We start from the raw sequence: 57,671 nt of genomic DNA, 5'->3' as shown, positions 1-57,671 counted from the left end.
AATTGGATACGATCAGCTGGGTGAGCATTCAGACCTCCTTGCATGGCATCGGTAACCGGGTGGCAGAAATTACAGCGACGGACGCTTGTTCCTGTTCCTGTTCCTGTTTCTGGCGTTGTAGCTGTTAATTTATACAGTGCATGTGAATATATACAGTGTTTTCTGTCTTTGCAATCCCGGTGAATGTGTCCGGCTGATGGTTGAAACCGGATGTGCTGTCCCCATATCGCTGTGCAGGTTTCTGAATAAGGCCCGGTCCAGCGGCCGGGCGTCCATGATTTAGCAGGAGTGGTTCATGAGCGCTGACGAACATCGCAAAGAGCACAGTGAAGAAGAGCTGAAAGAGCAGGGGGTGGAAGCTGCCGTCGAGGCCTCCGCAGCTGGCGAGCAGAAAGAGACGGACGAGGTGGCCGGCCTGCGGGAGAAGTCGAAAGAGCTTCAGGAGCAGGTTCTGCGCTCTCAGGCGGAAATGCAGAATGTTCGCCGCCGTGCGGAAATCGACGTTGAAAAGGCGCACAAATTTGCCCTTGAGAAGTTTGTGCGGGAACTGCTCCCGGTAGCGGATAGCCTGGAAAAGGCTGTTGAAAGCACTGAAGGTCATGAGGGTGAAGGTGAACTGGTGGCATCCATCCGTGAAGGCGTGGAGATGACACTGAGCCTGTTCATGAACAGCCTCCACAAGTTCAATGTGGCACAGCTGAATCCTGTGGGAGAGCCTTTCGATCCGCAGAAACACGAAGCCATGTCCATGGTGCCGGCGCCGGATGCCGAGCCCAACAGTGTGGTGGCTGTGGTCCAGAAGGGTTACACCCTGAATGACCGGCTGGTGCGCCCGGCCATGGTGGTCGTAGCCAAGGCCGGCGACTCACCAAAAATCGATGAGCAGGCTTGAAAAGCAGAGCAGGGCGCCAATATAGGCTGTTAACAGATGGCACGCCGGCCAGCAAAAGTCGGTGAGAAAAACGACTCTGCCAAAACCGGATTGAACAAACGAATTGGAGCGAATCAATGAGTAAGATTATAGGCATCGACCTGGGAACGACCAACTCCTGCGTAGCCATCATGGATGGTGACAAGGTAAAAGTTATTGAAAACGCGGAAGGCGATCGCACAACACCGTCGATTGTTGCTTACACTGAAGACGGCGAAACCCTGGTTGGCCAGTCAGCCAAGCGACAGGCGGTGACCAATCCCCATAATACCCTCTATGCGATCAAGCGTCTGATCGGTCGCCGTTTTGAGGACAGTGTGGTCCAGAAAGACATCAAAATGGTGCCTTACAAGATCAGCAAGGCTGACAATGGGGATGCCTGGGTTGAAGTGAAGGGCGAGAAAATGGCTCCGCCCCAGGTGTCCGCGGAAATCCTGAAGAAAATGAAGAAGACCGCTGAGGACTATCTTGGCGAGAAAGTGACTGAGGCGGTCATCACCGTTCCGGCCTACTTCAACGACAGTCAGCGTCAGGCCACCAAGGACGCCGGCAAGATCGCCGGTCTCGACGTCAAGCGCATCATCAACGAGCCGACTGCCGCTGCCCTGGCCTATGGCATGGACAAGAAAACCGGTGACCGCACCGTGGCTGTCTATGACCTGGGTGGTGGTACTTTCGATATTTCCATCATCGAAATTGCCGATGTGGATGGCGAGCACCAGTTTGAGGTTCTGGCCACCAACGGTGACACCTTCCTGGGCGGTGAAGACTTCGACATGAAGCTCATCGAGTACCTGGCGGACCAGTTCAAGAAGGACAGCGGCATCGACCTGCGCGGCGACTCCCTGGCAATGCAGCGTCTGAAAGAGGCTGCCGAGAAGGCCAAGATTGAGCTCTCCACCAGCCAGCAGACCGATGTGAATCTGCCCTATGTAACCGCGGACGCAAGCGGTCCCAAGCACATGAATGTGAAGGTTACCCGTGCCAAGCTCGAATCACTGGTGGAAGAACTTGTTGATCGCAGCATTGAGCCCTGCAAGGTGGCGCTGGCGGATTCAGGCGTAAAGTCCGCGGATATCGACGAGGTTATCCTGGTCGGCGGTCAGACCCGCATGCCGCTGGTGCAGGAAAAGGTCAAGGCCTTCTTTGGCAAGGATGCGCGCAAGGACGTCAACCCTGACGAAGCGGTTGCGGTGGGTGCTGCCATCCAGGCTGCCGTGCTGTCTGGCCACGTCAAGGACGTGCTGCTTCTGGATGTTACTCCGCTGACTCTGGGCATCGAGACCATGGGCGGCGTGGCAACGCCGGTGATCGAGAAGAACACTACGATCCCCACAAAGAAGTCGCAGACCTTCTCCACAGCGGAAGATAATCAGACAGCCGTGACCATCCACGTGGTCCAGGGCGAGCGCAAGCAGGCGAGCCAGAACAAGTCGCTGGGCCGGTTTGACCTCGCCGACATTCCGCCGGCTTCCCGTGGTGTACCGCAGATCGAGGTCACTTTTGATATCGATGCCAATGGTATTCTTCACGTGTCCGCGAAGGACAAGGCCACAGGCAAGGAGCAGTCCATCGTGATCAAGGCCTCTTCCGGTCTGAACGAGGAAGAGATCGAAAAAATGGTCCAGGATGCCGAGGCCAATGCGGAAGAAGATCGCAGGTTCGAGGAGCTTGTCCAGACCCGTAACCAGGGCGATGCCATGGTCCATGCCGTGCGCAAGACCCTGAGCGAAGCTGGCGACAAGGTCAGTGACAGCGAGAAAGAGTCCATCGAGGCGTCCATCAAGGAGCTGGAAGAAGCCCTGGAAGGCAGTGACAAGGAAACCATCGAGGAAAAGACCAAAAAGCTGACGGAGGCCTCTTCAGAGCTTGCTCAGAAGATGTATGCCGAGCAGGGTGAAGCTGGCCAGCAGGCCGGGGGCGAAGAAGCCGGTAAATCCGGCGAAGAAGCCGTCGATGCTGAATTTGAGGAAGTAAAAGACGAAGATAAGCGCTAAAATACCGCGCTGGTTTATCGTTTACCAAAACGCGGGGAGGCATCTCCCCGCGTTTTTTCCGTATAAAGATAATGGTTGTAAGTCTCTCAAGCAGGGGCCTGAAACAGGGTTTTTAGCATGGCCAAGCGTGATTATTACGAGGTTCTCGGGGTTGCCCGGGATGTAGATGAAAAAGAGATCAAGCGAGCCTATCGCAAGCTTGCGATGAAGTATCACCCTGACCGTAATCCGGATGATGCCGATGCCGAAAACAAGTTCAAGGAGGCTAGCGAAGCCTACGAAGTGCTGACGGATGCTGGCAAGCGCAGTGCCTACGACCAGTTTGGTCATGCCGGCGTTGATGGTCAGGCCGGCGGTGGTGGGTTTGGTGGCGGGGGCGGAAGCTTCTCTGATATTTTTGGTGACGTTTTCGGCGACATCTTCGGGGGCGGCGGTGGTCGTGGCCGTACCACGCGGGGTGCGGACCTGCGTTATACCCTGGAGCTTGATCTGGAAGAGGCGGTGAAGGGTACAACCGTTAAAATCCGGGTTCCGGGCCACGTTGAATGTGAGGCTTGTGACGGAAGCGGTGCAGAAAAGGGTTCCCGCCCTGAATCCTGCGGCACCTGTAACGGCATGGGCCAGGTCAGGATGCAGCAGGGCTTCTTTACGGTACAGCAGGCCTGTCCGAGCTGTCGCGGCGCCGGCAAGGTCATCAAGAATCCATGCAGGATCTGCCATGGTGCGGGTCGCGTCGAGGAGCAGAAAACCCTGTCCGTCAAGGTGCCCCCGGGGGTTGATACCGGAGACCGCATCCGGCTGTCAGGGGAAGGCGAAATGGGGGTTGATGGTGGTCCGCCCGGGGACCTATACGTCCAGATTGCTGTGCGGGAGCACTCCATCTTCACCCGTGACGGTCGCAATCTGTACTGCGAGGTTCCCATCAGTATTGTCGATGCTGCTCTTGGCGGTGAGCTGGAAGTGCCTACCCTGGATGGCAGGATAAAGCTGAGAATCCCACCCGAGACTCAGACCGGAAAACTTTTCCGGCTTCGCAACAAGGGTGTCAGCCCGGTGCGAGGCGGCCCGCCCGGGGACCTGCTGTGTCGTGTAACGGTTGAAACTCCGGTGAACCTCACCAAACGACAGAAAGAGTTGCTCGAGGAGTTTCAGGATACGCTCAGCGGATCCGGCAGTGGCAACCACGGGCCGAAGAAATCATCCTGGTTCGAAGGTGTAAAAAGCTTTTTCGATGAAATGAAGTTCTGAGGACAGCCATGATACGGGTCGCGATTACCGGCGCTGCAGGCCGGATGGGAAAGGTTCTGATTGAAGCCGTGCAGGATTCGGAAGGCGCGACCCTGGGTGCTGCCATAGTGCATCCGGACAGTTCGCTTATCGGGGTTGATGCTGGAGAAATGGCAGGAGTGGGCCGACTGGGCGTCGCAGTCGCCGGGAACCTTGATGATGTTCTGGAAGACTTTGATGTGCTGGTGGATTTCACCTTCCCCGACCTGACCCTTGATAACCTGGCGATCTGCGAGGCCCATGGCAAGCAGATGGTGATTGGCACCACCGGGCTCACCGACGTCGAGAAGGCGCAGGTGGAAAAGGCCGCAAAGTCCGTGCCGGTGGTCTTTGCCCCCAACATGAGTGTGGGGGTCAATGTGGCGCTCAATCTCCTGAAGACCGCAGCGAAAGTCCTTGGCGATGATTATGATATCGAGATCATCGAGGCCCACCACCGCCACAAGAAGGATGCGCCCTCGGGTACAGCTCTTCGGATGGGTGAGGTTGTTGCCGCCGCGCTTGGTCGTGATCTGCGGGAATGTGCTGTTTATGGCAGGGAGGGCTTTACCGGTGAGCGGTCCCGCACCGAGATCGGCTTTGAGACCATCCGGGCCGGGGATGTGGTGGGTGATCACACGGTTCTGTTTGCCGGTATTGGTGAGCGTATTGAGATTACCCACAAGGCGAGCAGCCGGATGACATTTGCAAAAGGTGCCATGCGGGCAGCGCAATGGCTGGCTGGAAAACCTGCCGGCCTTTACGACATGCAGGATGTGCTGGCACTGAAATAGTGCAGGTAGACGCCTGCCGGCCTTTTGTCATGGACACAGAGCGCCTTATTTTTTACAATAAGGCGCTTTAACTGCACCAAGCGTAGCCTGAGAAAGCTGGCAACATGAAGCGGGACGGAGTGAACAGCTCCCTCTCGCTTTTTTGCGACCTGAATTTGCGCTTGCGTTCCCGTTCGCAGAATTCGCCATTCGATGAGGATACAAGCCTTGAGTACACCAGCAATCCTTGCACTCGCAGATGGAAGTCTTTTCCATGGTATCGCCATCGGCGCCGAAGGCGAGACCAGTGGCGAGGTCGTCTTCAATACGGCGATGACCGGTTACCAGGAAATCCTGACAGACCCGTCCTATTCCCGCCAGATTGTCACCCTGACCTATCCTCACATCGGCAACACCGGCGTAAACCAGGAAGATGTGGAGTCCGACAGGATCCAGGCGGCAGGCCTTGTGATCAGGGATCTGCCGTTGATGCCCAGCAACTGGCGCAGCCAGATGCCCCTTGATCAGTATCTGCGTGACAATAACGTGATCGGGATAGCCGATATTGATACCAGACGCCTGACCAGACTCTTGCGGGAAAAAGGTTCCCAGAGTGGAGCCATTGTTGCCGGCGCTGGTGTCACGCCAGAGAGGGCGCTTGAAGTTGCCCGGTCCTTCCCCGGCCTGAAAGGCATGGATCTTGCGAAAGAGGCTGGCGCGAAAAGCGTGTGGCACTGGAATCAGACCGAGTGGGATCTGGAGAAAGGGTACGGAGAGAATGGCAAAGGCCGCTTCAAAGTGGTTGCCTGGGACTACGGCATCAAACTGAACATCCTGAGAATGCTGACCTCCAGGGGCTGCGACGTCACTGTGGTTCCTCCCACCACCCCCGCCTCGGAAGTGCTGGCAATGTCGCCGGACGGTGTTTTCCTTTCCAACGGTCCGGGTGACCCGGAGCCCTGTGACTACGCCATCAAGGCGATCCAGGAAGTTCTGAAAACCGATATCCCGTTGTTTGGCATCTGTCTGGGTCACCAGCTGCTGGCTCTGGCCAGTGGTGCGAACACGGTAAAGATGGGACATGGCCACCATGGTGCCAACCATCCGGTCCAGAACACCGAAGACGGAACCGTCATGATCACCAGCCAGAACCACGGTTTTGCAGTGGATGAGGAAACCCTGCCGGATAACCTCAAGGCCACCCACAAGTCGCTGTTTGACGGCACTCTTCAGGGCATCCGGCGCACCGACAGGCCGGCGTTCAGCTTCCAGGGTCACCCGGAAGCCAGCCCCGGTCCCAATGACGTGTCGCCCCTGTTTGATCAATTTATCCGACTGATGGAAGAGCGGGCCGCCTGAAAAGGGGCCCCATCCCAGAGCCGCGTTTTGCGCTGCACGAACTTTAAAAGTTGCTGACAGGTTTACAACGAAATGCCAAAACGTACCGACATCAAAAGCATCCTGATCCTGGGTGCCGGCCCCATCGTCATAGGCCAGGCGTGCGAGTTCGACTACTCCGGGGCCCAGGCCTGCAAGGCCCTGCGGGAAGAGGGTTACCGGGTGATCCTGGTGAACTCCAACCCCGCCACCATCATGACCGACCCGGTCATGGCGGACGCCACCTACATCGAGCCGATCACCTGGGAAACCGTGGCCCGGATCATCGAGCGCGAGAAACCCGATGCCCTGCTGCCCACCATGGGCGGCCAGACCGCCCTGAACTGCGCGCTGGATCTCGAGAAGCACGGTGTGCTGGCGGAGCACGGGGTGGAAATGATCGGCGCCAATGCCGACACCATCGACAAGGCCGAGGACCGGGAACGCTTCGACCAGGCCATGAAGTCCATCGGCCTGGAATGCCCCCGGGCCGCCATGGCCCACTCCATGGAAGAAGCCTTTCAGGTGCTGGACAGCATCGGCTTCCCCTGCATCATCCGGCCCTCCTTCACCATGGGCGGCTCCGGCGGCGGCATCGCCTACAACCGGGACGAATTCGAGGAAATCTGCAACCGGGGTCTGGATCTGTCCCCCACCCGGGAACTGCTGATCGACGAATCCCTGATCGGCTGGAAAGAATATGAAATGGAAGTGGTGCGGGACCGCAAGGACAACTGCATCATCGTCTGCGCCATCGAGAACTTCGATGCCATGGGCGTGCACACCGGCGACTCCATCACCGTGGCCCCGGCCCAGACCCTGACCGACCGGGAATACCAGATCATGCGCAACGCCTCACTGGCGGTGCTGCGTGAGATAGGCGTCGAAACCGGCGGCTCCAACGTCCAGTTCGGCATCAACCCGGACACTGGGCGCATGGTGGTGATCGAGATGAACCCCAGGGTGTCCCGCTCCTCCGCGCTGGCCTCCAAGGCCACCGGCTTCCCCATTGCGAAAGTGGCCGCCAAGCTGGCGGTGGGCTACACCCTGGACGAACTGCAGAACGACATCACCGGCGGCACCACCCCGGCCTCGTTCGAGCCGTCCATCGACTACGTGGTCACCAAGATCCCGCGGTTCACCTTCGAGAAGTTCCCCCAGGCCGACGCCCGTCTGACCACCCAGATGAAATCGGTGGGTGAGGTCATGGCCATCGGCCGCACCTTCCAGGAATCCCTCCAGAAAGCCCTCCGTGGCCTGGAAGTGGGCTCCGAGGGCTTCGAGGAAATGGTCGACCTCACCACCGCCGACGGCCAGGACACCCTGATCCGGGAACTCAACGTCCCCGGCGCCGAGCGCATCTGGTACATAGGCGACGCCTTCCGCCGCGGCATGACCGTGGACGAGGTGTTCCAGCACACCAGAGTGGACCCTTGGTACCTGGTGCAGATCGAGGACCTGATCCGCGAGGAAGCGAAGCTCAGGATCGATGGCCGGGACAGCCTGGATCACGCCAGCCTGTTCCGCCTCAAGCGCAAGGGCTTCTCCGACGGCCGTCTGGCAAAACTGGTCGGGGTGCCCGAAGCCGAGATGCGCAGGCTGCGCCACGACCTGGGCATCCGCCCGGTCTACAAGCGGGTGGACACCTGCGCCGCCGAGTTTGCCTCCTCCACCGCCTACATGTACTCCAGCTACGAAGAGGAGTGCGAGGCCGCACCCACCGACCGGGACAAGATCGTGGTCATCGGTGGCGGCCCCAACCGCATCGGCCAGGGCATCGAATTCGACTACTGCTGCGTCCACGCCGCCCTCGCCATGCGCGAGGATGGCTATGAGACCATCATGATCAACTGCAACCCGGAGACCGTGTCCACCGACTACGACACCTCCGACCGGCTGTACTTCGAGCCCATCACCCTGGAAGACGTGCTGGAAATCATCCACGTCGAAAAGCCGAAGGGCGTGATCGTCCAGTACGGCGGCCAGACCCCGCTCAAGCTGGCCCGGGGCCTGGAAGCCGCCGGCGTGCCCATCATCGGCACCAGCCCGGACGCCATCGACCGGGCCGAGGACCGGGAAAGGTTCCAGCACATGATCCAGAAGCTGGACCTGCTGCAGCCGGAGAACGCCACCGTGCGCAGCCACGAGGAAGGCATCATTGCCGCCCGCGAGATCGGCTACCCGCTGGTGGTGCGCCCCTCCTACGTACTGGGCGGCCGGGCCATGGAAATCGTCTACGACGAGCAGGAGCTGGTGCGCTACATGCGCAACGCCGTGCTGGTGTCCAACGACAGCCCGGTGCTGCTGGATCACTTCCTCAATGCCGCCATCGAAGTGGACATAGACGCTGTCTGTGACGGACAGCAGGTGGTCATCGGCGGCATCATGCAGCACATAGAACAGGCCGGGGTGCACTCAGGCGATTCCGCCTGCTCCCTGCCGCCCTATTCGCTGCCCGCCGCCGTGCAGGACGAAATGCGGGATGTGGTCCGCAAAATGGCACTGGAACTGAACGTGGTCGGCCTGATGAATGTCCAGCTGGCCTGGCAGGATGAGAAGGTCTACGTGATCGAGGTGAACCCCAGGGCATCACGCACCGTGCCCTTCGTGTCCAAGGCCATAGGTGTCTCCCTGGCCCGCATAGGCGCGCGCTGCATGGCGGGCACCTCCCTGGCGGACCAGGGCTTCACGAAGGAAATCGTGCCGAGCTACTACGCCGTGAAGGAATCCGTGTTCCCGTTCAACAAGTTCCCGGCGGTGGACCCCATCCTGGGTCCGGAGATGAAGTCCACGGGCGAGGTGATGGGCATTGGTGACAGCTTTGATGAGGCCTTTGCCAAGGCGGCAATGGCCGCAGGCGAGCGTCTGCCCACTGGCGGCACAGCCTTCATTTCGGTCCGCGATGTGGACAAGGAAGGGGCGGTCAGGGTTGGACGGGATCTGGTCGCAGCAGGCTTCCGCCTGCTTGCCACAACCGGTACTGTAAAGGTACTGCGTGAGGCCGGAATCGAAGTAGAACGCGTGAACAAGGTACGCGAAGGCCGGCCCCATATTGTGGATGCCATCAAGAATGGCCAGGTGCAGCTGATCATAAATACCACCGAAGGTCGCAAGGCCATCTCGGACTCGGCGCAGATACGTCAGTCGGCCCTGCGCCACAAGGTTACCTATACGACAACGCTGGCTGGAGGCGATGCCTTCTGCCGGGCGATCAAATTTGGTCCTGAGCGGACGGTGCGCCGTCTCCAGGAACTGCACGCAGGGAAATAAAGGATATGACTACCCGAGTACCCATGACGGTCAGTGGTGAAGCCAGGCTGAGAGAAGAGCTCAAACAGCTCAAGTCAGTGGAACGCCCGAAGGTGATTCAGGCTATCGCCGATGCCCGCGAACACGGCGATCTCAAGGAAAATGCCGAGTATCACGCAGCCCGTGAGCAGCAGAGTTTCATGGAGGGCCGCATCCAGGAAATCGAGAGCAAACTGTCAGTCGCCCAGGTCATTGATGTTGCCAGTATTGAAAACACCGGAAAGGTGATTTTTGGCGTCACCGTGCGGCTGTTCAACGTCGATACCGAGGAACAGGTGAGCTACCAGATCTGTGGTGAAGATGAGGCCGACATCAAGGCCGGCAAACTGTCGGTATCTTCACCCATTGCCCGGGCCCTGATTGGCAAGAGCGAGGGGGATGTGGTGGCGATTCGTGTGCCTTCGGGCACGGTGGAATACGAGATAGAGGCTGTGGAGCACATCTGAGGGGCTGCTGACCCAGAAGCCGGCCCAGTTGTTGGGCCGGCTTTTTTATCTGGTTGGCGCTCGAGACGCGGTGAATCTGAGGCCAGTTTACTTGCTGAAACGGTGAAGGTTGGACAGCTTGGGATTGGGCTTGGCGGCCCGCCGCATGATCACCGCGATCTTGCCAATGGTCTGCACCAGCCTGGCGCCGGATGCCTCGCAGAGAGCCTCGATGGCTTCCTGTCGCTGCTCCCGGTCCGGGCTTGCAACCTTGATCTTGATCAGCTCGTGGTCGTTGAGGGCGCGTTCCAGCTCCTGCTGCAGACCTTCGGTGAGGCCCTTGTCGCCAATGATGATGACCGGTTTCAGGTGGTGGGCAATGCCGCGGTATTCGCGACGCTGTTCAGGCGACAGGCTCATAATGCATTCTCTCAATGGCGGTAATTAATCAATGCCTGCGGTCTCTGGCTGAGTCGCGACATATAATGCGCTGATTGTATCAGGTTCCGCGCTGCGATTAATCGCCAAAACCACCTACCGGGAGAGCTATTCCCCGACCGGTGAAGCGAAAAGGAGCTCTCCCGGCACCCTTCAGAGTCGGGCGAACTCTGGCTCGGGGAACATTTTGACCAGGCCCGTGTCAATAGGTCTCATAAAACATCTCCCGCTCCGGTGGGCGGTGCTGGAATACCTGGCGGATTTTCCGGGCGTCTGGCGCGCAGACGTTGTAATTTCAGATATGGCGCCCAATATGGGTGGAATGCTGGAGCAGATATCTCCAGGGGCATGGGGCTGGTTGGACTGGCGCTGGACCAGGCTGTTTCTGGTGGACGGGCGTACAATTAGTGTAAGGTGTCTACAGAGGTTCGCCTGACAAGCGACCTTTCAATTCACAGGTGATGATCCTTGAACGATATGGCAAAAAATCTGGTTCTTTGGCTGATAATAGCCGCCGTGCTGCTGATGGTGTTTCAGAATTTCCAACCCACAACGACCGGTCAGCAGGTTAATTATTCCCAGTTTGTAGAAATGGTACAACAGGGACAGGTGCGTCAGGTCACTATTGACGGCCTCACGATCGAGGGGACGCGAACAGATAATTCGCGGTTTGAAACGGTCCGCCCCCAGGTCCCGGACAACAAGCTGATGGACGATCTTCTGGCCAATGACGTCACAGTCGTTGGCAAGGAACCGGAGCGCCAGAGCATCTGGACGCAATTGCTGGTGGCCGCTTTTCCGATCCTGATCATCATAGCCCTGTTTGTGTTCTTCATGCGGCAGATGCAGGGAGGTGGTGGCGGCAAAGGCCCCATGTCCTTCGGCAAAAGCAAAGCCCGCCTGATGAGCGAAGACCAGATCAAGACCACCTTCGGTGATGTGGCTGGCGTTGATGAGGCCAAGGAGGACGTCAAAGAGATTGTTGACTTCCTGCGGGACCCCAGCAAATTCCAGCGCCTTGGCGGACGCATTCCCAAGGGCGTGTTAATGGTAGGTCCTCCCGGAACCGGTAAAACCCTGCTGGCCAAGGCCATCGCGGGTGAGGCGAAAGTGCCATTCTTCTCAATTTCCGGTTCGGATTTTGTGGAGATGTTTGTCGGCGTGGGTGCCTCCCGGGTACGGGACATGTTTGAACAGGCCAAGAAACAGAGCCCCTGCATCATATTCATTGACGAAATAGATGCAGTAGGTCGCCACCGTGGCGCCGGGATGGGTGGCGGTCACGATGAGCGTGAGCAGACCCTGAACCAGTTGCTGGTCGAGATGGACGGGTTTGAAGGCAATGAAGGCGTCATCGTCATCGCGGCCACCAACCGTCCGGACGTTCTGGATCCCGCGCTGCTGCGCCCCGGCCGGTTCGATCGCCAGGTGGTGGTAAGCCTGCCTGACATTCTGGGTCGGGAACAGATTCTGAAGGTCCATATGAAGAAGGTGCCTTTGGCTGACGGTATCGAGCCTGGCGTCATCGCCCGCGGCACCCCTGGCTTCTCCGGTGCGGACCTGGCCAATCTGATCAATGAGGCTGCCCTCTTTGCGGCACGTCGGAATCAGCGGCTGGTCTCAATGGAAGAGCTTGAGCTGGCGAAAGACAAGATCATGATGGGTGCCGAGCGCAAATCCATGGTGATGAATGAAAAAGAGAAATTGAACACTGCTTATCATGAGTCCGGCCACGCCATTATCGGCCGTCTGATGCCCGAGCATGATCCGGTATACAAGGTCAGCATTATCCCGCGGGGCCGCGCCCTGGGTGTGACCATGTTCCTGCCGGAAGAGGACAAGTACAGTCACAGCAAGCGGTTCCTGGACAGCCAGATCTGCAGCCTGTTTGGTGGCCGTATTGCGGAAGAACTGACTCTCGGCTTCGAAGGCGTGACCACCGGTGCTTCCAACGACATCAAGCGGGCAACTGAGCTGGCCCGCAACATGGTGACCAAGTGGGGTCTGTCGGAGAAGCTGGGTCCGCTGCAGTACGATACTGACAGCGAAGAGCCATTTCTCGGCAGGTCAGCAGGACAGCACCACAGTGCCCACTCACCGGAAACGGCACAGCGTATCGATGAAGAAGTACGGAATATCATCGACACCTGTTATGAGAAAGCCAGAAAGATGCTGACTGAAAACCGGGACAAGCTCGATGTGATGGCTGATACACTCATGAAGTATGAAACCATCGACCGTCACCAGATCGACGACATCATGGAAGGCAGGACGCCGCGTCCGCCCAAGGGCTGGAGCGACAGGGGCACCGGTGGTGGCAGTTCGGTCGGGGGCTCTGGCGATGAGTCGCCGTCCCGTGATGAATCAGAAGACGGCAGGCAGTCTGGCGGCGTAGGTCGCCCCGCCGGGGAGCACTGATCCGGGCTGACGTGGGTCAGGTGACAGGCTGAAGAAAACGCCGCCCGCCCGGGCGGCGTTTTCGTTCCAGTAAACAGCAGCCAGGCTGCATACAACCCGGAAAAAGTCATGCAGATCGACTTCGGCGGTCGCCGCCTTGATATGTCCCATTGCCATGTAATGGGTGTGCTCAACGTGACTCCGGACTCCTTTTCTGATGGAGGCCGGTTCAACCAGCTCGAAGCCGCCCTTGCACAGGCCCGGCGGATGGTGGCCGACGGGGCCTCCTTCATTGATGTCGGAGGAGAGTCCACCCGGCCTGGCGCCCAGGCGGTGTCGGTCCAGGAGGAGCTGGACAGGGTCTGTCCGGTGGTTGAGGCGATTGCCCGTGAGCTGGATGCCACCATTTCCATTGATACCAGTGCGCCCGAGGTAATACGGGAAACTGTTCACCTTGGAGCGGGTTTGATTAATGACGTCAGGGCCCTGCAGAGAGAAGGGGCGCTGGAGGCCGCGGTGAGCAGTGGTGTGCCAGTATGTCTGATGCATATGCAGGGCACCCCGGATAACATGCAGAGGCAGCCCGAATACGCCGGGGTGCTGCGGGAAGTCACCGGTTTTCTGATGGAGCGGGTGCGGCTGGCCGAGCAGTCCGGCCTGCCCGCGGGCCGGATACTGCTGGATCCGGGTTTTGGCTTTGGCAAGACGCTGGAGCATAACCTGGAGCTTCTCCGGTCCCTTGATCAGCTGCGGGCGCTGGGGTATCCACTGATGGTCGGGATGTCCAGAAAAAGCATGCTGGGCAGGATCACCGGTCGAGAGGTATCGGAAAGGTTGCCTGCCAGCCTTGCAGTGGCGACAATAGCCGCCATGAAAGGCGCATCCATTATCCGCGTCCACGATGTCAGGGAAACGATCGATGCCGTCAGAGTGGTGTCGGCTATGGGGGAAGCTGGTCAATGACCGAACGCAAGTATTTTGGCACTGATGGGATCCGGGGTCGGGTTGGGGAGCCGCCCATCACTCCGGATTTCATGCTGCATCTGGGGTGGGCTGCCGGCCAGGCTTTCAAGCGGGACGGGCAGCGCAACAGCGTCCTGATTGGCAAGGATACCCGGCTTTCCGGCTACATGTTTGAGTCTGCCCTCGAGGCCGGGTTGTCTGCGGCTGGCGTTGATGTGAAGCTGCTGGGGCCCATGCCCACTCCTGCCATTGCCTACCTGACCCGCACTTTCCGTGCCTCGGCCGGTATTGTCATCAGTGCCTCCCATAATCCCCATCATGATAACGGTATCAAGTTTTTTTCAGCAGAGGGCACCAAGCTCAATGACGGCCTGGAGGAAGATATCGAGCGATGGCTGGACCAGCCGATTGAGGTCTGCGCTTCATCCGAGCTTGGCAAGGCGTTCCGCATCGACGATGCTCCCGGCCGCTATGTGGAGTTCTGCAAAAGTACAGTGCCGAACGAGTTCACTCTCGAGGGCATGCGAATCGTCCTGGACTGCGCCCACGGCGCCACCTATAACGTGGCGCCCAAGGTTTTTCGGGAGCTGGGTGCAGAGGTCTCGGTAATCGGTGCGGATCCGAATGGGCTGAATATCAATCTCAATGTTGGTTCAACCCATCTGGAGGGCCTCAGCGAAGCCGTTGTGACCCAAGGAGCAGATCTTGGTATTGCTTTTGACGGGGATGGTGACAGGGTCCTTATGGTTGACCGGGACGGTTCCGAAGTGGATGGGGACGAGCTTCTCTTCATCATTGCTTCCCAGCGTCATCGTGCCGGAACCCTGAAAGGCGGGGTTGTTGGTACGCTGATGACCAACCTTGGCGTTGAGCTGGCGTTGCAGGACCAGGGCATTGCTTTTGAGCGGGCCCGGGTGGGGGATCGCTATGTAATGGAGCGTCTCGTTCATCAGGGCTGGGTGCTGGGCGGCGAAGGCTCTGGCCACCTTGTGATCCGCGACTGCACCTCCACGGGTGACGGCATAGTTTCGGCGCTGCAGGTGCTGCTTTCAATCTGGCGTTCCGGGCAGACCCTCAGCGAGCTGCGGAGTCAGATGACCAAGTTGCCTCAGACCATGATCAATGTCCGGGTCGATCACCGGTTTGATCCGTTCAGCCGCCCCGACCTGGTAGCAGCCGTTGATTACGCCGAGCAGCGGCTGGGGAATACTGGTAGGGTGTTGCTTCGAGCCTCTGGCACTGAGCCCCTGATCCGCGTGATGACGGAAGGCGAAGACCAGCAGCTGATCCGCGCCGTGGCCGAGGAGCTTGCGGGGTGTGTCTCACAGTCACGGGCGTGAATCTGGTTGTCTGGACAGAGTGAGTCCTGTATAGTTTCGCCTCCCTTGAGTAAGGGTCTTGTTATGCGCCGCAGAATAGTAGCCGCAAACTGGAAGATGAATGGGTCGGAAGCCCTTGCAAAAGAGCTGGTTGGCAACATCATCGCTCAGCTTGAGCCCCTTGATAAAAGCGTGGAGATTGTTATCATGCCTCCCGCGCTCTACGTCAGGGATGTCCAGCAGCAGCTGGGTGAATCCGGTTTCAGGCTCGGGGTGCAGAACATCGCTCGCTGGGATGAAGGTGCTTATACCGGAGAGATATCCGCAGGCATGGCGGCTGACATGGGAGCAGACTATGCACTTGTCGGGCATTCGGAGCGTCGAAGCCATTTTGCCGAAGGCAATGGCCTGATAGCCGAGAAAGTCGACAGGGCTCTGATGCACGGGATTACAGCCGTGCTCTGTGTGGGGGAAACCCTTGAAGAGCGCGAGGCCGGTCTGGCCAAGGCCATAGTCTACGAACAGGTCGAACAGGCCCTGTCAGATGTGGTTGGTGAGGGCTGGAAGAATATTGTGGTTGCCTATGAGCCAGTATGGGCCATAGGGACCGGTAAAACAGCAACGGCTGATGACGCCCAGCAGATGCATCAGGCAATCCGTGAGCTGCTTGAAAAGCTGGGAGCCCCGGCTGACAGGATTCCGCTGCTTTACGGCGGGAGCGTAAAGCCTGATAATGCGGCCGAGCTGTTTGCCCAGCCGGACATTGATGGCGGCCTGATAGGCGGGGCGTCACTGAAGGCTGAAGATTTTGTTCGCATTTGCCAGGCAATCTGACATCAGGTCACTGGCAGGGCGAGACGTTTAAAGACCAACGCTTCAAGAGAGTTGATATGGATTGGGTCGAAACACTGATAGTGGTTGCACACGTGGTGATCGCGGTCGCTCTGGTTGGTCTTGTGCTCATCCAGCAGGGCAAGGGCGCGGATGCCGGTGCCGCTTTCGGTGGCGGTGCGTCCCAGACAGTTTTTGGTAGCCAGGGTAGCGGCAGTTTTCTGACCCGCACCACAACATTCCTGGCGATCCTGTTTTTTGTAACAAGTTTTTCGCTGGCAGTATTTGCCAAGCAGCGTGCAGAAGTGGCCGGTGAGGCGGGGATTCCAGCAGTGCAGGAATCCCGGGCTCCAGCTGCGGACCAGCAGCCTGCTGACGATGCTGCCAGAGGCGAAGACGAGGGCAGGGAAGGTCAAGCCATCCCTGAGCTCGAGTGAGGTTGTTGCCGAAGTGGTGGAACTGGTAGACACGCTATCTTGAGGGGGTAGTGGCGTAAGCCGTGCCGGTTCGAGTCCGGCCTTCGGCACCATTATTGAGCGGCTTGGAAGTTCCAGGCCGTTTTTTTTGGTCAGTCCTTGACCAGTATGGCCGGCATCCTTATACTCCGGCAAATATTGACGCGGGTTCCGGCAGAGCCGGTCGGGTCATGACAGGCCAGGTGTCTGTCGCGGGAGCGCTGATTCATGGCTCCTGTAAGTTCTTGCTACAAAAGGCCCCAATGCAGGCCGCCAGATTGCGCATCGATAGAGTGCGCCCTTCGGCGGGCTGAGATTCCGGGGCTTTTTGATTACGGGGCCTGGCGCAGCAGGCCCTGGTGCATAAAAAGGGCTGATAGACAGCCCTTTTTTTGTTTGTGCGGTCAACAAATTCAGTGATGGAGATAAGAGTCACTTGTCAGCAAAGTTGCAGCAACTCGAAGCAATCCTGAGGCCGGTGGTTGAAGGCCTGGGCTATGAATTCTGGGGTCTGGAGTTCCGTTCGCAGGGGCACCAGTCCCTTTTGCGTGTCTTTATCGATGACGCGGAAAATGGCATAGGTATTGAAGACTGCGAGAAGGTCAGCCGTCAGGTGAGCGCTGTAATGGATGTCGAGGACCCGGTTCAGACCGAGTACACCCTGGAGGTGTCCTCCCCCGGCATGGATCGTCCGCTGTTTCGGCTTGAACAATACGACGAGTTTGCAGGTCACCGGGTCCAGATACGTCTCCGAATGGCATTTGAAGGGCGCCGGAAGTTCCAGGGTCTGCTCAAGGGCATTGAGGGTGAGGATGTCGTCGTGGTAGTAGACGACCATGAATACCTTTTACCTTTCGACAGCATTGAACGGGCGAACATAGTTCCGGTATTCGAGTAATTCGTTTGACTGCGAGTTTTAATATAAGGGCAGGGCAATCCAATGAGTAAAGAGATTTTGCTGGTAGTCGAGGCCGTCTCGAATGAGAAGGGCGTTGATAAAGAGGTTATTTTTGAGGCCATTGAACTGGCTCTCGCCACTGCCGCCAAAAAGCGTTACGAGGACGAAGATGCCGATATCCGCGTCTCCATTGACCGCCGCACAGGTGAGTACGAGACGTTCCGCCGCTGGCTTGTGGTTGATAACGACGCTGTGCCGGCACTGGGAAGTGAGCTCACACTCCAGGAAGCTGAAGAGATCGACCCGGAGCTGAAACCGGGGGATACCCATGAAGAAAAAGTGGAATCCGTCGCCTTTGGCCGGATTGGAGCCCAGGCTGCGAAGCAGATCATCTTCCAGAAAGTCCGCGAAGCCGAGCGGGCAAAGATTGTTGACAGCTATCGGGACAGGGTTGGTGAGCTGGTATCCGGCACCGTCAAGAAGGTAACCCGGGACAATGTGATAGTGGATCTGGGGGCCAATGCCGAGGCTCTGCTTCCCAGGGAACACCTTATCGCCCGCGAGACTTTCCGGATGGGTGATCGCCTCCGTGCATTGTTGCTGGAGATTCGCACAGATCACAGGGGCCCCCAGTTGATCCTGAGCCGGACCAGTCCCCAGATGCTGATTGAGCTTTTCCGCATCGAGGTGCCGGAAATTGCTGAAGAACTTATTGAAATCCGCGGCGCCGCCCGTGACCCCGGCTCCCGGGCAAAAATCGCGGTCAAGACCAATGACCGGCGCATTGACCCCGTGGGCGCCTGTGTTGGCATGCGCGGCTCCAGGGTGCAGGCAGTTTCCAATGAACTCGGAGGGGAGCGCGTCGATATTGTTCTGTGGGACGACAATCCCGCACAGCTGGTTATCAACGCCATGGCTCCGGCTGAAGTGGCATCCATCGTCATGGACGAGGATCGCCACACGATGGAAGTGGCAGTTGCGGAAGACAATCTCGCCCAGGCGATCGGCCGTAACGGTCAGAACGTACGACTGGCCAGCGAACTCACTGGCTGGACCCTGAACGTGATGACCGAGGCGGAAGCCGGAGAGCGTCAGGAAGAAGAACAGGGCCGTTTGCTGGAGCATTTCACCAGTAATCTGGATGTGGACGAGGAGTTTGCGGGCATTCTTATTGATGAGGGCTTCACCTCCATCGAGGAAGTGGCCTATGTGCCGATGGAGGAAATGCTGGCGATTGATGGTCTTGACGAAGAGACGGTGACCGAGCTGCGCCGCCGCGCCAAGGACGCCCTGCTGAACCAGGCACTGAAGAGCGAAGAAGCCCTTGAGGGCAGCGAGCCGGCTGAAGATCTTCTCACCATGGAGGGGATGGACCGTTCGCTGGCGTTCAGACTGGCGGGCATGGGTGTCCGTACGATGGAAGATCTTGCCGAGCAGTCCGTAGACGACTTGCTTGAGATCGAAGGTATGAATGATGAACGTGCGGGTCAACTTATCATGACCGCGCGCGCCCCCTGGTTTACGGACCAGGCTTAATCGGGAGGAGGACCAGTATGGCTGAAGTGACGGTAAAACAACTGGCCGATGATGTAGGCGCTCCCGTGGATCGTTTGCTACGTCAGATTGTAGAGGCTGGCCTGAAAGCCCGCTCGGAAAATGATTCTGTGACCAGTGATGAGAAGCAGCAGCTATTGGCTTATCTGCGGAAAAATCACGGTGAATCTGATGCTGAACCGCGGAAGATTACGCTCAAGCGCAAGACCACAACGACTCTCAAGGCAGGAAGCGGTGCAGGCCGCGCCAAGACAGTCAATGTCGAAGTTCGCAAGAAGCGTACCTATATCAAGCGTGCGGAAACACAACTCGAGGCTGAACAGGAAGCTGAAAGGCCGACTGCTGAGCCCACCCAGGCGCCGGAAGAGCCGGCACCGGTTTCCCTCGAGGAGCCCATGCAGGCACAGGTAACTCCGGAGAGTGCGGAGAGCGTGGAAGCGGTAACCGGCGACTCGGCGACGCCCACTCCCGCTGCCGAGCCCGTGGAGACAAAGGCTGTAGAGGCGGCTCCTGCTGAGTCCAGCGACGTGATCGAGCCGGCGGATATGCCTATTCCGCCACCGGATCCGGAGAACGCCAAGGACAAGGACCGCAAGCCAAAGAAAAAGAAGGAAAAGGAAAAGGTCCGCGAGCGGGTGGAAGAACCTGACGAGGGCAAGCCCAAGAAGAAGTCCGCTGGTCATCGGGGGCCGCGTAATCGCCCTGCGGAGGAGCCAGTGGTCATTTCCGAGGACGAAGAAGATACAACCCTTCGCAAGCCGCTACGGGCGAAGAAAAAGCCCAAAGAAAAACGGCATGCCTTTGAAAAGCCGACAAGGCCCATGGTGAGAGAAGTCGAGATTCCAGAAACCATTACCGTAGGCGAGCTGGCACAGCGTATGGCTGTCAAGTCGGCGGACGTCATCAAGAAACTCATGGGAATGGGTGTGATGGCGACCATCAATCAGCCGCTGGATCAGGAAACTGCTGTTCTGGTGACCGAAGAGCTGGGCCATACTCCCACCACGGTCAGTGACGATGCCTTTGAGGAGTCAGTGCTGAGCGAGATCTCCTTCGAGGGTGAAACCGCGAAGCGGGCACCGGTAGTCAGTGTCATGGGTCACGTTGACCACGGCAAGACCTCCCTGCTGGACTACATCCGCCGCACCAAGGTGGCTGCAGGCGAATCTGGTGGCATCACCCAGCACATTGGCGCCTATCATGTGGAAACCGAGCAGGGCATGGTGTCCTTCCTGGATACGCCCGGCCACGCGGCCTTCACGGCCATGCGCGCCCGTGGTGCCCAGTGCACGGATATCGTCATCCTTGTGGTGGCTGCCGATGACGGCGTCATGCCCCAGACCAAGGAGGCAGTCCAGCACGCCCGTTCCGCAGGAGTGCCCCTGGTTGTTGCCATCAACAAGATGGACAAGGAAGGTGCCGATCCTGACCGGATCAAGACAGAGCTGGCAGGCCTTGAGGTAATCCCTGAAGACTGGGGTGGGGATGTGCAGTTTGTACCGGTCTCTGCCCACACCGGTGATGGCATTGACGATCTGCTGGAAGCGATTCTGCTGCAGTCGGAGATTCTGGAACTCAAGGCCGTGCCCAAAGCACCTGCCAGGGGCGTGGTTATCGAGTCCAGTCTGGAGCGGGGCCGTGGCTCCGTTGCCACAGTACTGGTTCAGAACGGTACCCTGAAACAGGGCGACATGGTGGTGGCCGGCGGCTTCTTCGGCAAGGTTCGGGCCATGACCGATGAAGCCGGCAGACAGACCCGTGAAGCGGGACCTTCTATCCCGGTGGAAATCCTGGGTCTGAACGGCACACCTGACGCAGGCGATGAGTTCTTCGCTGTGGCTGATGAACGCAAGGCGAAAGAACTGGCCGAATTCCGTCAGGTCCGTGAACGTGAACAGCGGCTGCACCGCCAGCAGGCGGCCAAGCTCGAAAATCTGTTCGAGAACATGGGCAAGGAGCAGGTCAAGACACTTAATGTGGTGCTCAAGACTGACGTCCGTGGTTCCCTGGAAGCCATCACCAAGGCCCTGCAGGACATTGGTAACGAAGAGGTCCAGGTCAAGATTGTGTCCGCCGGTGTCGGCGGGATTGCTGAAACGGATGTGAGCCTGGCTGTAGCCACCAACTCGGTGATTTTCGGCTTCAATGTCCGGGCAGATGCCGCATCCAAGCGTCTGGTCGAGCACGAAGGCGTGGATCTGCGGTATTACAGCATCATCTACAACATGATTGATGACGTTCGCTCAGCCCTTACCGGCATGCTGGCGCCCGAGTTCCGGGAAGACATCATCGGTATTGCCGATGTCCGGGAAACTTTCCGTTCACCGAAGTTTGGCCAGGTTGCTGGCTGCATGGTGATCGAGGGAACCGTCTACCGGAACAAACCCATCCGTGTTCTGCGGGACAACGTGGTTATCTTTGAAGGCGAGCTGGAGTCCCTGCGCCGCTTCAAGGATGACGTGCCGGAAGTCCGTAACGGCATGGAGTGTGGTATCGGTGTCAAGGGCTACGATGTGAAGGTCGGTGACCAGATCGAGGTCTTTGATCGCGTAAGAGTCGAGCGCAAGCTGGAATCTGCGGGCTGATATCTGGCCTGGTAAAACTGAAATCCCGGGGCACCCTGCAAAGCGGTGCCCCGGTCATATATAAAGGCGATAGAAACTACTATGCCGAAGGAATTTAGCCGTATTGATCGCATTGCCGATCAGATACAGCGTGAGCTGGCGCAGCTCATCCAGCGGGAGATCAAGGATCCCCGGCTGGGCATGATTACCATCAATGCCGTCAAGGTCAGTCGTGACATGGGCTATGCGGATATCTATGTCTCGTTGCTGACCACGGAAGACCTGACCGAGGAATCCCCGGAAGTGCAGGAATCCCTGGCGGTACTGCGCAAGTCCGCGGGGTTTCTTCGTGGTCAACTTGGCCGTGCGATGAAATTACGGATGGTGCCTCACCTGCGGTTTCACTTCGACAGGCTGCCAGGAAAGAGTCGTCGTATCGACTCGCTGATCGATGAGGCCATGGGCCGGAAACCGGTTGTTGATCGTTCCGATGATCCGGAGTCGGAAGATTGAGCCGACGTAGAAAGGGAAGGGGTGTTAACGGCATTCTGGTCATCGACAAGCCGGCGGGTCTGACGTCCAACGGCATTCTGCAGCACGTCAAGGGGCTATATGGTGCCGCGAAAGCAGGCCATACAGGTGCCCTGGACCCCCTGGCGACCGGTGTTCTTCCCCTGTGCTTTGGTGAGGCCACCAAGTTTTCCCAGCTGATGCTGGAAAGTGACAAGGCCTACATAGCCACCGCGCGGCTGGGCATCATCACTGAAACCGGCGACAGCGAAGGGCGGGTGGTGGAGGAGCGGCCATTGCCGGCGGATCTGGGGATGGAGTCGGTGGAAACTGTGCTGGGCGCATTCCGGGGTGCCATCCAGCAGGTGCCATCCATGTATTCGGCCCTCAAGCACAAGGGGCGCCCGCTTTACGAGTACGCCCGTGAAGGAATAGAGGTGGAGCGGCCTGCAAGACCGGTCACCATCTATGATCTGACCCTGCTGGCGGTCCGGGACAACGAGTTTGATATTGCGGTTACCTGCACCAAAGGCACCTATATCCGCTCGCTGGTGGAGGACATAGGACTTGCGCTGGGCTGTGGTGCCCACGTTACCGCCCTGCGACGGACTCTGGCAGCGGGTTTCTGTCTCGACGATGCCTGGCCGGTAAGTGAGCTTGAGGCGAAGCGTGATCAGGGGGAATCCCTGGATTCGCTGCTGGTAGCTCCGGATGCTGCCCTGACCATGTTCCCCCAGCTGATTCTCGAGCCAGACAGGTTACGGTCGATATTGAACGGACAACCCGTTAGAATAGCGGATCTGGATTTGACAGGCCCGGTTCGGCTTTACGGTGAAGACTGTTTTGTCGGCCTGGGTGAAGGTATTCCGGATGGCGGACAGGTGGTAATCACCCCCCGCCGTCTGGTCAAAAACAGCTGATCGCCGCCCCCGGGCGTCGGTCACTGGTTAGCCGAGCTGCAGAGATGCGCGGTTCGGCCGGATACTTAAGCATCGCAACCAATGAGGTGAGTTATGGCACTTTCTGCCACAGAGAAGTCACAGATCGTCAAGGATTACCAGCAGGCGGAGGGCGACACAGGTTCGCCTGAAGTTCAGGTAGCACTGCTGAGCGCCAATATCGACAAACTGCAGGGACACTTCAAGGCCAACAAGCAGGATCACCATTCCCGCCGCGGCCTGATCAGGATGGTTAACCAGCGCCGCAAGCTGCTTGACTACCTGAAGAAGAAGAATGCTGACCGGTATCTTGAGCTGATCAAGCGTCTGGGTCTGCGTCGCTGAGCCTCTGGCTTCAGATGACGTGTCGAAAGGTGTCGCTTCGGCGGCGCCTTTCTGCCTATGGCGGAGCCTGTCTCCGCTGTATGTGCTTCTCGCCTGCTGGTCTTTCCTGTTCAGACAGGGAGGGCCGTCTGACTAGCTGATTGTTCTCTGCTCTGGAGAAACAGCTTCAGCAAACACCTCCAGTAATAAACGTCGTAGCAATAAACGTTGAGTTCCGGTTTATCCGGTGGTTTACAGGGGACCCTGTCGTAACCGAAAGCCAAAACATAGCAGGTTGTCGAAAGTTCTGGCGTCACTCACGTCCGGAGTTTTCGACAGCCTGTTAGCTTTCAGGCAGGTTCAGCCACTGTCGGCCCCGCTTAAGCGGTCTGCAGCGAATCGGGATGGTCTGCCATGGGGCAGCTCATCAGACTGAACTGAAGAGATAAACAAGGAGTTACCGTGAATCCGGTAAAAAAGACATTTGAACTCGGCGGCAAGACCGTCACCCTCGAAACAGGTCGTATTGCCCGCCAGGCTACCGGCTCCGTGCTGGTTACCATCGATGACATTTCGGTACTGGGTACCGTGGTTGCAGCGAAGGAAGCCAAGCCAGGTCAGCCATTTTTCCCGCTGACCGTAAACTACTTTGAGAAGACCTACGCCGTGGGTCGTATCCCTGGTGGTTTCTTCAAGCGTGAGGGACGTCCTTCCGAGAAAGAGACCCTGACCTCGCGCCTGATTGATCGCCCAATACGTCCGCTGTTTCCCAAAGGCTTCATGAACGAAACTCAGGTTATCCTGACGGTCATGTCTTCCAGCAAAACCCAGGATCCGGACATTGCCGGCATGCTGGCGGCTTCCGCTGCCCTGTCCCTGTCCGGCGTGCCGTTCGATGGGCCGGTTGGTGCATCCCGGGTTGCGTTCACCAATGAGCGGGGCTACTTCCTGAACCCGACCTTTGAAGAACTCCAGGACTCGCTGCTGGACATGGTTGTGGCAGGTACTGAAGACGCAGTTCTGATGGTGGAATCCGAAGCCAAAGGCCTCACCGAAGACCAGATGCTGGGCGGCGTTTTATTCGCCCATCAGGAAATGCAGACAGCCGTCCAGGCGATCAAAGAGCTTGCCGCTGAAGCTGGCAAGCCGCGCTGGGAGTGGGTGCCAGCCACCGAGAACACGGAGCTTCTGAATGTCCTGACCTCCGAGTTTGGGGGCGCCATCGAGGAAGCCTACGCCATCCACGACAAGATGCAGCGCTATACCCGTCTGGGCGAGATCAAGTCTGCAGCTGTTGAGAAGCTGGCCGGTGAAGGGGAAGGTCAGTCTTCTGCTGAAGAGGTCAAGAGCTACTTCGGCAAGGTCGAGAAGAAAATCGTCCGTAAGCAGGTCATTGAAGGCAAGCCCCGTATCGATGGCCGCGACAACAAGACTGTCCGTCCGATCCAGATCGAGGTTGGCGTTCTGCCCAGCACCCATGGTTCTGCTCTGTTCACCCGTGGCGAAACCCAGGCCATCGTGACCACGACCCTTGGTACCGCGCGGGACATGCAGATCATCGATGCGCTGGAAGGCGAGCGCCGGGATCCTTTCCTGTTCCACTACAACTTCCCTCCCTACTCGGTTGGTGAAGCTGGCCGTGTGGGCACCCCTGGCCGTCGCGAGATCGGCCACGGTCGCCTGGCAAAGCGTAGTATCGCTGCAGTCATGCCGACCATGGAAGAGTTCCCCTACACCATCCGTGCGGTATCCGAGATCACCGAGTCCAACGGTTCCAGTTCCATGGCTTCGGTCTGTGGCTCAAGCCTGGCACTGATGGACGCTGGTGTACCGATAAAGGCGCCGGTAGCTGGTATTGCCATGGGTCTGGTGAAGGAAGGCGACCAGTTTGCCATCCTGACTGACATCCTGGGTGATGAGGATCACCTGGGTGACATGGACTTCAAGGTGGCGGGTACCTCTGAGGGTATCACTGCCCTGCAGATGGACATCAAGATCCAGGGCATCACCGACGAGATCATGGAGCTTGCCCTTGAGCAGGCCAACGGTGCCCGCCTGCACATCCTGGCGGAAATGGCCAAGGTGATTGCAGTGCCGCGCGCCGAGCTGTCCTCACGCGCCCCGAGCATTACCACCATCAAGATCAATCCGGAGAAGATCCGTGATGTGATCGGCAAGGGTGGCGCTACCATCCGTGGTATCTGTGAGGAGACTGGTGCGTCCATTGATCTGGACGACGATGGCAATGTGAAGATCTATGCAGACACCCAGGATGCTGCCCAGGCTGCGATGAAGCGGGTGATGGAAATCACTGCTGAAATTGAAGTGGGTGCTATCTACAAGGGTCGCGTTGAGCGCATTGTGGACTTCGGTGCCTTTGTTAACATCCTGCCTGGCAAGGATGGCCTTGTGCATATCTCCCAGATTTCCGATGAGCGAGTTGAGAATGTCTCCGACGTACTCAAGGAAGGTCAGGAAGTGCTGGTCAAGGTGCTGGATGTGGATGCCCGTGGCCGCGTGAAGCTGTCCATGAAGGAAGTGAAGGAAGGCGAAAAGCCGACCGATCTGTCTGCCATCTAAAAGGCCAGACGTAAAAAAGCCCGCCTCCGGTAACGGATGGCGGGCTTTTTTGTGGGCGTCTTTCGTCAACACCGCTAATGAAAACGTTGGCTGCGGTGTCTTCAGGCTTTGGTGGGGGCGTCTGGACGGCAGGCCTGTTCAGGACACGCCCGTGAATACTTCCCTGTAGGGCTCGACTGCAGCCATCCCTGGCTGCAGACGGTCCTGAACAGGCCTGCCGTCCAGACTCTTTGAACTGGGAGCTGCCTGCTCGTTGAACTGCCGAGAGCTACTCTTTCCGGGCGGCCGCCGCTTCCATGAATTCAATGACCTTTTCACGGTAATCCGGGATGACGAAGGTTGCTGCGTGGGGTGTGTCTGTCTGGAGGAATTCCTTGGGCTCTCTGGCAGCGTCAAAAAGTTCCTTGCCGTGATGGAAGGGAATGATGCCATCACGAACGCTGTGGATGATCATCACGGGGGTGGGGCTGATGTTGGCGATGTGCTCGGTGCCCTCGTAACTGTCATCGATGGTCCAGCTCAGGGGTGCCTGAAAGGGCCAGGTGAGCCAGAAGGCGTCGAGTTTTTCACGGGCGATGTCGCGGAAGCCGGCGAAGGTTCCGTCCAGGATCACCGCATCCAGTGCCCGGCGTTCTTCCCGCTGCTGCCATTCGCTGGCGAGCACTATGCCCAGCGCCCCGCCGAGGCTCTGACCGAGAAGGAAGACAGGCAGTTCACCCTCGTGCCGGTTGTTCATCAGCCAGCGCAGCCCGGATTCCGCGTCATGCAGGACGCCTTCCAGGGTAGGTTCTCCGGTGGAGCGGCCGTATCCCCGGTAGTCAATCATGAAGACGCTGTAGCCCTTCTCCGGGAGCCAGGCGACGTTCAGTATGTGGCTGCTGATGTTCTGGGCATTGCCATGGAGAAAGTAGACCAGGCCTCTGGGTTTACCCTGAGCGGGCAGCCACCAGCCGTGGATGGTTTCGTCATCTCCTGTGGTGATGTAAACATCTTCGTAGTCGAGTTCCAGGCGGTCAGGGGTGATGTAGACCGTCTGGTCAGGATAGAAGAAGAGGTTGGTGCAGCCGGCCTGGATCAGGCCAGCAGCTGTAACCAGAGTGGTCAGAAGTAGGCGTTTAGTCCAAGTTGCCATTCGGTACGGTACCTTCCGTCGTGATGTTTACGCTCGAATCCTGCGGCGATGCTCATTGTCCGGCCCAGATGCCAGCTGGCGCTCAGGTTAAGCGCGTCCTGGTGTTCACGTGCGCCAACGAACCAGGCTTTGGTGCGGATGCCGCCGAGGGCACTGAAGCGCGGAGACTGGTGGAGGATCCCCAGGTCTGCGCCGGGGGCCAGGTCATAGCCCTGGCTGAGGTCGTCGTCGATTTCCGCGTCCGCAGTGACCATCGCCAGCACCTGGGTCTGGCTGCCGAGCCGCCAGCTGCCGCCGGCGCCACCTTCAAGGTAGGGTACCAGAACCCGTTTGTCGTCGCTGGTGTCGCTCCGCCGTCCGCCAAACCCGACCTGCCATGAGAGAGGAGAGAAGAATGCATTCCTGGGGGTTAGCGAGCGGATCTCTACGCCCAGGATTTCCTCCACCTGGAGCTCGTCGTTGTCCGTGAACAGCCTGAGATCCAGCCTGAGGAACTGCAACTGGGCGCCTGGGCGATAGCCTTCCGGTGGATCAAGCACATCGTGATAGGCGGGCCGCAGGGAGAGCTCGGCAAATGACCTGTCGCCCAGTTCGCCTCCGGCGAGGCCGATGCGGAAGGTGTCATGGCCCTGGTCATCCCGGACGGACGGTGTAGAAGGTTCCGCTGCTGGCTCCACGTCGTCAATGCGGCTACGGGACCGGAGCAGGTCATGGGACAGAGGCGCAGCAAATTCCCTTGGCCAGCCTTCGGCCTCGGACTGATAGCGCACGTAGTCATAAGTGGCATCAAAAAGCCTGGCCCTGCGTTCCTCCGGCAGGCCGGTGACCTCCGGGTCCCCGGTTTTTACGTAGCCGTTGGCAATGGCGGCTGCCAGGACCTGATCCGATGGGGGCAATTGGTCAAGGGCAAAACTCACCTTGGTGGCTGCCGAAGGGCGGTAATGGATGTCGTCCACGAGATCCCGGTCAACCACCCAGCGCACCGTGTCCGACGGTATGGCGTGAGTGCTCACCTCCTCCAGCAGGTCCGTGCCCGGGCGGGCGACGTCTATCAGAGCTAGCAGCCGGTAGGCGCAGTTCTCGTCAAAGAAGTAGTAATCGAAGTTCCGTTCGCGGATTTCCCAGGCATGGGCAAGCATCATGTCCACCTCTGGCTGGGTCAGGTTCAGTCTGTATTCCCAGAGATCCCGGTTTTCTATGTCCGTGTAGAGGCGGATCTTTTCGTAATAGGGCTGGATGGTGGTAATGCCCGGGTAGCCGCCGAAAATGCCGCGGTAGGCAAATGTCAGCTCGCTGTCGTGGGCTGCGGCATCTGCCGCGTAGGAAATGGTGTTGGCCAGCAGGAGGTCGGTGCTGCTGTCGTCCGCCGGCGGATCCAGCCGGAGAAATGTATGGCCGAACATGGAAGAAGGGCTGTTGAGATAGGAGGCGGCGAATACCAGGGTTACGGCCTCGGTGTTCAGCGTCTCCCGCCATTCGTCATAGGCCGGGCAGTCAGCCCGCCGGTCGGGAAGATCGAGTCTGGATCTCAGCCAGCGGTCCCTGGCGGGAAATCTGCAACTGGCGTGTTCATCGCCACCACCCGACTGCCTAATGGCAGCGAGGGTTGCCGACATTTCGGCCTGAGGGGAGGTTTTGCCGCGCTCGCTGAAGAAAAAGTCCGGGTCGTCTGCCTGGCTTGTATAGCCACTTCCCAGACGTTTCGGCTGGTAGTGAAGAAGAGTAAGCCATATCGGGTCTTCTGCGAGGGCCGATATGTCAGCCTTGTCGAGGGAAGCGGTTTTGGCTGCCAGAGCCGGAGCGCTGGCGGCAATCAGCCAGACCAGGGCAAGCCCTGAAAGGAACAGTGGGCGCATGAACGAATCAGGAGTCCCGTGATGTTGGAATGGTAGCCTGCAAACAGGTGGTGCGTGAGAACTGAAAGAAATCTGCGCCGTCCCTGGCGCGTGATGCGTCCTTCAGGCCGGGCTCTTACGCCACATACTTGCCGAGTGCTTCATGCTGCTGGAGCAGGGCTACAATCGCATTGACCGCCTGGTCGGAGGTGGTGTCCGAGGAGGGGAAAATGGTCGCAAAGTTGTCCTGAAGCAGTTGCCGGAAATCGTCCCGGTCTGATGCTTCGATACCGAGAAGAACGGCCAGGGTGTCAAGGTTTTCGCCAGCGCCACGGGACATGTCCCGGGCAACCTTGTCTATGTTGCTGTCCATGTACATCGCCATGGATCTGACGGACTGGTTGGTCTGACATCCCAGGGTGCCAGTGGTCATGCCAAAGGTCTGGTTACCAAAGGTGCCGTTGGTTGTTGCAGCCAATACGTGGGGTGCGATGCCTGACTGTCCCTTCCAGATCATCGCGCCTACGCCGCAGCCCGGCTGGGCGAAGGCGAGGGTGGATGCACCCATGAGCATTGCGCCTGCGATCAGTTTCTTCATTGTCCACTCCTTGTAGTGATTTTTGCTGTCGTCGCATATCCAGAACTCACAGCGCACTGTGAAATCATAGAGTTAACGGCCCTGACGCCTCGTCCTTGCCGGACGGCTGACCGTTGCCCTGAGTATAGTCGAGTTATCAAAAAGACCAACTGTACTCAAATGCGTCGCAGCTTTTTACACTCACCCGCCCAGATAGGCATTCTGCACGTCAGGGTTGGCCAGAAGGTTGGCTCCGGTGTCTTCCATGCGAATACGCCCGGTTTCCAGCACATAGCCACGGTCGGCCAGATTCAGCGCCTGGTGGGCGTTTTGTTCGACCAGAAAGACAGTGATGCCCTCTTCCCGAAGCTTGCCAATGATCTCGAAAATCTGCTTGATGATCAGTGGAGCCAGACCGAGCGAGGGCTCGTCCAGAATAATCATGGTGGGCCTGCTCATCAGTGCGCGGCCTATGGCCAGCATCTGCTGTTCGCCGCCAGACATGGTCCCGGCGCGCTGACTCTCGCGCTCCTTCAGGCGGGGGAAGAGCTCGTAGACGTGCTGCAGGCTGTTCCGGATTTCGCTCTTGGTGTTGAAGAAGCCCCCCATGGCGAGGTTTTCCGCCACGGTCAGGCCGGGAAATACCCGTCGGCCCTCCGGCACTATGGCAATGCCCGAGCGCATGATATCGGAGGTGGCTTCACGGGTTATGTCGCGTCCCTGCAGAATGATCCGCCCTGATGTCGCCTGGGGGTTGCCGCAGACGGTCATCAGCAGGGTTGTCTTGCCGGCGCCGTTGGCTCCGATGAGGGAGACAATCTCGCCCTTTTTGACTTCGAGGGAGACGCCGTGGAGCGCCTCGATCTTGCCGTAGTGGGTATGAACATCTTCAATTAACAGCATGTTTTTTCCTCAGGCCTCACCCAGGTAGGCCTTGATCACGTCATCGTTGTGGCGGATCTCATCCGGCGTGCCGCTGGCGAGCGGCCGGCCCTGGTTGATGACATTGATACGGTCCGAAATCTCCATCACCAGACTCATGTCGTGCTCAATCAGCACGACGGAGACGTTGTAGTCTTCCTTGAGGCTGATAATCAGCTGGTTGAGGTCCCGGGTCTCGGCGGGGTTGAGGCCGGCTGCGGGTTCGTCGAGCATCAGGAGTTTGGGCTCGGTAACCATGCAACGGGCAATCTCAAGACGCCGTTGCTGGCCATAGGCCAGGTTGCCGGCATCCCGGTTGGCCAAATCCAGCAGGCCCACCCGGTTCAGCCAGTAGGCGGCGCGATCAAGGGATTTCTGCTCCTTCCTGCGATAACCAGGGGTATTGAGAATCCCGGCCAGAAGGTTGGTGTTCAGATGCCGGTGCTGGGCCACAAGGAGGTTTTCCACCACCGTCATGTTTCCGAACAGCCTCACGTGCTGGAAGGTCCTTACCAGCCCCAGCCGGGAGATTTTATAGTCGGGCGTACCCTGTATTTCCCTGCCTTCGAACAGGATCTCTCCACCGGTGGGCTTGTAGAACCCGCTCATGCAGTTGAATACCGTGGTCTTGCCGGCGCCGTTGGGGCCAATGATGGAGACGATCTCATGCTCCTGGACGTCCAGTGACACCTGGTCAACCGCAAGGAGTCCGCCGAAGCGCATGGACAGATTGCGTACTTCAAGCATGCTGGTCACTCCGGCTTTTCAAGTTTTATGTGAATGCGGCGCATGGGCATCATGCCCTGGGGGCGCCAGATCATCATCAGCACCATTGCCGCGCCGAAGATCAGCATCCGGTATTCGGAGAACTCCCGCGCCAGTTCCGGCAGTATGGTGACCGCAATGGCCGCCAGAATGACCCCGAACTGCGAGCCCATGCCGCCAAGCACCACGATCGCCAGAATGATGGCGGATTCGAGGAAGACGAAGGATTCCGGGCTGATGAACCCCTGCTTGGAAGCGAACACGGTACCGGCAAAACCGGCAAAGAAGGCGCCGATGGTGAAGGCTGAAAGTTTCACCGCGGTGCGGCTGAGGCCCAGTGAGCGGGACGCGATTTCATCTTCCCGCAGTGCTTCCCAGGCGCGGCCCACAGGCATCTGCATCAGACGCCGGATGACGAAGAAGGTGATCACTGCAAGCACCAGTGCAATCAGATAGAGGAAGATGATCTTGTGGGTGCTGTCGTAAGGGATGCTGAAGAACTCATGGAAGGAGATGTTGCCTTCTTCCTTCACCCGCCGGCCAAATTCCATGCCGAAAAGTGTCGGGTCCGGAATGCCTCCGATGCCATTGGGGCCACCGGTGAGGCTGGTCCAGTTGTTGAGCAGGATCCGGATGATCTCGCCGAAGCCCAGGGTGACGATGGCCAGGTAGTCACCCCGCAATCGGAGCACGGGAAAACCCAGCGCCAGCCCGAACAGGGCGGCCAGCAGCGCGCCGGCGGGCAGGGCTACCCAGAAGGAAACGCCGTAGTACTGGGAGAGCAGGGCAAAGGTGTAGGCGCCCACTGCATAGAATGCCACATAGCCCAGGTCCAGCAGGCCCGCCAGGCCAACCACCACGTTCAGACCCAGGGCCAGCATTACGTAGATGAGAACCAGGGTGGCCAGGTCAACAGCACCACGGGAGGCAATGAATGGCCAGAGCGATGCCCCGATGACCACTACCAGGATGAATGCGTTCTGCAGTTTCAGCCTGGTCTCGTCGGAGATGTCTGCGCCTTTGGTCATCAACTGGGGTCTGGGGACCTGTCCCAGGCCAGCCATGATGGATTCCCGGAAAAGCTGGAACAGGAAGACCACCAGGGCGGCGCCGAGAATGGCAAGCACGGTGGAAGTGGAAGTTCCTTCCAGGGCGATGTAGGTTCCGGCTGAGACCAGGTCGAGACCCAGAATGGGGTAGGACACTACCAGTGTGATGACTGCACAGAACAGGGCGTGTTTCAGATTGGATGGGTTCATCAGATCTTCTCAACCTCCGGTTTGCCAAGCAGTCCGGTGGGTTTGAACAACAGGATCAGGATAAGCAGGCCGAAGGACACCACGTCCTTGTATTCGCCACTCAGATAACCCGAAGTCATGCTTTCGGATACGCCCAGTATGAGTCCGCCGAGCATGGCTCCGGGAATACTTCCGATGCCACCAAGAACCGCTGCGGTGAAGGCCTTGAGGCCGGCGATGAAGCCGAACAGAGGATCAATGGAGCCGTAGTACATGCCCAGCAGCAGACCTGCGACCGCAGCCAGAGCCGCGCCGATAACAAAGGTGGCTGCGATAATGCGGTTGGTGTCGATGCCCAGCAGGCTGGACATGCCCAGGTCCTGGGACACGGCCCTGCAGGCCCGGCCGGTGCGGGACCGGGAAATGAACAGTGACAGCCCGGCCATGCAGATCAGGGTGGTTACAAAGATAGTGATCTGGATATAGGACAGGGAGGTCTGGAAATCGTCGGTGGCACCAAAGGTAAAGCGGCCCTCAAGCAGGATCGGAAAGCCCATGTTTCTTGAACCCTGGGCCAGGTGCACGTAGTTCTGAAGAAAGATGGACATGCCAATTGCCGATATCAGCGGAATCAGCCGGTGACGGCCCCGTACCGGCCGGTAGGCCACCCGTTCAACTGCCCAGCCCATGGAACTGGAGACAATGACGGCGCAGATCAAGGCAACCAGAAGAACAATGGGGAGAAAAGCGATACCCAGGGCTGCAAGCCCGGTGATCGCGATCAGCGCGGTGTAGGCGCCGATCATGTAGATTTCGCCATGGGCGAAGTTGATCATGCCGATGATGCCGTAAACCATCGTATAGCCGATGGCGATCAGCGCATAGGCACTGCCAATCGTCAGTCCATTGATGAGCTGCTGGGTAAAATAGGGGTCAAGCATGTTGTCGGGCTCCGAAAACCTGCCCCCCGGCGCTGCCGAACCCGACCTTGCCGGGATGCCGGCGCTGGCGGGACGAAAAAGCCTTCGGGAGCTTAAAAAAACACCTTCCCCCGGATCGCGGTGGGAAGGTGTTCCATTACCGTCTGTTAACGATTGCGGCCTAGTTTACCGGAGTTTTGCTGCCATCTGAATGCCATTCGTACACGACGAATTCAAAGTCCTTCATGTCGCCCTTGTCGTCATATTCGATGGTGCCGATGGGTGTCTCGAAAGTACCGGCGCGCAGGGCTTTGGCAACTTCGAACGGATCCTGGGAGTTGGCCTGCTCGATGCCATCGGCAATCAGCTGAACTGCTGTGTAGGAGGTCAGCACGAAAGGACCGGATGGATCTTCATCCTTTTCCCTGAAGGCTTCCACTAGCTCCTGGTTTTCCGCTTTCTCGTCAAAGGCGGGGGGCAGGGTGACCAGCAGGCCTTCGGCAGCATCGCCGGCGATGCTGTTGATGTCCTTGTTGCCTACGCCTTCAGGTCCCATGAACTGGGCAAGCAGGCCGGCCTGGCGGGCCTGGCGCAGCATGAGTCCGAGTTCCGGATGGTAGCCGCCGTAGTACACGTAGTCCACATCGGCCTCTTTAAGCTTGGTTACCAGCGACGAGAAATCCTTGTCACCCGCGGTGATACCCTCAAACATGGGTACCTCAACGCCCGCTTCCTTGAGTGTGTCGCGCACGGCGGTGGCAATGCCTTCGCCATATTGCTGCTTGTCGTGGATGACTGCTACCGACCCGGGGTTGAGGCTGGCCAGGTATTTGCCGGCAACGGGGCCCTGCATGCTGTCCAGACCGATCGTGCGGAACACCAGTTCATAGCCGCGGGTGGTGATCTCAGGGCTCGTGGAAGCCGGAGTGATCATCAGGATGCCTTCGTCTTCGTAGATATCGGATGCCGGCTGGGTTGAGCTGGAGCAGAGGTGGCCCACTACGAATCGGACGCCCTCGTTGACCAGGCGGTTGGCAACGGTGACGGCCTGCTTGGGGTCGCAGACGTCATCGACTTCCACCGCGTCCAGCTTTACGCCCATGACACCGCCATCTGCGTTGATCCGCTCAATGGCCATGCGGGCACCGGAGAATTGCATGTCCCCATACTGGGCAACCGGGCCGGTTTTTGGTCCCGCGATTCCCACTTTAATATCTGCCAGAGCAGTGCCTGCCGCCATAAGGGCGATAGACGCACTGATGCCTGTTACGAGTTTTTTGACCGATGTTGTCATGTGTCTGTCCTACTTTGGGTCCAGGGTTATTCTTGTGTCCTCGGCCATCTAAAAAACACCAGGACCAGGTCCTTGTCAAGGAAGACCTGCCAGGTTGGGCTGTTTTTACGACACTCTTGCATTCGGGAGCGCAGATAACTCTAATAGTTAGTGGTATAAATAAATGCTGGAAGTACGCTGGGCAGACGCGTTATGTGGTGGGGTCTTTCAGTTTACGTCGTATCGGGCAGATTTGTTGTGGAGTAAGGCTGTGAACAATTACGAGCAGGTACTGGTAGCGCTCAGACGGGTGATTCGGGCAACGGATCTGCATTCCAAGCGATTGAGCAAGCACGCCGGCCTGACCGGCCCCCAACTGCTCATTATGCGGACGATCAGGCACCTGGGAGAGGTCACCATAGGCACGATTGCCGACAGGGTCAGCCTCAGCCAGGCGACAGTGACCACAATCCTTGACCGGCTTGAACACCGCAAACTGGTTTACCGGGTCAGAAATACCCAGGATAAACGCAAGGTTCATGCTCACCTGACAGCGGATGGCACTGATATCCTGGAGCGGGTCCCTCAGCCCCTGCAGGAGGAATTCATAAGAAAGTTCCAGAGTCTGCATGAATGGGAACAGACAATGATTATTTCTTCCCTTCAGCGAGTCGCCAACATGATGGATGCCGACGACATAGATGCGTCGCCGGTGCTCGATGTGGGCCCGGTGCTCCGGGAAGACGGCTGGAAGGAAACAGAAAGGAAACAGGCGCCGGTCTGATCCCGCTCCTTGAGAACTTCCATTTAAATAAAATGCAAAAGCCTCCGCCTGCCGGGGGCTTTTTATTGTTTTCCACTAAATTTTTCTGCTCTCCTGCCGTTACAAAAGGTAATGGATTTATTTCTTTGGGCGGTGCAAAGTGCCCGCGCCGTGACCCTTCAGGGGCCTCTCCCCGGCACACGTTCCCGTTCTGTTCTGTAATCAGGAAACCGTAAGTTATGCGCCGTAATCTGCCAGTCACCCAGCGCGAAATCCCGATGAAGGATGGCGCGCGTCTGATTACCACAACCGATCTGAACGGCGTTATCGGCCACTGCAATGACGAATTTGAAAAAATCAGTGGTTTCAGCAGAGATGAGCTTATTGGGGCAAACCACAACCTGATCCGTCATCCGGACGTCCCGCCGGCTGTATTTGGGCACATGTGGGAGACCCTTCAAAAGGGCAGGCCCTGGATGGGGGTTGTCAAGAACCGGGCAAAAAACGGCGATCATTACTGGGTTAATGCCTATGTAACCCCGATTTATGAGAATGGCAAAAAGACAGGCTATGAATCCGTACGCTCAAAACCGGATCGTAAGCAGGTTGGCCGGGCAGAGAAGATATACGGTGAGCTCAACAATGGCCGGACTTCCCTGGTTCAGCGCTCCGCGCTCCGGGCGCGTTTTCTGGCTGCATGGCCCTTCCTTCTTTCGCTTGGCATCAGCGTACCTGCGGTGGCGCTGGGCGGCCAGGCGCTGGCCATAAGCGCTGTTGTGGTTGCCAATGTTCTGGCTCTCGGGTTCGTGCTTTCCGGCTTCAATCGCCGCACCCGGAAGCTGCTCGATCTGCGGCCGGATGCCTTTCAGGATCCGCTTATCGCGCTGATGTACAGTGATGAGCCCGGCCGGATAGGGCAGCTCTCCCTGCTCCTTGCGAGCGAGGAAGCTCGCCTGCGCACTGCGCTGACCCGGATCGAAGACCGGGCTGTCGAGCTTGAGCGTATGGCCGTTACCAGCAGCCAGGCGATTGGGGAAGGCGCCCGTTACATTGAGCGGCAAAGAGCAGAAACCGACCAGACAGCTTCGGCCATCAATGAGATGACCGCCTCCATCCAGGAAGTTGCCCGGAACGTTGCGGAAAGTGCAAAGGAGGCCGAAGAGGCAAACCGGCACGCAGCCGAGGGAGCGGGGCTTTCCCGGGGTGCGCTTGCATCCATTGAACAGTTGGTGGAGCGGGTGCACGGAATCGGCAACGCTGTGGCCGAGCTTGGCCGCTCAACCGTGGATATTGGCGATGCCACCAACCTCATAACGGAAATCGCCGAGCAGACCAACCTGCTGGCCCTTAATGCCGCTATCGAGGCCGCCCGTGCCGGCGATCAGGGGCGGGGCTTTGCAGTGGTGGCCGATGAGGTCAGAAATCTTGCCCGTCGCACTCGCGAATCCACGGGCCATATTCACGAGGTGATCGAGCGTTTCCGCAAACAGGTGGATGATGCCGTGGGGGAAACCCGCAAGGGTGAGGTGGAGGCCGGCTCCGGGCTGGACAAGGTGCGTGAGGCCGAGCGCTCCCTGCAGCAGATCGTGGAAACCATCGGGCGCATTACCGACCAGTCTCTCCAGGTTTCAGCGGCCACCGAAGAGCAGAGCCAGGTGGCAGACGAGATCAATCGTCAGATTATCAATATCGCAGAGCTGGCTGATCAGAGCGCTGCCCAGGCCAGCACGGCAGATGAACTGGGCGCCGAGTTCAAGTTACTGGCTAAAGCGCTTCGCGGCCTGGTGGCCAGGTTCAGCCACCAGGCCTAGGAAGGCTCTCCTGAACGGTCCGGCCAGAAGAGCAGGCCGGACCGTTCAGGAAATACCCGGTCAGTGAACGCTGTTGCTGGAAGGCGGCTTGTCGCTGAAAACCTTCTGGTACACATCGCTGTAGCGTTTGGCGAAGTGCACCTCGAGACCTTCCCTGAGATACTCCGGCAGTTCCTCGAAGTCCCCCCTGTTGGCATCCGGCAGGATAATGGTGCTGATTTTCTGCCGCCTGGCAGCTATCACCTTCTCGCGAATGCCGCCGACAGGTAACACCTGGCCGGTCAGAGTCAGTTCCCCGGTCATTGCCATTGACTGCTTTGGTGCCTCCTTCCGCGCAATGGACAGAAGAGCGGTTGCCATGGTGACACCCGCGCTGGGGCCGTCTTTTGGAGTTGCGCCTTCCGGCACGTGAAGGTGAACGAATGACTTGTCAAAGAACGCAGTGTCCGCCTTGTAGCGCTTGAGATTCGAGGAGATGTAGCTGTGGGCGATTTCCGCCGACTCCTTCATCACATCCCCGAGCTGGCCGGTGAGCTTGAAGCCCCGCTGACTGCTGTGGATCCTCGAAGCCTCGATGCTCAGGGTGGCCCCGCCCATGGCGGTCCAGGCCAGACCGGTCACTACCCCTTCGCCTTTCATGGCTTTCTCTTTCCGGAAAGGTGGCTGCCCCAGGTAGCCCACAAGGTCACCAACGCCCACCCGGACCTGGTTATCCGGGGTTTCAAGCAGTTTGACGATGGCCTTGCGGATGATCTTGTGAAGCTGTTTCTCAAGATTCCGGACACCTGCTTCGCGGGCATAGCCCTCAATTACCTGCCGGATGGCGGCATCAGTGATATTGAACTGCTTTTTCTTTACGCCGGCGCGCTTTAGCAGCCTGGGCAGCAGGTGATGCCTGGCGATTTCCAGCTTTTCTTCGGCTATGTAGCCGGACAGCCGGATGGAATCCATCCTGTCCAGCAGGGGGCGGGGAATGGTGTCCAGCTGGTTGGCCGTGCAGATGAACAGAACCTTGGACAGATCAAGACGCGTATCCAGATAGTGATCCAGAAACTCCCTGTTCTGCTCGGGATCCAGAGTCTCCAGCAGGGCCGAGGCGGGATCACCCTGGTAGGAAGCGCCAATCTTGTCGATTTCATCCAGCATGATCACGGGGTTGGATACGCCGCACTCCTTGAGCGCCTGGACAAACTTGCCAGGCATGGCGCCGATGTAAGTCCGGCGGTGCCCCTTGATTTCGGCCTCATCCCGCATGCCACCGACGCTGAAGCGGTAGAATTTGCGGCCTAAAGCATCCGCTACCGAGTGGCCGATGGAAGTCTTGCCCACCCCCGGAGGTCCAACCAGCAAAAGAATGGAGCCGGAAACCTCACCCTTGAAGGAGCCTTCGGCAAGGAACTCGACAATGCGATCCTTCACGTCTTCCAGCCGGTCGTGATCCCGGTCCAGTACCCGCCGGGCCTCCAGAAGGTCAAAATGATCTTCTGACATCTTTCCCCAGGGGACCTGGGTTATCCAGTCCAGATAGTTGCGGGTCACCCCATATTCCGGTGAGCCCTGCTCCAGTACCTGCAGCTTCTGGAGCTCATCCTGGAAGCGGGTCTTTACGTGCTCTGGTGGGTCAAGTTCATCCATGCGGGCCTGGAAGCGTTCCGCATCGGCGGTCTTGTCATCTTTGGCCATTCCCAGCTCACGCTGGATTACCTTCAACTGTTCGCGAAGGAAGAACTCCCGCTGGTGTTTCTGGACCTTGTCGTTCACTTCTTCATTGATTTCCGCCTGCAGGCGCGCCACTTCCTGCTCCTTGCGCATCAGCAGGAGCACCTTTTCCATGCGTCGCAGCAGAGGGACCGTATTGAGCACGTCCTGGAGTTCGTGGCCCTTCGCGCTGGTCATGGAAGCACCAAAATCCGCCAGGGGGGAGCTGTCTTCCGGCCCGAAGCGGGAGAGGTACTGCTTTACTTCCTCGCCATAGAGCGGGTTGGAGCGCAGCAGGTCCTTGATGGCACTGATAATGGCCAGGGTATAGGCCTTCAGCTCTTCTTTCGGTTCCTCCGGCTCATCCGGATACTCAACCTCCACCAGGAAAGGCGGGCGGCGGCGGAGCCACTGGACAATGCGGAAGCGCTGGATGCCCTGTGCGATGAACTGCACTTTGCCGCTCTCGGCCTGGGCCTGATGAACCCGGACGGCGCAACCCATGACTTCCAGCTCGCCGGTGTCCGGCACAGCTTCCTCTTGATCAGGGTTATCCAGAAAGCAGAGTCCGAGAATGTGGTGGTCCGTTTCGCTCACTCTTTTGAGTGTTTCCTGCCATGGCTTCTGATTGACCACTACTGGCTGCACCTGGGCAGGGAAAAATGGCCGGTTGGAAACCGGCAATACGTACATCCGGTGTGGCATGGACTGCTTTGCCAGCGAGAGACTGTGACTGCTTTCATCCCTGCCAATATATTCAGTCACATCGTCGAGGCTGTCTTCTTCAACGACATTGTCTTCTACGGAGTCATCGCGGTGATCGTCATTCATACCGTTGTAGCTTCCCCTGTCGTTTTCGGTTGGGTGATGCCTGTTTATGTGACGCCGCCCGGGCGCATTTCAAGTCGCCGGTTTGCATTCTGTTGCCGGGCCTGCATCCGTGCCGATACACCGTGTGGGCTTGAAATTGGGCGCGATGCCTCTACTTAGGTGGGGTAACCCAATTTCCACATACCAGACCTTTCGGATAATCATCATGAGCAGCTCACCCTATATTTTTGACGCCACCATCGAGAACTTTCAGGAAAAGGTGATGCAGGCTTCCATGCAGACACCGGTACTGGTGGATGTGTGGGCCGACTGGTGTGCCCCCTGTAAACAGCTGATGCCCATCCTGGAAAAGCTGGCCAATGAATACCAGGGCGGCTTTCTGGTAGCCAAAGTCAACGCCGACCAGCAGCAGGAACTCACGGGAAGCCTTGGCGTCAAGAGCCTGCCCACGATCATTCTGGTCAAGAATGGCCAGGCGGTTGACGGCTTCAACGGCGCCCTGCCGGAAAGCGAAATCCGCAAGGTGCTGGACAAGCATGTGGAGGCTCCGGCAGAAGACCCCTATGAGACAGCGCACAAGCTGTGGGAGGAGGGTGATGTGGAAGGGGCCCTTGCCATTCTTTCAGAGCTTAACCAGAAAGACCCCAACGATCTGAAGGTTCTGATTGATCTGGCCCAGCTCAAGGCGGAACTGGGTGATCTGGAAACTGCCGAGAACGTGCTTGCCAGCCTTCCGCCGGAGGAGAAAATGCAGCATCAGGCGAAACAGCTGGCGGCCCGGATCAAGTTCATGAAGCAGGCCGGCGAGTTGCCATCCGTGGCCGAGCTGGAAAAGACCCTGGAGGCCAGCCCCAGGGATCCGGAAGCCCTGCACCAGCTCGCCTTGCGTCATGTGCTGGAGGAAAACAATGCCGAGGCCATGGACCTGCTGATTCGCCTTATGCAGGCGGCTCCGGACTACAGGGAAGGCATTGCCAAAACCACTCTGGTGGAGCTGTTCGACAAGCTGGGTAATGCCAATCCCGATGTCCGTACCTATCGGCGGAAGCTGTATACCCTGATGCACTGAACCGGGGTTACTGCAGGATTTTTCATACCGGGTTTCCGGCCATCTGTGTGCCGGAAACCCGGGCGACATTAACCTCCGGTTTTAACCACCTCAAGCTCAACATCCACCTTGCGCTCGCTCCCGTCGCGCCACAGGGTCAGCGTCACTTCATCTCCTTCCCCGCGCTTGAGCACTACCCGCTGTACGTCAATGGCTTGTGCAACCTCGCGGCCCTCGATGCCGATGATCACGTCCATGCCTACCGGGAATGAATAAGGCCCTATGGTGACCACCTTCTGGGGGCCGCGGATGCCGGCCTGGTCTGCGGGGCCGCCTTCCGCCACGCCGGTAACCACCACGCCTCGTTCGGGAAGCTGGAGCTCCTGTCTCAGAGGGGGTGGATAATTGCCGACGGTGAGTCCGATCTGAAGGCCAAGCCGCGGGCGGTCCGGCAGTTCCAGAGCGGCGGCCGTAAGGCCGCTCAGGCCGCCGGCGCGCATGTCCTCGAAGCTTTCCTTCAGCAGATTGACAGGTACTGCAAGGCCGATGCCGGCAAAAGTCCCGACGGGACTGAGTACCGCGTTGCTGATGCCTATTACCTCGCCCGCGGAGTTGAGGACCGGTCCGCCGGAGTTGCCCGGGTTGATGGCTGCATCTGTCTGGATATAGGGGATTTCAATGCCGACCAGGCCGGGACGTTCCCGTTCCACGGCAGAAACTATGCCGGTGGTTACGCTGGAATGCAGGCCGAAAGGGTTGCCAATCACTATGGCCTTCTGGCCAACACGGACCTGGTCCGAGTCGCCCAGCCTCACCGGCGAAACGGAGGGCGCGCGGGCCGGCTCCTCAAGCTCGAGCATGGCCATGTCAATGTCCGGGTTGGCACCAAGAATTCTGGCCGGATGCTTTGTTTCGGGATCGCCCGGGTAGGCGATGGAAATGGAGGCGCCGGATGCCAGCTCCAGGTTTTCGCTCTCCATGTCCTTGAGGGCGCGGGCAACCACGTGGAAGTTGGTGATTATGCGGCCCTCCTGATCCACCACGAAACCACTGCCACCGGGCATCCCCTGACCGGAGGCCGGCATGCCCTGAACGCCGGAAAGCTGAACCGCCACGATGCTGGCGCTTACTTCCGAGGCTACCTCCATGGTGTTTTTTTCATAGGCCAGACGCTCTGGCTGCTGGCTGCTGACGGCCTGGGTATGGGCTGCCGCAGAAAACATGAGGGCAGCCGCGAGAGAAAAAGCGGCTGTCAGCCGAGGAATGGGAATCTGTCGATCGTTCATCTGTCGTTCTCCCGTCTGCGGAAAAGGCCGGGAAGTGCAGGGGCCCGGCGAAACGGTCAGCGACAGTGTGGGATGTACGGCCTGATCACCCCTGCTGCCGCCAGTGGCGGTGCCTGTCCGGAAGGTTTGTCCGGAACGGCAGGATGTCAGGCTTCATAAAAACACAGGCAGGACGGTTCAGCAACGGCAGACAGCCTCAGCCTGGGGGCAGATCAGGCCTGATCTGCCCCCTCTTTCTTTCTCAGCCATTGCCCTTTCGCATCTGGTCATACTCGTCTTCGAAGAAGAATCTGTCTTCCCCGAAAGCCGGTTCCAGCTCATGGAGCCAGGTGGCGGTCTCGCTGTATTTCGCAAAGAACGGACGCTGAACCCAGTCCGGGTTCCGCCCCTGGAGGAAACGGAGAACGAATACCTTCTCTCCCCTGATCTCGGCAATGCCCTGGATTTCCACCTTGCCCGGCCCTGCGCTCATTGAGGGGCCGCGGGCCGTGCGGGCGAGGCCCGATACCTGCTTGATGGCCTCCCGGTATATGTTGAAGGCCTCGGCCAGGGGTACCTCGAAGTAGTTCTTGGCGCCCGTGTCCCGTTCCACAAACATGTAATAGGGAATGATGCCCAGCTGAACTTCTTTCTTCCAGAGCCTGGCCCAGGCCTCGGCACTGTCATTCACATGTTTGATCAGCGGACCCTGGGCCCGGATTTCCGCGCCGGTGGCCCGTATGCGGCGGATGGCTTCTTCAGCGATGTCCGTGGTGATTTCCTGCCAGTGATTGTAGTGGGCCATGATGGCCAGATGCTTGCCTGCATCCACCAGGCGGGCGAACAGGTCCAGCAGCTCCTCGGAATCCTTGTCCGTCACAAAACGGTAAGGCCAGAAAGTGAGAGCCTTGGTGCCAATACGGATGGTCTGGATGTGATCAAACTCCGGCTTCAGCAAGGGCTCCAGGTACTGCACCAGATGTTTTGTCTTCATCACCATGGGGTCGCCGCCGGTTACCAGCAGGTCGGAGATCTCCAGATGCTCCGCGAGGTAGCCGTGCAATCTGCCTGCATCGGTGCTGGCCATTTTCAGATCCTTGTCACCAACGAACTGGGCCCAGCGGAAACAGAAGGTGCAGTACGAATGACAGGTCTGACCCTGGGAGGGGAAGAAGAGAACGGTTTCACGGTATTTGTGCTGGACGCCTTCCAGAACTTCTCCATTCAGAGTGGGCAGGTTCATCTCCATCTGACCCGCGGGGTGGGGGTTCAGCTCATCGCGAATCTCCTTCGCCACGCTCTGGATCAGCTTCTTTTCTGCCCCTTCCCGGTGCATTCTGGCCATGCGTTCAAAGTGTTCCTCTTTGAGCATGCCCTTCTGGGGAAATACCAGCTGGTAGATCGGATCGTCGGGAACCCTGTTCCAGTCGATCAGTTCGTTGATGACGTACTCGTTCACCCGGAAGGGCAGGACGCTGGCCACCACCTTCATCTCAAACAGGGTGTCTTCAGGCAGGTTCTGGATGACCTCTATTTTATCGAGCTGGCGGTCGGTGTAGACCTGAAAGCGGCGCTCTTCAAATTCAACAGCTGGAATCCGGTCCGGAAAGCTGACGATGGAGTTCATGGATCGTCCTCTGGTTGCATCGGCTTCGGGCACGGAGTTACCCCGGGTCGCTCCCGTGCCGGCTTAAAAATGGGGTCGAAAAGTATACAGAATTGATCCGATGTTTTCAGGTCTAATTAAAATTGGACATTCAGGCGGACGGATATCTCTTTTTTCTGGCGTTTTGGGTGAAGAGGGCGCAAAAAACATTTAGTGCCGAAAGGTTGAGCTGAACCTGGTGGCTTTACAGGTTATGTAGTAAAGCTCCTACATTGGTCGTAGTTCTGTTGAGACTTAAGTCAATTAGGGGCATTATTTCAGACCATATTAAAGGTGGCTGGGCGCTAAAAAGAGGCCGCTAAGCGCCGGTTTTCAGTCTTTTCCAGAATCTTCCGGCTGGGTGTCGCCCTTTTTTTCGGGGCATTGGCAGCTGAGATCTGGCAAAAAATGTAGTAAAAAAACGACACAATTGGCTGGGTCATGAAGTCGGGCGAAGAATTTTGCGTAATTTCTGCAGGAATGGCGGCCCCGGAGAGAGTGCAGGCGGGAAAATTACGGATCCTGTTCTATGCTGTAGCAGGTGCCAGCAAAAACCTGCTCGTGAATCCCGGCATGTATCACGTTGCAGGGTGGCCGGTCTTTTCCATCGGCAAACCACGCGCTATTGAGGCTTGAGGGAGGGTTTGATGTACCAAGATGAAGATCCCACGGAAACCAGTGAATGGCTGGACGCGCTAGAGTCACTGATTGAGCAGGAAGGCGTAAGCCGCGCCAAGTACATTCTGGAGCGACTGTCAGAGCGGGCGAGCAGAGATGGCACGGAACTGCCTTACTCTATCACCACGCCTTTCCGTAACAGCATACCCGTCGTCCGCGAAGCCAGAATGCCCGGTGATCTGTTCATGGAGCGGCGTATACGCTCCCTGATCCGCTGGAATGCCATGGCAATGGTGATGCGGGCCAATCAACGGCCCGGTGATCTGGGTGGCCATATTTCCTCATTCTCCTCCGCCGCTACTCTTTATGATGTGGGGTTCAACTACTTTTTTCACGGTGGTGATGACAAGCGCGAAGCCGACATGGTGTATTTCCAGGGCCATTCCGCTCCGGGAATCTATGCCCGTTCCTACCTGGAGGGGCGCCTGGAGGAAGATCAACTGGACAAATACCGTGAGGAAGTGGATGGCGGCGGTCTGCCATCCTATCCCCACCCCTGGCTGATGCCGGATTACTGGCAATTCCCGACCGTGTCCATGGGGCTGGGGCCGATGCAGGCGATCTACCAGGCTCACGTCATGAAGTATCTGCACAGCCGCGAACTTATCGACAAGAGTGATCGCAAGGTCTGGTGCTTCCTGGGGGACGGTGAGTGCGATGAGCCGGAAAGCCTGGGTTCAATCTCCATGGCCGGCCGCGAAAAGCTGGATAACCTTATCTTCGTGGTCAATTGCAACCTGCAGCGGCTCGACGGGCCGGTCCGGGGCAATGGCAAGATTATCGACGAACTGGAAGGTGTCTTCCGTGGCGCCGGCTGGAACGTCCTGAAGGTAGTCTGGGGCCGCATGTGGGACACCCTCTTTGAAAAAGACACCGAAGGCGTCATGCAGCGGGCCATGGACGAGGTCTGCGACGGTGAGTTGCAGAACTTCAAAAGCAACGGCCCGGCCTATACCCGGAAGCATTTCTTCGGCCGATACCCGGAGCTGGCCAAGCTGGTGGAGGACCTTTCTGACGAAGACATCCAGAGGCTGAACCGGGGTGGTCATGACCCGTACAAGGTCTATGCCGCCTATCATCAGGCTGTTCACAAGAACCAGGGCCGGCCGACGGTAATCCTTGCTCACACCATCAAGGGCTATGGCTTTGGTGCGGCAGGCGAGGCCCAGAACACGGCTCACTCCCTGAAGAAACTGGACATCGAAGCACTGAAGAGCTTCCGGGACCGATTCGCCGTGCCGCTGAAGGACGACGAACTGGAAGACGTACCCTATTACCGTCCGGCTCCGGACAGTCCCGAAATTGTCTACATGAAAAAACGCCGGCAGGATCTGGGCGGTTTCTATCCCAAGCGCCGCAAAGACAGCCAGCCCCTGCAGATCCCTGATCTGGATATATTCAAGACACTGATCGACGGTTCGGATGGTCGCGCCATTTCCACCACCATGTCATTTGTGAGACTGCTCACGGCCCTGGTAAAGGACAAGCGAGTGGGCAAGCGGGTGGTTCCGATCGTGCCGGACGAGGCGCGCACCTTCGGCATGGAGGGCATGTTCCGGCAGCTCGGTATCTACACCTCTGAGGGCCAGAAATACACGCCCCAGGATCGTGACCAGATCATGTATTACAAGGAGGACAAGAAGGGCCAGATCCTGGAGGAGGGCATCAACGAACACGGGTCCATGGCTGCGTGGATGGCAGCTGCCACCTCCTACAGTGTGAACGATTTCCCGCTGATTCCTTTCTACACCTTCTACTCCATGTTCGGCTTTCAGCGGGTGGGGGATCTGGCCTGGGCTTCCGGTGATATTCAGGCCCGTGGTTTCCTCGTGGGTGGCACTTCCGGGCGCACTACCCTGAATGGCGAGGGTCTGCAGCATCAAGATGGTCACAGCCATATACTGGCCAACACCATCCCCAACTGCATTTCCTACGATCCGGCCTATGCCTATGAGCTGGCGGTGGTGGTGCATGAAGGCATGAAGCGCATGTACGAGCGCAATGAGAATGTCTTCTACTACGTCACCATCATGAACGAGAACTATGAGCAGCCGCCGATGCCCAAGGGTGTCGAGGAAGGCATCATCAAGGGCATGTACAAACTGGATTCCATTGAGGCAAAGGGTGGCAAGAAGGCCCCGCGAGTCCAGTTGCTGGGTTCCGGCGCCATTCTCAACGAGGTGCGGGCCGGTGCCGAGCTGCTGAAAGAGGATTTCGGTATTGCCAGTGACGTCTGGAGTGTTACCAGCTTCAATGAACTGGCCCGTGACGGCCAGCATGTGGACCGCTGGAATCGCTTCCATCCGGACGACAAGCCCCGCAAGGCCTACATCACCGAATGCCTGGAAAAGCAGAAGGGGCCTGTCGTGTCCTCAACGGACTACATCAAGCTGCATTCCGAGCAGGTGAGGGCGTACATGCCCGGCACCTTCGTGACCCTGGGCACGGACGGCTTCGGCCGTAGTGATACCCGGGAGAAGCTGCGCAGCTTCTTCGAGGTCGACCGGTATCACGTGGTAGTCGCGGCTCTGACAGCTCTGGCACGGGACGGTGAGGTGAAGCAGGACACAGTCCTGGAGGCAATGCGCAAATACGGCATTGATCGCAACAAACCGAACCCGGTGCTGAGCTAAGGAGTCCGCCATGAGTGAACAGGAAATCAAGGTTCCGGATCTCGGCGGGGCAGACGAAGTCGAGGTTATCGAAATCACCGTCAGCAAGGGGGATTCGGTCGAGGAAGAGGATTCAATTCTCACCGTCGAGTCCGACAAGGCTTCTGTGGACCTGCCGTCGCCTGCGAAAGGCAGGATCACGAAAATCACCGTCAAGGTGGGCGACAAGGTCAAGGAAGGCGACGTTGTTGGCATGATGGACGTTGGCGAAGACGGTGGCACTGGAGCTGAAGAACCCGACCAGCAAGAAGAAAAGGAAGAGAAGAGCGAACCCGCCCCATCCGAAGAAAGCGGGGAAAAGCCTGCAGCTGCGAAGGCTGAGAAGGGCGGTTCTGGCGGCGGCTCCCGAAACGAAACAGTCAAAGTGCCCGATCTTGGTGGCTCGGACAATGTGCCGGTGATCGAACTCAACGTGAAAGAAGGGGACGAGGTTGCCGAGGAGGACCCACTGGTCACGGTGGAATCAGACAAGGCGACCATGGAAATCCCGTCCCCCTTTGCGGGAAAAATCGGCAAAATCCTGATCGCCGAGGGTGACAAGGTCTCCACTGGAGATGATCTTCTGGAAATTACGGTAGCCGGCAGTGGCCAGGCTGCTGGTGCCGAACCGGAAGAGAAAGAGGAGAAGAAAGAGGAGAAGAAAGAGGAAGGCAAGGAGAAGACACCGCCAGCCGGCGGGGAGCAGGAACAGGCGAAACCTGAAGAGGGTCGAGCGGCGCCCGAAAAGCCGAAGGCCGAGCCCGAAGTTCCTTCACCTGGTACCAAAGTGCACGCCGGGCCCGCGGTGCGCAAGCTGGCCCGTGAGCTTGGGGCAGATCTGACCCGCATCAAGGGCAGCGGACCAAAAAGCCGGATCATCAAGGACGACCTCCAGGCCTACGTCAAGCAGCGCCTGAGTCAGGTCCAGGAAGGTGGTGTGGCCAGTGCCGGCGGCGGCATCCCGGGCATCAAGCTGCCCGACTTCAGCAAATTTGGTGAAGTTGAGCGGGAAAGCATGTCCCGCATGCAGGTGGCTACCGCCAACAACATGCAGCGCAGCTGGCTCAACGTCCCCCATGTAACCCAGCAGGACGAGTCAGACATTACCGAACTGGAGGCCTTCCGCAAGGGGCTGAAAGCCGAGGGTGAAAAGCGGGGCGTGAAAATGACGCCATTGCCGTTCATCCTCAAGGCCTGTGCCCGGGCCCTGGAAGACCTGCCCCAGTTCAATGTATCGCTGGACATGGACAGAAAAGAGCTGGTCCGGAAAAAATACATCCACATCGGCATAGCCGTGGATACCCCGGCCGGACTGATGGTGCCGGTGATCCGGAATGTGGATCAGAAGGGCTTGTGGGAACTGGCGGAGGAGGCCGGTCAACTGGCTGCCAAAGCCAGGGACAAGAAGCTCAAGCCGGACGAGATGCAGGGCGCCTGCTTCTCCATTACCAGCCTGGGTGGGATTGGCGGCACGGCATTTACGCCCATCGTCAATGCGCCTGAGGTGGCCATACTGGGGATCTCAAAGGCTGCCATGAAGCCGGTCTGGGACGGTTCCGCATTCCAGCCCCGGCTGATGCTGCCGCTGTCCCTGTCCTACGACCACCGTGCCGTGAATGGTGCCGATGCAGCCAGGTTTACCACGCTGCTGGGCAGCCTGCTGGGGGACATCCGGCATCTTCTGCTTTAGGTCCGCACCCTCTTGGAGCCACCCCCTTCAGCCGCCCGCTTCCGGCGGCTAAAGGGGGGTGGCTCCAGACCTTCTGTTTTCGCTTTGCTTTCTGGCATCAGCCAAAAAATCCCTTCAGCTCCTCCCGCATGGATTCGTTCAGGTGGCAGATCACAAACTTGCCATTGCGCTCCACGCGTATCAGTTCCGCATTGACCAGCTCCTTCAGGTGATGGGAAATGGTGGGGGCTCCAACCCTCATGGCATTGATGAAATCCACCACCCGGCAGCCACTGTTGCTTACCTCGCTGATCTGCTTGTGCACAATTTCCTGGTAAATCTGCAACCGGTTGGGATTGGAAAGGGCCTTGAATGCGCGGGTCAGGCGTTCGTTGTTCTGGTCGTGGGTCATGGGGTATTCCGGTGGAGACTATAGGAGGACAGTGTATTACAGTTTGACAAGTATCGAAACATGGAATAGTTTGATGTTTATCGAACTGAGCCCATGCAAGGAGTCAGCAATGTCCATTTCCGAAACCCTCGGTCAGCCCTTCACCCTCGGGAATGGCAAAACCATTCCCAACCGCTTTGCCAAGTCGGCCATGAGCGAGACCATGGGCACCATCGACAACCATGTCACCCCCGAGCTGGCAAGACTCTATGGCACCTGGTCGGATGGTGGTACCGGCCTGCTCATCACGGGCAACGTGATGATTGATGGCCGCCACCTGGGCGAGCCAAAGAACGTGGTGGTGGAGGATGAGCGGGACATGGACCTGCTCCGGGAATGGGCCAGAGCGGGCACGCGTCAGGGCAATGAGCTCTGGATGCAGCTCAACCATCCAGGCAAGCAGAGCCTGAAGATACTGAACCGTGACCCGGTTTCCCCCAGCGCTGTACCTTTCCGGAAAGAGCTCCAGAGCATGTTTGCCACTCCCCGGGCGCTGACGGTTCCGGAAATCAAAGACATCGTCGGGCGTTTTGCCACCACCGCTGCCATCGCTGAAAAAGCGGGCTTTACGGGAGTGCAGATTCACGGCGCCCATGGCTATCTGGTCAGCCAGTTCCTCTCGCCTCACCACAACCAGCGCACGGATGACTGGGGCAGCACGCCGGAAAACCGGATGCGGTTTGTGGTTGAGGTCTACCGGGCGATCCGGGAGGCCACATCAGAAGGCTTCAGTGTAGGCATCAAGCTCAACTCGGCGGATTTCCAGCGTGGGGGCTTCACCGAAGAAGAGTCCCTCGCGGTCATCGAGACCCTGGCGGAACTGGGCATTGACCTGGTGGAGATTTCCGGGGGGAACTATGAGAACCCGGCCATGGCAAAGGGCGCAAAGGAAAGCACCGTGGCCCGGGAGGCCTACTTTCTGGAGTTCGCCGAGAAGGTTCGGGCCAGGGTGTCTGTCCCCCTGATGGTGACCGGCGGATTCCGCACCAGCGAAGGCATGGCCGGAGCCGTTGAATCCGGTGCCACTGACCTTGTGGGCCTTGCCCGCCCTCTGGCAGTGGAACCGGATCTGCCGAACCGGGTGCTGGCAGGGGAGAGTTTCTCAAGCCTGGTTCGGCCCATCAGCACGGGTGTCAGGGCGATCGACAATATGGCGCTGATGGAAGTGGCCTGGTACACCCGACAGCTAGACCGCATGGGCAGGGGCAAGGCACCCCGCAAGCATGACCGGGGTTTCTGGTCGCTGCTGGAGGTTCTTGCAATAATGACGACGCGCGGCGTAAGAACCCGTTTGAGAGCCTGACTGTCCGCATGCTAGCGAGCGGACTGAGAGCATAAAGGGCATCAGGCAAGCGGGGGGAAGAAATGGAGCGGGCAGGCCGGGTCCGGCCTGCCCGGAGCTGGATCAGTTCGCCAGGAACACCCAGTCGAAATACTCATGCAGATCCTGAATGAGTTTCTCTTCTTCCCTGTTGGTCAATTCGAACAGGGCGTTTGAATTTGTGGCTTTTTTCATGACGCCTCCTTCTCTGGTTGCGCGCAGGGCCAAAATTTAATCCCTGCTTTGCTTCAGCATCGGCTTGCCATAAACCGTTATCCTATTAGTAACAAAGATTTAGGCTGACTTCAAAGCCGGAAAGAATTGGATGTGACTCGCAGGACTATTCATCAGAGGGGGGAATAAGGAGAGAATTACAAAAAAAAGCGCCGCTCGTGAGAGCGGCGCCCTGGCTCTGAACTTCTTACAATCTTAGAAGCTGTACTGCGCGGAAGCCTGCAAGCGAGCTGCATCCCCGTTATTACCATTCTCCAGTTCGATATCTCCGTAAATAGCTTCCAGGCCCAGTGTTACAGGGTCTGCTACTTTGACGAAATTGCTGAAGTGAACGGTCTGTTGCTCTCTCAGGTTGTTCGCGAACATTCCCTTTTCAAGATCACGCTCCACGCGGCCATAGGAAAGGCTGCTGGAGAACATGGGGGTCCACTGCTGAGCGACCGCAACGTTAAAGCCAAGCGCTTCAATTGGGTCCAGGTCACCGTCGCCATCAATGACGGCTTCACCGACGTTTACGAAGATGTAACGACCAACACCATCACCGTACACGGCACTTGCCATGAGGCGGGTGGCGGGGGTTAGCTGAAAACTGCCGGCCAGCATTACACCGTAGCCGAATTCACTGTCATCTCCGGTGGCAACAGCGGAATCAGTTTCCAGATAGCGTCCCAGAACCGCTGCTTCAACACCAAGTGCTCCAAATGAGCCCTTGAATTTTGCAGTCACGTCGGGCGCCTTGTCGTTCAGGCTTCCGCTGACATTCGCGGTTGGATCCTGCTGGACTATACCTTCGATCGCTTGCGCATTTTGCAGTGTCAAGCCCTCGGGGTTCTCAATGGAGAACGACAAGGCGCCGTTTTCGACCGGCATGGTATAGCGCAACTGGCCCTGACGGACGAAGGTCACGCCCACGGGGCCATTGAAATCAACCGTCGAGGGGTAAGCAGTGAACTGCATGAAGTTTGACCAGGTCTGGCCAGCAAGCCAGCCACCCATGGAGCCCCAGGCATGACGGATCCTGAAACCTCTGGAATTGGAGAAGAACTCGTTGCCCTCGCCGGTAAAGAAATCCCCCTCGATGTGAGTTTTGACAGTCCCGGCATCAGTTGGTGTGCTGGTTGAAAAGAAAATCCTCGACTGCAGGGCATGTGCCCGGAAATTGGTATCGTCGTCATCCCGATTTGGGTCTATAACCGTAGCGTCGAAAGCATTACCGATGTCCTGGTCCAGGTCATAGATAAAGTCGCCCTTCACATAGCCCCCGATCTTCATCGACGTGTCGGTGCCGGGCAGCTTGAAGCTTCCTGGAGCGTCCGGCACGACCACATCGCGCTCAAGCTCGTCGATCTGGACCTGCATCTTCTGGATCTGGGTCTGCAGGTTCTGAACGGTTGGCGACTGAGCAAATGCTGGCTGGCCCGCCGCGAGCAGCAGCCCGCCGACACCCAGTGCCACCCCTCGTGCTGTGCCAGTTCTTATGGTTTTAAGTTTTTTCAGGTGCATCAATTTGTCTCCACGAATTATTTTTGTGTTGCAGCCCACGAAGAGTAGTTACAAACATATGACTGGGCAAGTTATTTTATAAGGATTTACACTAACGTCTAAGCGCCTTAAGTCGTGTATCGTTTCAGGTGGGAGTCTCTTCTCTTTTTGCTCCTCCTTCTCCCTCCATCTGAAAGTTATTAGCGGTTTCGCCGAAAAATGCCACAAAAATCCGACTTTCTTGATACCGCCACCTTTGCCTTTCTCGATCTCGAGACCACTGGTGGGGGCGCCGGCCATGACCGGATTACCGAAATCGGCATCCGCCTCTGGCGTGCCGGCGAGGTAATCGGGGAATGGCAGACCCTGCTGAATCCTGAAACCCGTATTTCGCCTTTCATTGAGCGCCTGACCGGCATAAGCAATGACATGGTGGCCACAGCTCCCACCTTTGCAACGATAGCGGATGAGCTCCGGGAGAAGCTGAAAGACGTGGTATTTGTCGCCCACAACGCCCGGTTCGATTATGGCTTCGTCAAGGCCGAGTTTCGCAGGCTCGGCCAGGCTTTCTCGGCGCCGGTTCTCTGCACGGTAAAGCTTTCCCGCCATCTGTATCCGGAGTTCCGGCGCCACAACATGGATGCCCTTATCGAGCGCTTTGGCCTGGATCAGGTGCAGCGGCACCGGGCCATGGGCGACGTGGCCGCCATGTTTGCTTTCTTTCAGCGGGCGCTCGGGGACAAGGGCTCAGAACGCTTTGGCCAGGCGCTTCGCGAACTGATGAAGCGCCCCAGCGTGCCCTCCCATCTTCCGGTTGATGTCCTGAACGACCTTCCTCGAAGCCCGGGTGTTTACCGCTTCTACGGCGAAAACGATGTACTGCTTTATGTGGGTAAAAGCACCAGCATACAGCAACGGGTTGCATCGCATTTCTCCGGAGATCACAACACAAGCCGCGGCATACGCCTGTCCGAAAGCCTGCGCCGGGTGGAGTGGACCGAAACAGCCGGAGAGTTGGGGGCGTTGCTGCTGGAACTCAAGCAGATAAAGAAGCTGAAGCCCCTGTTCAACCGGCGCTCCCGGGCGGCAAAAACCCTGGTAAGTATTGAGCTTGTGGCCAGTGATCAGGGCTACCTGCAGGCCGCCCTTGCCCGGGAAATAGAGACCCACCGGCTGGGGGGCTATTATGGTCTTTTCCGGAGCAAAAAAGAGGCAGAGAAGGCGCTGGTTGGCATAGCTGCGAAGAATGATCTCTGCAACCGGCTGCTGGGTCTTGAACCGGCCCGTCCCGGCCCCTGCTTCCAGCGTAGCCTGAATCGCTGCCGGGGAGCCTGTGAGGGCGGGGAGGATGTCACCAGGTACAACCTCCGGGCCCAGATCGCTTTTCACGCTCTTCGCCTGAAAACCTGGCCCTGGCAGGGGCCGGTTGGCGTGGTGGAACGGGATGCCATCAGTGGCAGAAGTGAAATTCTGGTATTTTACAACTGGATGCATGTGGCCACGGTTGCGGATGAGCAGTCCCTGGCCGATCTGTCGCTGGCTGGCCTGCCTGTCACCTTTGACCACGACTCCTATAAACTGGTGGTCAGGGCCCTGATGGGGCAGGATGGTCAGAGCAGGGAAATCATTGAGCTACCGATGCTCGGGAACCCGGAAGTCCTCATGCCATGACGGCTGAGAAGAAGTTGCTGCCGGTCAGTACATCCCACATACCCAATTGGACTATCGGTGACTAGACTGAAGGAAGCTGATAGCGTTTTTCTGAGAGGAATGAATGAACAGACAGCAGGTGGATCGCTCGCTTTTTGATGAGGTCATGGTGCCAAACTATGCGCCGGGAAACATGATTCCCGTGCGGGGTGAAGGCTCGCGGGTCTGGGATCAGGAAGGTCGTGAGTTCGTCGATCTTGCTGGCGGTATCGCGGTTACTGTTCTGGGGCACGTCCATCCGGGGCTGGTTGGCGCGCTGGTGGATCAGGCCAACAAGCTGTGGCATCTCTCCAACGTGCTGACCAACGAGCCTGCCCTGAAACTGGCAAAAACCCTCTGCGATCTCACCTTTGCCGAGCGTGTGTTCTTTGCCAATTCCGGCGGCGAAGCCAACGAGGCGGCATTCAAGCTCGCCCGTCGGTATGCCTGGGAGAAGTTCGGCCCGGAAAAGAATGAAATCATTTCCTTCCGCAACAGTTTTCATGGCCGCACGCTGTTTACCGTGAGTGTGGGAGGCCAACCCAAGTACCTGGAAGGATTCGAACCGGCACCGCGGGGTATCGGTCACGCCAATTTCAATGATCTGGCGTCGGTGGAGGCGCTGATCTCGGAAAGAACCTGCGCCATAGTGGTGGAACCCATCCAGGGCGAGGGCGGCATCGTCCCCGCGACTCCGGAGTTCCTTCAGGGCCTGAGGGATCTGTGTGATAAACACGATGCCCTTCTGGTTTTTGACGAGGTTCAGAGTGGTGTTGGCAGAACTGGCCACCTGTATGCCTATGAGATGTACGGCGTGGTTCCGGACATACTGTCCACGGCCAAATCCCTGGGTGGCGGTTTTCCCATAGGTGCCATGCTGACCACGGCAGAGGTTGCGGCAAGTCTGGGTGTTGGCACCCATGGCAGCACCTATGGGGGTAACCCCCTGGGCTGTGCCGTCGCCCAGAAGGTTCTCGACACGGTCAGCCAGCCGGAAATTCTCAAGGGCGTGAAGGCCCGCTCCGACAGGCTGCGTGCCGGCATGATGGACATAGGTCAGCGTTATGGCGTCTTCAGTGAAGTCAGAGGCTTCGGGCTGCTACTCGGCGCCGTGCTGACCGAATCGTGGCAGGGCAGAGCCAAAGAGCTCCTCAATGCCGGCATTGAGGAAGGTGTCATGGTGCTGATTGCCGGCCCGAATGTCATCCGCCTGGCGCCGTCACTGATCATCCCCGAGTCAGACGTGGACGAAGCTTTGCTCCGGTTCGACAGGGCGGTCAAAAAGCTGTGCAGCCAGGCAGCAGGATAGCTCGCCGGTTGACGCCTTTCCGTTAAAGGAGTGGAACGCATGTGGGTTGTACGTCCGGGAATACCCGATGACCTGCCGGATATCCAGAAACTTGCATCCGTGGAGGGGTCCCGTGTGTCCACCCTGCCCAGGGATGAAGAGAAGCTGGCCGAGAAGCTTGAACATTCCCGGCGCTCCTTTGCAGGAGATGCGGGTGTCCGGAACAACGAGCGGTTCCTGTTCGTGCTGGAAGATTCGCGTTCTGGTCGCGTCTGCGGGACCGCAGGCATTGATGCCCGTGCCGGCAACGGCCAGCCCTTCTACAATTACCGTCAGGATGCCCTGATTCACGCCTCACACGAACTGGGCGTGTCGCGCCGGGTGGGCGTTCTTTATCCTTCCCATGGCCTGACAGACAGCACACTGCTCTGCTCCTTCATGATCGAGTCATTGCTTCGGGACACTGACGCTTTCGAACTGCTATCCCGCGCCCGCCTGCTTTTTATCGCCCAGCACCGGGACAGGTTCGCCGATAATATGGTGGTGGAGATCCAGGGCGTGCGGACGGACACTGGGGCCGTGCCTTTCTGGGACAGCCTGGGGCGGCATTTTTTCAATATGGATTTCGACACCGCGGATGACTATTCCGGCGTCCTCAGCAAGACCTTCATTGCGGAGCTCATGCCGCCCAACCCGATCTATGTGACCCTTTTGACCGACGCAGCCCAGGCTGCCCTTGGCGTTTCCTGCGACCGTGCCGGAAAGACGGTGACGGTTCTGGAACAGGAAGGCTTTCGGCGCGGCCACCACATCGACATATTCGATGGTGGACCTGTGCTCCAGGCCCGGACCGATGCCCTTAAAAGCATAGTGACCTGCCTCCGAATGAAATGCCGGCCGAGCGAGGAGGAACACGGCCCCGGCTATCTGGTGGGCGCTGGAACCGGCCCGGCTTTCCGCTGCGCTCGCTCACCACTTCATGAGCATCTGGATGGCACCGCTGTGGTTCCGGTATCGACAGAAGTGTTATTGGGTATCCAGTCCGGGGATGAAATACTGGTGGCACCGCTATGAGCAGTCAGGCCCCTTATTTACCTGACTGTCAGGGAGAAACAGAATGCTCGTGATCCGGCCTCTGGGGGAAGATGACCATGATGATCTTTACGCCATGGCCGAGGGCGCAGGCAAAGGTCTCACCTCGCTGCCTGCCAGCCATGATCTGCTGGCCCGCAAGATAAATCGTGCCAGGGATACCTTCAGCCAGCGTAGCGCCCCGGAGGCGGGGCTCTATCTTTTCGCCCTGGAGGATACGGAGCTGGGTCGCTGTGTTGGCATCAGTGGTATTGAAGCCAGAGTTGGACTGGAAGAAGTGTTCTGGAATTACCGGTTGAGCACGATGGTGAATGCCTCCCGGGAACTGGATGTACACGTCCGCACGCCGACACTGCAGCTCACCAACGACATGACCGATACGTCTGAGATCTGCTCGCTACTGCTGGCCGACAGCCATCGCAGTGGCGGCAATGGCCTGCTGCTGTCCCGTTGCCGTTTCATGTATCTGGACGACTTCCGCAGGCACTTTTCGGAAAAGATTTTTGCCGAAATGCGGGGCGTATCAGACAGTCAGGGCTACAGTCCCTTCTGGGAAGCACTGGGCCGCCGGTTTTTCGACATGGAGTTCAGCGAGGCCGATTACCTGTCCGGAGTCGGCAGCAAGTCGTTCATCGCCGAGCTGATGCCCAGATTTCCCATTTACCTGCCGCTGCTGCCGGACAGTGCCAGAGCCGTGGTTGGCCGGGTTCATGAAAAAACGGCACCGGCTCTGCGGATGCTGGAAGCCGAAGGCTTCAATTTCAACGGACTGGTGGACATATTTGATGGCGGACCGGTGGTGGAGGCGTTTATTCACAACATCCGGTCAGTCCGGGAGAGCACCAACCGCTTCGTAATGATCAGCCGGCAACCTATCGATCTGGACGTGCCGGCAGATCAGAGGGTGATGGTGTCAAACCGTTCGTTCCGGGATTTCAGGGCTACCACCTTGCCCTTTCGCTGCATCAGCCCGGATACGGTCAGCATGACGCCGGACATGGCCGAGGTGCTGAAGGTGGAATCCGGTGACGTAGTGCGCCTTGCACCCTTGAAAGACTCTGGTCACTCCCCGATACAGACCAGAGATACGCGATTTGCCACAGACAGACGGCCAGCATAGGCATCACGGGATATGCGGGCGTCCTGAAGGAGCTAATGATGGAACTTGAACTAACCGGTGATCTCTGGATCAACGGGCTCTGGCTGGTAGGCCAGGGGCCGCTTTTTTACTCGAACCAGCCAGTCAGCGACGACATCGTCTGGGAAGGCGAGGCCGGTGGCTTTGACGACGTTGACGCTGCAGTCCGGTCCGGAAGGGAGGCATTCCCGGAGTGGCGCAGGAAAACCTTCAGTGAGCGTCTGGCCATCATTGAAGCCTTTGGCAAAGAACTGGAGAAAGAGAAGGAGACCCTGGCGCACCAGATTGGCCTGGAAACCGGTAAGCCCCTATGGGAATCCCGCACCGAAGTGGCCGCAATGATTGCCAAGATCGGTATATCTGTCAGCGCCTACAATGAGCGCACCGGCTATTCCGAAAATGAGGTG

46 protein-coding genes and 1 tRNA gene (2 of these 47 cut by a window edge) are annotated in these 57,671 nt (G+C 58.2%); 32 read left to right on the top strand and 15 right to left on the bottom strand.

The window, feature by feature from the left end; genetic code table 11:
- On the bottom strand, positions 1 to 28 hold the start of the coding sequence (gene recN, locus LG327_RS01535) for a DNA repair protein RecN (RefSeq protein WP_404365057.1). 1,652 nt of this gene lie to the left of the window's left edge; only the first 28 of its 1,680 coding nucleotides appear in the window; it begins with the start codon at positions 26 to 28; its stop codon lies beyond the left edge, outside the window.
- A gap of 267 nt (positions 29 to 295) precedes the next feature.
- Here recN and grpE point away from each other — a divergent pair, with 267 nt between their 5' ends.
- From grpE to greA, 7 genes are all read left to right on the top strand, one after another.
- Positions 296 to 892 carry a nucleotide exchange factor GrpE gene (grpE, locus tag LG327_RS01530; RefSeq protein WP_404365055.1) on the top strand — a complete coding sequence of 199 codons (597 nt, stop codon included), beginning with the start codon at positions 296 to 298 and terminating at the stop codon, positions 890 to 892.
- Positions 893 to 1,008: 116 nt separating this feature from the next.
- Entirely contained in the window at positions 1,009 to 2,928 is a 1,920-nt protein-coding gene (gene dnaK, locus LG327_RS01525; protein WP_404365053.1) for a molecular chaperone DnaK, read from the top strand.
- A gap of 117 nt (positions 2,929 to 3,045) precedes the next feature.
- Complete coding sequence (gene dnaJ, locus LG327_RS01520) at positions 3,046 to 4,176, top strand: molecular chaperone DnaJ (RefSeq protein ID WP_404365051.1); 1,131 nt, start codon at positions 3,046 to 3,048, stop codon at positions 4,174 to 4,176.
- 8 nt (positions 4,177 to 4,184) lie between these two features.
- A complete protein-coding gene (gene dapB, locus LG327_RS01515; protein ID WP_404365049.1) occupies positions 4,185 to 4,988 on the top strand; it encodes a 4-hydroxy-tetrahydrodipicolinate reductase in 804 nt (267 codons plus the stop codon).
- Between the two features lie 207 nt (positions 4,989 to 5,195).
- Positions 5,196 to 6,326, top strand: coding sequence for a glutamine-hydrolyzing carbamoyl-phosphate synthase small subunit (gene carA, locus LG327_RS01510; RefSeq protein WP_404365047.1), 1,131 nt, complete (start codon positions 5,196 to 5,198; stop codon positions 6,324 to 6,326).
- A 72-nt stretch (positions 6,327 to 6,398) separates the two neighbouring features.
- Positions 6,399 to 9,614 carry a carbamoyl-phosphate synthase large subunit gene (gene carB / locus LG327_RS01505; RefSeq protein WP_404365045.1) on the top strand — a complete coding sequence of 1,072 codons (3,216 nt, stop codon included), beginning with the start codon at positions 6,399 to 6,401 and terminating at the stop codon, positions 9,612 to 9,614.
- 5 nt (positions 9,615 to 9,619) lie between these two features.
- Positions 9,620 to 10,099: a transcription elongation factor GreA gene (gene greA, locus LG327_RS01500; RefSeq protein WP_404365044.1), complete on the top strand. Its 480-nt coding sequence runs from the start codon at positions 9,620 to 9,622 to the stop codon at positions 10,097 to 10,099.
- Between the two features lie 87 nt (positions 10,100 to 10,186).
- Here greA and yhbY read toward each other — a convergent pair whose 3' ends face one another.
- Positions 10,187 to 10,498, bottom strand: coding sequence for a ribosome assembly RNA-binding protein YhbY (yhbY, locus tag LG327_RS01495; protein ID WP_404365043.1), 312 nt, complete (start codon positions 10,496 to 10,498; stop codon positions 10,187 to 10,189).
- A 486-nt stretch (positions 10,499 to 10,984) separates the two neighbouring features.
- Between yhbY and ftsH the strand changes: the two genes are divergently transcribed.
- The 13 genes from ftsH (at position 10,985) to pnp (ending at position 25,849) form a co-directional block, all read left to right on the top strand.
- On the top strand, positions 10,985 to 12,934 hold the full coding sequence (gene ftsH / locus LG327_RS01490) for an ATP-dependent zinc metalloprotease FtsH (protein WP_404365042.1): 1,950 nt from the start codon (positions 10,985 to 10,987) through the stop codon (positions 12,932 to 12,934).
- A gap of 108 nt (positions 12,935 to 13,042) precedes the next feature.
- Positions 13,043 to 13,876, top strand: a complete 834-nt coding sequence (folP, locus tag LG327_RS01485) for a dihydropteroate synthase (protein WP_404365041.1) — start codon at positions 13,043 to 13,045, stop codon at positions 13,874 to 13,876.
- Positions 13,873 to 15,216 (top strand): phosphoglucosamine mutase, encoded by a 1,344-nt coding sequence (glmM, locus tag LG327_RS01480; RefSeq protein WP_404365040.1) that lies wholly within the window; start codon positions 13,873 to 13,875, stop codon positions 15,214 to 15,216. The genes folP and glmM overlap by 4 nt, the downstream gene beginning before the upstream one ends.
- A 63-nt stretch (positions 15,217 to 15,279) precedes the next feature.
- Positions 15,280 to 16,029: a triose-phosphate isomerase gene (gene tpiA, locus LG327_RS01475; protein ID WP_404365039.1), complete on the top strand. Its 750-nt coding sequence runs from the start codon at positions 15,280 to 15,282 to the stop codon at positions 16,027 to 16,029.
- A gap of 56 nt (positions 16,030 to 16,085) precedes the next feature.
- Entirely contained in the window at positions 16,086 to 16,463 is a 378-nt protein-coding gene (gene secG, locus LG327_RS01470) for a preprotein translocase subunit SecG (protein WP_404365037.1), read from the top strand.
- A 7-nt stretch (positions 16,464 to 16,470) separates the two neighbouring features.
- Positions 16,471 to 16,555: transfer RNA gene (locus tag LG327_RS01465), tRNA-Leu, on the top strand.
- A 362-nt stretch (positions 16,556 to 16,917) separates the two neighbouring features.
- Positions 16,918 to 17,379, top strand: coding sequence for a ribosome maturation factor RimP (gene rimP, locus LG327_RS01460; RefSeq protein WP_404365035.1), 462 nt, complete (start codon positions 16,918 to 16,920; stop codon positions 17,377 to 17,379).
- A 42-nt stretch (positions 17,380 to 17,421) separates the two neighbouring features.
- Entirely contained in the window at positions 17,422 to 18,915 is a 1,494-nt protein-coding gene (gene nusA, locus LG327_RS01455; protein ID WP_404365033.1) for a transcription termination factor NusA, read from the top strand.
- Positions 18,916 to 18,932: 17 nt separating this feature from the next.
- Positions 18,933 to 21,518, top strand: coding sequence for a translation initiation factor IF-2 (gene infB, locus LG327_RS01450; protein WP_404365031.1), 2,586 nt, complete (start codon positions 18,933 to 18,935; stop codon positions 21,516 to 21,518).
- 81 nt (positions 21,519 to 21,599) lie between these two features.
- On the top strand, positions 21,600 to 22,010 hold the full coding sequence (gene rbfA, locus LG327_RS01445; protein WP_404365029.1) for a 30S ribosome-binding factor RbfA: 411 nt from the start codon (positions 21,600 to 21,602) through the stop codon (positions 22,008 to 22,010).
- Entirely contained in the window at positions 22,007 to 22,927 is a 921-nt protein-coding gene (truB, locus tag LG327_RS01440; RefSeq protein WP_404365028.1) for a tRNA pseudouridine(55) synthase TruB, read from the top strand. Before rbfA ends, truB begins: the two co-directional genes overlap by 4 nt.
- Before the next feature lie 93 nt (positions 22,928 to 23,020).
- The gene (gene rpsO, locus LG327_RS01435; RefSeq protein WP_404365027.1) at positions 23,021 to 23,290 is read left to right on the top strand and encodes a 30S ribosomal protein S15; all 270 of its coding nucleotides are present in this window, start codon (positions 23,021 to 23,023) and stop codon (positions 23,288 to 23,290) included.
- A 441-nt stretch (positions 23,291 to 23,731) separates the two neighbouring features.
- On the top strand, positions 23,732 to 25,849 hold the full coding sequence (gene pnp / locus LG327_RS01430) for a polyribonucleotide nucleotidyltransferase (RefSeq protein ID WP_404365025.1): 2,118 nt from the start codon (positions 23,732 to 23,734) through the stop codon (positions 25,847 to 25,849).
- A gap of 268 nt (positions 25,850 to 26,117) precedes the next feature.
- Here the strand turns inward: pnp and LG327_RS01425 are convergent, their stop codons facing one another.
- From LG327_RS01425 to LG327_RS01390, 8 genes are all read right to left on the bottom strand, one after another.
- Positions 26,118 to 26,981 (bottom strand): alpha/beta hydrolase, encoded by an 864-nt coding sequence (locus LG327_RS01425; protein WP_404365024.1) that lies wholly within the window; start codon positions 26,979 to 26,981, stop codon positions 26,118 to 26,120.
- Positions 26,951 to 28,837: a DUF4105 domain-containing protein gene (locus LG327_RS01420; RefSeq protein WP_404365022.1), complete on the bottom strand. Its 1,887-nt coding sequence runs from the start codon at positions 28,835 to 28,837 to the stop codon at positions 26,951 to 26,953. The genes LG327_RS01425 and LG327_RS01420 overlap by 31 nt, the downstream gene beginning before the upstream one ends.
- A 115-nt stretch (positions 28,838 to 28,952) precedes the next feature.
- The gene (locus tag LG327_RS01415; protein ID WP_404365020.1) at positions 28,953 to 29,414 is read right to left on the bottom strand and encodes a DUF3015 domain-containing protein; all 462 of its coding nucleotides are present in this window, start codon (positions 29,412 to 29,414) and stop codon (positions 28,953 to 28,955) included.
- A gap of 180 nt (positions 29,415 to 29,594) precedes the next feature.
- Positions 29,595 to 30,296: an ABC transporter ATP-binding protein gene (locus tag LG327_RS01410; RefSeq protein WP_404365018.1), complete on the bottom strand. Its 702-nt coding sequence runs from the start codon at positions 30,294 to 30,296 to the stop codon at positions 29,595 to 29,597.
- 9 nt (positions 30,297 to 30,305) lie between these two features.
- Positions 30,306 to 31,061: a high-affinity branched-chain amino acid ABC transporter ATP-binding protein LivG gene (gene livG / locus LG327_RS01405; RefSeq protein ID WP_404365017.1), complete on the bottom strand. Its 756-nt coding sequence runs from the start codon at positions 31,059 to 31,061 to the stop codon at positions 30,306 to 30,308.
- 5 nt (positions 31,062 to 31,066) lie between these two features.
- Positions 31,067 to 32,338, bottom strand: a complete 1,272-nt coding sequence (gene livM, locus LG327_RS01400) for a high-affinity branched-chain amino acid ABC transporter permease LivM (RefSeq protein ID WP_404365015.1) — start codon at positions 32,336 to 32,338, stop codon at positions 31,067 to 31,069.
- Positions 32,338 to 33,258, bottom strand: a complete 921-nt coding sequence (livH, locus tag LG327_RS01395; RefSeq protein WP_404365013.1) for a high-affinity branched-chain amino acid ABC transporter permease LivH — start codon at positions 33,256 to 33,258, stop codon at positions 32,338 to 32,340. Before livH ends, livM begins: the two co-directional genes overlap by 1 nt.
- A gap of 160 nt (positions 33,259 to 33,418) precedes the next feature.
- Positions 33,419 to 34,477 carry a branched-chain amino acid ABC transporter substrate-binding protein gene (locus LG327_RS01390; RefSeq protein ID WP_404369570.1) on the bottom strand — a complete coding sequence of 353 codons (1,059 nt, stop codon included), beginning with the start codon at positions 34,475 to 34,477 and terminating at the stop codon, positions 33,419 to 33,421.
- 304 nt (positions 34,478 to 34,781) lie between these two features.
- Here LG327_RS01390 and LG327_RS01385 point away from each other — a divergent pair, with 304 nt between their 5' ends.
- Complete coding sequence (locus LG327_RS01385; RefSeq protein WP_404365011.1) at positions 34,782 to 35,294, top strand: MarR family winged helix-turn-helix transcriptional regulator; 513 nt, start codon at positions 34,782 to 34,784, stop codon at positions 35,292 to 35,294.
- Between the two features lie 218 nt (positions 35,295 to 35,512).
- Positions 35,513 to 37,084, top strand: coding sequence for a methyl-accepting chemotaxis protein (locus tag LG327_RS01380; protein WP_404365009.1), 1,572 nt, complete (start codon positions 35,513 to 35,515; stop codon positions 37,082 to 37,084).
- A 60-nt stretch (positions 37,085 to 37,144) separates the two neighbouring features.
- Here the strand turns inward: LG327_RS01380 and lon are convergent, their stop codons facing one another.
- Positions 37,145 to 39,613, bottom strand: coding sequence for an endopeptidase La (lon, locus tag LG327_RS01375; protein ID WP_404365007.1), 2,469 nt, complete (start codon positions 39,611 to 39,613; stop codon positions 37,145 to 37,147).
- Positions 39,614 to 39,818: 205 nt separating this feature from the next.
- On the opposite strand from lon, the gene trxA reads away from it, so the two are divergent.
- The gene (gene trxA / locus LG327_RS01370; protein ID WP_404365005.1) at positions 39,819 to 40,682 is read left to right on the top strand and encodes a thioredoxin; all 864 of its coding nucleotides are present in this window, start codon (positions 39,819 to 39,821) and stop codon (positions 40,680 to 40,682) included.
- Positions 40,683 to 40,750: 68 nt separating this feature from the next.
- Here trxA and LG327_RS01365 read toward each other — a convergent pair whose 3' ends face one another.
- Complete coding sequence (locus LG327_RS01365) at positions 40,751 to 41,947, bottom strand: S1C family serine protease (RefSeq protein ID WP_404365003.1); 1,197 nt, start codon at positions 41,945 to 41,947, stop codon at positions 40,751 to 40,753.
- A 241-nt stretch (positions 41,948 to 42,188) separates the two neighbouring features.
- Entirely contained in the window at positions 42,189 to 43,553 is a 1,365-nt protein-coding gene (locus LG327_RS01360) for a KamA family radical SAM protein (protein WP_404365001.1), read from the bottom strand.
- 459 nt (positions 43,554 to 44,012) lie between these two features.
- On the opposite strand from LG327_RS01360, the gene LG327_RS01355 reads away from it, so the two are divergent.
- The 3 genes from LG327_RS01355 to aceF are packed head-to-tail and all read left to right on the top strand — an operon-like array spanning position 44,013 to position 48,590.
- Positions 44,013 to 44,207: a hypothetical protein gene (locus tag LG327_RS01355; RefSeq protein ID WP_404364999.1), complete on the top strand. Its 195-nt coding sequence runs from the start codon at positions 44,013 to 44,015 to the stop codon at positions 44,205 to 44,207.
- An 11-nt stretch (positions 44,208 to 44,218) separates the two neighbouring features.
- Positions 44,219 to 46,882 (top strand): pyruvate dehydrogenase (acetyl-transferring), homodimeric type, encoded by a 2,664-nt coding sequence (gene aceE, locus LG327_RS01350; protein WP_404364997.1) that lies wholly within the window; start codon positions 44,219 to 44,221, stop codon positions 46,880 to 46,882.
- Between the two features lie 10 nt (positions 46,883 to 46,892).
- Entirely contained in the window at positions 46,893 to 48,590 is a 1,698-nt protein-coding gene (gene aceF, locus LG327_RS01345; protein WP_404364995.1) for a dihydrolipoyllysine-residue acetyltransferase, read from the top strand.
- 97 nt (positions 48,591 to 48,687) lie between these two features.
- Here the strand turns inward: aceF and LG327_RS01340 are convergent, their stop codons facing one another.
- Positions 48,688 to 48,981: an ArsR/SmtB family transcription factor gene (locus LG327_RS01340; protein ID WP_404364994.1), complete on the bottom strand. Its 294-nt coding sequence runs from the start codon at positions 48,979 to 48,981 to the stop codon at positions 48,688 to 48,690.
- Positions 48,982 to 49,090: 109 nt separating this feature from the next.
- Here LG327_RS01340 and LG327_RS01335 point away from each other — a divergent pair, with 109 nt between their 5' ends.
- On the top strand, positions 49,091 to 50,323 hold the full coding sequence (locus tag LG327_RS01335) for an NADH:flavin oxidoreductase/NADH oxidase family protein (RefSeq protein ID WP_404364992.1): 1,233 nt from the start codon (positions 49,091 to 49,093) through the stop codon (positions 50,321 to 50,323).
- Between the two features lie 447 nt (positions 50,324 to 50,770).
- Here LG327_RS01335 and LG327_RS01330 read toward each other — a convergent pair whose 3' ends face one another.
- Positions 50,771 to 52,078 carry a DcaP family trimeric outer membrane transporter gene (locus LG327_RS01330; RefSeq protein WP_404364990.1) on the bottom strand — a complete coding sequence of 436 codons (1,308 nt, stop codon included), beginning with the start codon at positions 52,076 to 52,078 and terminating at the stop codon, positions 50,771 to 50,773.
- A gap of 198 nt (positions 52,079 to 52,276) precedes the next feature.
- Between LG327_RS01330 and LG327_RS01325 the strand changes: the two genes are divergently transcribed.
- From LG327_RS01325 to astD, 5 genes are all read left to right on the top strand, one after another.
- A complete protein-coding gene (locus tag LG327_RS01325; RefSeq protein ID WP_404364988.1) occupies positions 52,277 to 53,728 on the top strand; it encodes an exonuclease domain-containing protein in 1,452 nt (483 codons plus the stop codon).
- Between the two features lie 103 nt (positions 53,729 to 53,831).
- Complete coding sequence (locus LG327_RS01320; protein ID WP_404364986.1) at positions 53,832 to 55,055, top strand: aspartate aminotransferase family protein; 1,224 nt, start codon at positions 53,832 to 53,834, stop codon at positions 55,053 to 55,055.
- 39 nt (positions 55,056 to 55,094) lie between these two features.
- Entirely contained in the window at positions 55,095 to 56,108 is a 1,014-nt protein-coding gene (locus tag LG327_RS01315) for an arginine N-succinyltransferase (RefSeq protein WP_404364984.1), read from the top strand.
- 43 nt (positions 56,109 to 56,151) lie between these two features.
- Entirely contained in the window at positions 56,152 to 57,246 is a 1,095-nt protein-coding gene (astA, locus tag LG327_RS01310) for an arginine N-succinyltransferase (RefSeq protein ID WP_404364982.1), read from the top strand.
- A 35-nt stretch (positions 57,247 to 57,281) separates the two neighbouring features.
- Positions 57,282 to 57,671 carry the 5' portion of a succinylglutamate-semialdehyde dehydrogenase gene (gene astD, locus LG327_RS01305; RefSeq protein WP_404364980.1) on the top strand. 1,092 nt of this gene lie beyond the right edge of the window, so only the first 390 of its 1,482 coding nucleotides appear in the window; it begins with the start codon at positions 57,282 to 57,284; its stop codon lies off the right edge, out of view.

Origin of the sequence: Marinobacter sp. (genome assembly GCF_044799475.1) — a bacterium.
Lineage (GTDB): Bacteria > Pseudomonadota > Gammaproteobacteria > Pseudomonadales > Oleiphilaceae > Marinobacter.
The sequence above is the reverse complement of the archived record's forward strand: the minus strand, read 5'-3'. Positions and strand labels throughout refer to the sequence as shown.

Excerpts from the sequence above, each read along its gene's own strand:
- nusA (WP_404365033.1), top strand. The coding sequence starts at position 17,422 with ATGAGTAAAGAGATTTTGCTGGTAGTCGAGGCCGTCTCGAATGAGAAG.
- tpiA (WP_404365039.1), top strand. The coding sequence starts at position 15,280 with ATGCGCCGCAGAATAGTAGCCGCAAACTGGAAGATGAATGGGTCGGAA.
- LG327_RS01365 (WP_404365003.1), bottom strand. The coding sequence starts at position 41,947 with ATGAACGATCGACAGATTCCCATTCCTCGGCTGACAGCCGCTTTTTCT.
- lon (WP_404365007.1), bottom strand. The coding sequence starts at position 39,613 with ATGAATGACGATCACCGCGATGACTCCGTAGAAGACAATGTCGTTGAA.
- grpE (WP_404365055.1), top strand. The coding sequence starts at position 296 with ATGAGCGCTGACGAACATCGCAAAGAGCACAGTGAAGAAGAGCTGAAA.
- dnaK (WP_404365053.1), top strand. The coding sequence starts at position 1,009 with ATGAGTAAGATTATAGGCATCGACCTGGGAACGACCAACTCCTGCGTA.
- yhbY (WP_404365043.1), bottom strand. The coding sequence starts at position 10,498 with ATGAGCCTGTCGCCTGAACAGCGTCGCGAATACCGCGGCATTGCCCAC.
- greA (WP_404365044.1), top strand. The coding sequence starts at position 9,620 with ATGACTACCCGAGTACCCATGACGGTCAGTGGTGAAGCCAGGCTGAGA.
- LG327_RS01380 (WP_404365009.1), top strand. The coding sequence starts at position 35,513 with ATGCGCCGTAATCTGCCAGTCACCCAGCGCGAAATCCCGATGAAGGAT.
- trxA (WP_404365005.1), top strand. The coding sequence starts at position 39,819 with ATGAGCAGCTCACCCTATATTTTTGACGCCACCATCGAGAACTTTCAG.
- LG327_RS01360 (WP_404365001.1), bottom strand. The coding sequence starts at position 43,553 with ATGAACTCCATCGTCAGCTTTCCGGACCGGATTCCAGCTGTTGAATTT.
- livM (WP_404365015.1), bottom strand. The coding sequence starts at position 32,338 with ATGAACCCATCCAATCTGAAACACGCCCTGTTCTGTGCAGTCATCACA.
- infB (WP_404365031.1), top strand. The coding sequence starts at position 18,933 with ATGGCTGAAGTGACGGTAAAACAACTGGCCGATGATGTAGGCGCTCCC.
- secG (WP_404365037.1), top strand. The coding sequence starts at position 16,086 with ATGGATTGGGTCGAAACACTGATAGTGGTTGCACACGTGGTGATCGCG.
- folP (WP_404365041.1), top strand. The coding sequence starts at position 13,043 with ATGCAGATCGACTTCGGCGGTCGCCGCCTTGATATGTCCCATTGCCAT.
- carB (WP_404365045.1), top strand. The coding sequence starts at position 6,399 with ATGCCAAAACGTACCGACATCAAAAGCATCCTGATCCTGGGTGCCGGC.
- aceF (WP_404364995.1), top strand. The coding sequence starts at position 46,893 with ATGAGTGAACAGGAAATCAAGGTTCCGGATCTCGGCGGGGCAGACGAA.
- rbfA (WP_404365029.1), top strand. The coding sequence starts at position 21,600 with ATGCCGAAGGAATTTAGCCGTATTGATCGCATTGCCGATCAGATACAG.
- LG327_RS01315 (WP_404364984.1), top strand. The coding sequence starts at position 55,095 with ATGTGGGTTGTACGTCCGGGAATACCCGATGACCTGCCGGATATCCAG.
- LG327_RS01355 (WP_404364999.1), top strand. The coding sequence starts at position 44,013 with ATGAAGTCGGGCGAAGAATTTTGCGTAATTTCTGCAGGAATGGCGGCC.
- LG327_RS01335 (WP_404364992.1), top strand. The coding sequence starts at position 49,091 with ATGTCCATTTCCGAAACCCTCGGTCAGCCCTTCACCCTCGGGAATGGC.
- LG327_RS01340 (WP_404364994.1), bottom strand. The coding sequence starts at position 48,981 with ATGACCCACGACCAGAACAACGAACGCCTGACCCGCGCATTCAAGGCC.
- aceE (WP_404364997.1), top strand. The coding sequence starts at position 44,219 with ATGTACCAAGATGAAGATCCCACGGAAACCAGTGAATGGCTGGACGCG.
- glmM (WP_404365040.1), top strand. The coding sequence starts at position 13,873 with ATGACCGAACGCAAGTATTTTGGCACTGATGGGATCCGGGGTCGGGTT.
- LG327_RS01330 (WP_404364990.1), bottom strand. The coding sequence starts at position 52,078 with ATGCACCTGAAAAAACTTAAAACCATAAGAACTGGCACAGCACGAGGG.
- dnaJ (WP_404365051.1), top strand. The coding sequence starts at position 3,046 with ATGGCCAAGCGTGATTATTACGAGGTTCTCGGGGTTGCCCGGGATGTA.
- LG327_RS01390 (WP_404369570.1), bottom strand. The coding sequence starts at position 34,477 with ATGGCGGCAGGCACTGCTCTGGCAGATATTAAAGTGGGAATCGCGGGA.
- astA (WP_404364982.1), top strand. The coding sequence starts at position 56,152 with ATGCTCGTGATCCGGCCTCTGGGGGAAGATGACCATGATGATCTTTAC.
- LG327_RS01415 (WP_404365020.1), bottom strand. The coding sequence starts at position 29,414 with ATGAAGAAACTGATCGCAGGCGCAATGCTCATGGGTGCATCCACCCTC.
- dapB (WP_404365049.1), top strand. The coding sequence starts at position 4,185 with ATGATACGGGTCGCGATTACCGGCGCTGCAGGCCGGATGGGAAAGGTT.
- LG327_RS01425 (WP_404365024.1), bottom strand. The coding sequence starts at position 26,981 with ATGGCAACTTGGACTAAACGCCTACTTCTGACCACTCTGGTTACAGCT.
- LG327_RS01320 (WP_404364986.1), top strand. The coding sequence starts at position 53,832 with ATGAACAGACAGCAGGTGGATCGCTCGCTTTTTGATGAGGTCATGGTG.
- livG (WP_404365017.1), bottom strand. The coding sequence starts at position 31,061 with ATGCTTGAAGTACGCAATCTGTCCATGCGCTTCGGCGGACTCCTTGCG.
- LG327_RS01420 (WP_404365022.1), bottom strand. The coding sequence starts at position 28,837 with ATGCGCCCACTGTTCCTTTCAGGGCTTGCCCTGGTCTGGCTGATTGCC.
- LG327_RS01410 (WP_404365018.1), bottom strand. The coding sequence starts at position 30,296 with ATGCTGTTAATTGAAGATGTTCATACCCACTACGGCAAGATCGAGGCG.
- rpsO (WP_404365027.1), top strand. The coding sequence starts at position 23,021 with ATGGCACTTTCTGCCACAGAGAAGTCACAGATCGTCAAGGATTACCAG.
- livH (WP_404365013.1), bottom strand. The coding sequence starts at position 33,258 with ATGCTTGACCCCTATTTTACCCAGCAGCTCATCAATGGACTGACGATT.
- LG327_RS01325 (WP_404364988.1), top strand. The coding sequence starts at position 52,277 with ATGCCACAAAAATCCGACTTTCTTGATACCGCCACCTTTGCCTTTCTC.